This is a genomic window from Janthinobacterium sp. SUN137 (assembly GCF_030587265.1).
GTDB lineage: Bacteria > Pseudomonadota > Gammaproteobacteria > Burkholderiales > Burkholderiaceae_D > Janthinobacterium > Janthinobacterium kumbetense.
Genome location: NZ_JAPWHZ010000001.1, coordinates 1 through 57,203, shown reverse-complemented (window position 1 = coordinate 57,203; position 57,203 = coordinate 1). Strand labels below are relative to the sequence as shown.

Genomic DNA, 57,203 nt, shown 5'->3' with positions numbered 1-57,203 from the left:
TCACCGAGCACGCGCCGCTGCGCCTCGCCACTGGCGTGAGTATCGGCGTGCATGCGGCGCGCGGCAGCCAGCGCCGCCGCTTCCACGGTGAACAGGTCGGGCTCCAGGTCGGATTCGGAGATGGCGGCGCGCATGCCCTAGCTGCCCTGCACGGGATGGTCGTGGAAGTCCAGCGCCATGAAGTCCTGCTGCAGCTCCTGGCCGAATTCCAGGATGGTGTCGTCGTCCTCGTCGTGATACCAGTTCAGGCGCACCTGGTTGCCATCGACGGCCGCCTGGTTCAGGGTGTCGAACAGGGTAAACAGCATCTTCGTGCTGGAGCTGTTGAAATAGGCCAGCGAGACGTTGACGGTGATGGCGCTTTCGCGGCAGCCTTCCAGGTAGGCGCGCACGGCGGCGATCAGCGGGCCATAGAAGGCGGCTGCGTTTTCCGGATACGACTCGCCCTTGATCGACAGGGTGTGCTGCTCGAAACGGAAGTCGATTTCGGGCGAACTCGGGGTCGCGGCGATGAACAGTGGTGACGGTAATTGCATATGCTTTCCTGAGTCGGCTCTTTCAAATGATGGCTTTGATGCAGAAGATGGTGTGGCCCGGCTCCTGGGGATCCTGGACGAATTCGAATTCCAGCGGCTCGCTGGCGTCGCGCGCCATGGTCAGAAAACCCAGGCCCGCGCCCTTGCTGTCGGCCGGCGCTTCCTCGCGTAGGGCCTTCTTGTACGCCAGGCGGATTTCTTCCATCGTCATGGTGTGCAGCGGTTCCAGCCGGGCGCGGATCTGCGCCACGTTGTCCGTCGAGACGGGGTTGGCGCACAGGAGGAAAAAGCTGTCGCCGCGCGTGCCGATGCAGAACGAGCCGCGCCGCATCTGCTGGTCCAGCTGCGCATCGGGCGTCAGGCTGTCGGCGGAATAGTGCATGATGTTTTGCGACATCTCGATGAACGAGGAAAAGATGCGCCGCCGCGTGGGCCCGGCCGCGCCGGCCGTGTCCAGGCGCGCCTTGATGGTTTCGGAAATGGCGCTGACCACGTGCTGCGAGAAATAGCCCACGTAAAAAAAGATGATGTTGCGCTTGCGCGCCACATCCCAAAACTCGTTGAATTCTTCGTACAGCACGTCCGTGCTCCTGGCTAGCCGGTGACCCGGTTTCTTGTTGATAAGGTGGCTCGATGGCGCCCGACTACAGGCGAAAACAGAAAAAGGTCAGGTCGTCGCGGCGCGGCTGCTTGCCTTGCCATGCCGCGCTGTCCTGCAGCAGCGCCGCCGCCACGTCGCCGGCGGGCGCGTCGCGCTGCGCCAGCAGCTGTTCGCGCATGCGCCGCTTGCCGTAGGCGATGTCGCGCGCGCCGCCGATCTGGTCGAGCAGGCCGTCGGTGGTGAGGAACAGCAGGCTGCCGGCGGGAATGGCCAGCGTCTCGTTGTGCCAGCAGTAGCCGGCCGGCGTGTCGACATAGCCCACGCCCATGCGCGCGCCATCGATGGCGCGCACGGCCTCTTCGCCCGGCGCGACCACGTGCAGCGCCAGTTTCGCCCCCGCGAAACGCAGGCTGGCGCTGGCCGTGTCGTAGCACAGGAAGGCGCAATCCATGCCGTCGTTCGAGCCGGCGTGGCCGGTGGCTTCGCCGCTGCTGGCGCCGTCCTGGCCCAGCAGGGTCTTGATGGCGCGGCTGACGGCGCCGATCAGGGCGGCCGGATCGTGCGGCCCCAGTTCGCGCAAGGCCTGGCTCAGGGCCGACGAGGCGATCAGGGTCATGAAGGCGCCCGGCACGCCGTGCCCGGTGCAGTCGGCGATGGCGGCAAACCAGCCGCCCGCGTGGCGCTCGAAGAAGTAAAAATCGCCGCCGACCACGTCGCGCGGCTGCCATTCCAGGTGCGCGTCGGGCAGGGTGGCGCGCAGTTCCGCATCGGAGGTGCGCAGCAGCGCGCGCTGGATTACGCTGGCGTAATCGATGCTGTGCATGATCTGCCGGTTCTTTTCCGCCTGCATGGTGGCGACCACGTTCATCAGCTGCAAGCCGAAGCCCACGCCGGCCAGCGCGCCATCCTCGGTGATGATGAAGCCGTCGGCCAGCGCCTTCTCGCCCGCTTCCACGGCGCGGAAGGTGAGGTCTTCGATGCTCATGGCGCCATCGACGATCAGCGGCTCCTTGTCCATGAAGGCGATGCAGCTCTTCTTGCCGTACACTTCGTGATAAAAGGGCTTGGACATCTGCGACATGAAGATGTTGCGGCTGATCAAACCGATGGGCTTCTGCTGCTCCGTGACGGGCAGGCTCATCATGTCGCGCCGTTCCGTGAACAGTTCCAGCACGGCGAAGTTGCTGGCGTCGGCCTGCACGGATTCCGTGGGAATGCACAGATCAAACGCCACGGACGTGCGATAACGGGGAAGATGCAATCGAGAAGCGTTGAACTCCACAGCGGCTACCTTTACATGACGATCGGACCCTTGTTGTCGCGACGGCAAGGCGACTGACAAACAGGCAATATCATCATGGTAGCCTTGGAATATGACGGCTTGATTACCAGCTTGTCAAAACCGTATGCAAGATGGCTGCATGGCAAGCAACTTACAGGCGCCGGGCCAGCGCCTGTGCCTGGGCCAGCCAGCGCGCGCGCTGCGGCTCGGTGGAATCGAGGAGGGGGCCGAAGCTGGCTACCCTGACGGGCTTGATGCCGCAAAATTCCAGCGTCGTTTTGCGCAACTGGTGGATGCCGGGCATGTGGTAGACCCAGCGGAAATACCAGGGCGGCGTGTCCATCGTCACCAGCAGCTGCGCCGTGCGGCCCTTCAGCAGTTGCGCCGGAAAAGCTTTGCCGGGGCGGTACTTGAAAGCGTAGCCGGGCAGAAAGACGCGGTCGATGAAGCCTTTCAGCAGGGCTGGCGCGCCGCCCCACCAGATCGGGTAGGCGAACACCAGGTGTTCGGCCCAGCTGATGGCTTCCTGCGCCGCCAGCAAGTCCGCTTCCAGCGGCTGCACCTGGCGGTAGCCTTCGTGCAGGATGGGATCGAAGTCGAGCTGGCCCAGGCGCAGCTCGCGCACGGTGTGGCCCGCGCTGCGGGCCGTGGCGGCATAGGCCTCGGCCAGGGCGGCGCAAAAGCTGTCGCCCGACGGGTGGCCGAGGAGTATCAAAATGCGCTTGGGTGTCGTCTTGGTCATGGTGCAGGCTGTCCGTTAAAGAAGAGCTTGCATGCTAAAGCCTGCCCCTGAGGGCAGAGTCAAGCGGCCGCTTGAAGGTATTGGTGCGCCAGGCAGTCGTGGATTTCCGTGTCGATGTCGGCCAGTTGCGCGTCGAGCTGGCGCAGGCGGGCGATATCCTGCTGTATCTGCGTGCGCTTGGCGGCGATGTGCTGCGACAGGGCGGCCCAGTCCGTATCGTCGCCGGCCAGGATGGGCAGCAATTCGGCCAGGCGGAAGCCCAGCGCCTGCGCCTGGCGTATGAGTTTGACTTGCGCCAGGTCTTGCTGCGTGTAGACGCGGTAGGCGCCGGCGCGGCGCACGTCGCCCAGCAAGCCCAGCGCTTCATAGTGGCGCAAGGCCTTGGGCGAGGTGCCCGCCAGGCGGGCGATTTCTCCGATGTACATGGGTGATCCTTTCTCAAGCTTGAGCGAATCTTACCGTATGGCAGCGGCGCCCAAACGGCCCAGGCATCCTCAGGCCCGGCGCGGCGGCACTTTCTTCGCCGTGCACTCGGCGCAGGTGCCGTACAGCGACAGCGCGTGCTCGTGCAGCACGAAGCCCCGCTCGGCGGCGATCTCGTTCTGGCGCAGTTCGATGCCTTCGTCGACGAATTCATCGACCTTGCCGCAACCCGTGCAGACCAGGTGGTCGTGGTGCTGCCCTTCGTTCAGTTCGAAGACGGCGTGGCCCGATTCGAAATGCCGGCGAAACAGGATGCCCGCTTCGGCAAACTGCATCAGCACGCGGTAGATGGTGGCCAGGCCCACATCGATCTTTTCAGCCAGCAAGAGTTTGTAGACATCGTCCGCACTCAGGTGCTTGATCGTGCCTTCTTGAAACAGCTGCAGAATCCTCAAGCGGGGGATGGTCACTTTCAAGCCCGATTCACGCAGTTCCCTCAATATATCCATGTCTCCCATTCCTTTTTGTAGTCGCCCTAGCGAGGTATTGCATTATATCGCAAATGATAATCATTACCATTCTCATGTGTGTACTGTAAATAGTATGCCGCGCGGGCGGGCGGCAATCCAGTGACATCGGCGCAAGTGGCGCTTGCGTGGCGGGCAACTGATGCCAGCAGTATTGGTTGCTGATAAAAAGTGGCGGTTGAATCGCTATACTGTCCAGCAAGGAATAACAATGGAGGAAGCATGGACCGATTTGATGCGATGCGCATCTTTACGCGCATCGTCGAACTGCGCAGTTTTACGCAGGCGGCGCATGACCTCGGCTATCCGAAGGCCACCGTCACGCATGCGATCAAGCAGCTGGAAGCGCGGCTGCGCGTGCGCCTGCTGCAGCGGACCACGCGGCAAGTGACGCCCACGCCCGATGGCGACGCGTATTACCAGCGCTGCGTGCGCCTGCTGGCGGACCTGGAAGAAACGGAAGCCGTGTTCAGTTCGGCGGCGCAGCAGCCGGCCGGCAAGCTGCGCATCGACTTGCACGCGACCCTGGCCATGCACTTCGTCATGCCCGTGCTGGACCGGTTCTGCACCCGCTATCCGCTGATCGAACTGGAAATCGGCATGGGCGACCGCCTCGTCGACCTGGTGCGCGAAGGCGTCGATTGCGTGCTGCGCGTGGGCGAACTGGGCGACTCGTCGATGGTGGCGCGCCGCGTGGCGCTGCTGGAACAGGTGACGTGCGCCAGCCCCGCCTACCTGACCGCGCACGGCACGCCGGAGCATCTGGCGCAGCTGGAGGGCCACCGCGCCGTCAATTTCTTTTCCGCCCAGACTGGCAAGGTCTGGCCCTTCGATTTCAAGGTGGCGGGACAGCGCCACAGCGTGGCCTTGCCGGGCACCGTGTCCGTCAACAATGCCGACGCGTATCACGCCTGCTGCCGCGCGGGCATGGGCTTGATCCAGGCGCCCCGCTACCACCTGGAGCGGGCGCTGGCGGCCGGCGAACTGGTGGAAGTGCTGCGGGACTGGCGGCCCGACCCGCTGCCCGTGTCCGTGCTGTATCCCCATCACCGGCAATTGTCGCCGCGCGTGCGCGTGTTTGCCGACTGGGTCGCCAGCCTGTTTGCCGACGTGCATTGATGCGCTGCAATACGGCAATTTTTGACTTGGGCAAAGGAAAAAATCCCTCTGGTGATGCCATATAGCACTATTTGATGTGGATCAAAGTTTTTGTTGCACTGCACTCTTAGACTTCGCAGCGTTACTTAACGACAGAGGAAAACATAATGAAAACGTCCGCAACTGCAGCAGCAATCGTCCTGGCCGCCATCGGCGCATTCGCCGGCAACGCCATGGCACAGGAAAGCCCATGGCTGGTCCGTGCGCGCGCCGTGCATATCGATCCTGCCAACAAATCCACGCCGGTCTTGGGCAATGGCGCATCGGACACGATCCACGTCAGCAGCAAGACGATTCCTGAAATCGATATTTCGTATTTCTTCACGCCGAACATCGCTGCCGAGCTGATCCTGACGTATCCGCAAAAGCATGACGTCACCTTAGGTGGCCAAAATATCGGCACGTTCAAGCATTTGCCGCCGACCTTGTCGCTGCAATACCACTTCATGCCTGAAAAACAGTTCAGCCCATACGTGGGTGCAGGCGTGAACTATACGAATATTTCGAGCGTGAAACTGCTGAATGGCGCTGGCCGTCTGGAGCATGACAGCTGGGGCTTCGCGCTGCAAGCTGGCGTCGACTACAAGCTGGACAAAAACTGGTCGCTGAACTTCGACATCAAGAAAGTGCAGATCCGCAGCGACGTCTTCGTCGGTGCCGCCAAGGCCAGCGAAGTCAAGATCGACCCTGTCCTGATCGGCGTAGGCGTGGGCTACCGCTTCTAAGCATGGCATGACTGCGCCCGCGCGGCGCGGACAATAAAAAAGGACGGCCTTGGCCGTCCTTTTTGCATGACATGTAGCAGTTTATTTTTTCAGCGTTTTTTCCAGTGCCAGCTGGTAATCCGTCTTTTCGTAGCCGGCCAAATACTTGTTCGTCGCGTCGAGGAAGGCGCGCGAGCGGTAGGCCGCTTCCAGGTCCTTGACCCATGGCTTGGCCTTGTCGGCCGTGCGGATGGCGACCAGGTTGATGTAGCTGTCCGAAATCTTTTCCACGCTCAGGGCAGACGTCAGCTTCATGCCGGCGGCCAGGGCGAAGTTACCGTTCACGAAAGCGTAGTCGGCGTCGGCCAGCGAACGTGGCAGCTGTGCCGCTTCCAGCGGTACCAGTTTCAGCTTCTTCGGGTTTTCCAGCACGTCGCGCTCGGATGCGCGCAGCGGGTCGACGTTCGGTTTCAGCTTGATCCAGCCCATCTTGGCCAGCATCACCAGCGCGCGCGCCTGGTTGGTCGGGTCGTTCGGCATGGTGATGGTGGCGCCATTCTTGACTTCCGCAAGCGTTTTCTGCTTGCCGCCGTACAGACCGATCGGCATGGTCGGCACGGTGATCAATGAGCTCAGTGGCAGCTTGTTATCGGTGGCGAACTTGGTCAGGTAGACGATGTGCTGGAACACGTTGGCGTCCAGCGAGCCTTCGGCCAGCGCGTAGTTCGGCTGCACGTAGTCGTTGAATTCCACGATCTTGACCTTGTAACCCTGTTTTTCCAGGATAGGCTTGATGCCCAGCTTCAGCTGGTCCGAATACGGGCCGGAGCTGGTGCCGATGACGAGTTCTTTCGGGTCCTTGGCGTGGGCGGCGGTGGCGAAGGCCAGGCTGGCAGCGGCCAGGAGCAGGTTGCGGCGAATGTGGTTCATGCTTTTCCTTGTACTGAAATACTGAATATGAATTAACGTTTGTCGAGGCGCTTGGCGATGCGCGTGCCGGCGAACTGGATGGTTTGCACCAGCACGATCAGGATGGCCACGGTGGCGACCATGATGTCCGTCTCGAAGCGGTAGTAGCCGTAGCGGATGGCCAGGTCGCCGATGCCGCCGCCGCCCACCACGCCGGCCACGGCCGAATACGACAGGAAGCTGATCGACAGCACGGTCAGGGCCAGCACCAGGCCGGAACGCGCTTCCACCAGCAGCACGCGGAAGATGATCTGCATTTCCGACGCGCCCATGGCGTGCGCCGCCTCGATCACGCCGCGCGGCACTTCGCGCAGGTTCTGTTCGACCAGGCGCGCCAGGTAGGGAATGGCGGCAAACGACAGCGGTACGCTGGCTGCCAGCGGGCCGATCGAGGTGCCCGCGATGATGCGCGTAAACGGCGTCAGGGCCACCAGCAGGATGATGAAGGGGAAGCTGCGCACGGTGTTCACCAGCCAGCCGAGTATCGTCGACAGCGGCCGGTTTTCCAGCGACTGGCCTTCCGAGACGAGGAACAGCAAGATGCCCAGCGGGCCGCCGATCAGGATGGCGGCCGTCAGGCCGATGCCCAGCATGGTCATGGTCTGGCCCAGCGCCACCCAGATTTCCGGCAGCAGGTTGATGACGTTATTGATCGATTCTTCAAACATGTGTTGCATCCTTCCATGCGGTGGCTTCAAACGCCTCGGTGCCGTAATAAGCCAGCTCGCGTCCCAGCGCCGTCTTGCGCGGGGTGGCCGTGTCGCTCAAATCGAATTGTTCGGCGATGGCGCCGTTTTCCACGACGGCCACGCGGTTGCAGATGGCGCCCAGCACCGACAGCTCATGGCTGACGATGACGATGGTCACCCCCAGGCGCGCGTTGATGTCGCGCAGGGTGTCGAGCAGGGCGCGCGTCGTTTCCGCGTCCAGCGCGGACGTCGGTTCGTCGCACAGCAGCACGTCCGGGTGGCTGGCCAGGGCGCGGGCAATCGCCACGCGCTGTTTCTGCCCGCCCGACAATTGCGCCGGATAGCTGTGCAGCTTGTCGGACAGGCCCACCAGCGCCAGGCATTCCTCGACGCGGGCGGCGATGTGCTCGCCCTTGGTGGTGCCATGGATTTTCAGGGGAAAGGCGACGTTGTCGAACACGCTGGCGTTTTGCAGCAGATTGAATTGCTGGAAAATCATGCCGATATTCTGGCGCGCGTCGCGCAAGTCGCCCTTGCTCAAGCTGGTCAATTCGCGCCCGGCGACCGTGATGCTGCCGCTGTCGGGACGCTCGAGCAGGTTAATCAGGCGCAGCAAGGTCGATTTGCCGGCGCCGCTCTTGCCGATCAGGCCGAAAATATCACCGGGATAGACTTCCAGCGTGACCGATTTGACCGCGTGGAATTGTTCGCCCTTGGGCAGCGCGAAGGTCTTGTTTGCGCCATCGATGCGAATCACCGGCGTACGGTGTGGTGTGGTCATGCAGTGTTTCCTTTTTTATTGGACCGTGACAGGCGCGCTTGCAGGGGCCAAATCGCCCAGCCTGTTACGTCGGTTGCGTAGTATACCTCCGATCGTGTTATTACTCCTACGACAGAATCTTGCTTTGAATATGCAAATAATGTCTATATGGGTGTTTGGCGAGAGTAAAAGCGGTTTTTACGCGATCAGCCGATGGAAAATTCGACGGGAATCGATAATTCCAGCGGCTCCGGCCGTTCCTTGGGAATGCGCGGCAGTGGCGCCGCCCGTTGCAAAGTGTCGAGCGCGGCCTGATCCAGCGCAGCGGAACCGGAACTGCGCTCGATGGCGGCGGCCAGCACCTGCCCGTCGCGGTCGATGCGGCAGCGCAGGTACACCACGCCCTGTTCCTGCTTCGCGCGCGACGCCGTCGGATAGCGGCGGAAGCGCTCCATGCGCGCCAAAACCTTGCCTTCCCAGCTCGATACGCCGCTGCGCAGCTCCTGTGGCGCGGGCGGCAGGGCGGGCGAGGGCGGCGCCGCCGCGATAGACGCCGTGGCCACCGGTGCCGGCGTGACGGGGGCAGGGCGCACCTCGGCGACGGCCGCGACGGCCTCGGCTTGCGGCGGCATGGGCGCGGTATCCGGCTGCGGCGGCACGAATTGCGGCAGGGCTGGCGCTGCTTTTTTTGCAAGGGTGCGCGACGGCGCGGCTGCGGCGCTGGCCTGTTCAGCAAGATTCTGCTCCAGTGGGCGGGGCGGGGCGGCGGCCGGCAGGAACAGCAGCATGGCCGGCTGCGCGGAGTCGGGCGCGATGGCCAGCACGGGCGCTGCCGGCGCGCGGTGGTACACGGCCCATCCCAGCAGGGCGCCGTGCATGGCGAAGACCGTGGCGATGGTCAGCGGCTTGTGCCAGTCCGCCGGCGGCGTCTTTTCCGGCGCCGGCCCTTCCGGGCGGCGCAGCAGATAGATGATGACGGCGATTTCCATCGTTGCCACGAGGGCGATGACCCACCAGGGCGGATGGCCGAGGCACATGGCGACAAAGCCGATGGCCATGCCCAGGCAAGCGAGGACCTTGCCGCGCCGCGACACGGCGCGGTGTTCGCGCCACTGGCGCAGCGGCGCGCCGAAGCGCGGGTGGTGCAGCAGCCAGTGTTCCAGGCGTGGCGAGGCGCGGCTGAAGCAGGCCAGCGCCAGGATCAGGAAGATCGTCGTCGGCATGACGGGCAGCAGGGCGCCGATCACGCCCAGCGCCACCATCAGCATGCCGGCGGCCGTCCAGGCCCAGCGGCGCAGCCGTGCCGTATGCGCTTCCGCGCCGGCCTGGATTACTGGCTCTTCCATCAGGCGCAAGCCTCCACGTGGCCATGCATGCGCAGGAAGGCGGCGCGCGCGCCGTCGATCACGCGCGCTTCACCGGCGGCGTCAAGGACGGCCGTATCGAGCACGGACGTAAAATCGCGCCAGTGGCGCGCGCGTCCGTCCGGATGGCCGGCCAGGTGGCGCGCGCCGTGATGCTCGTCCAGGCCGATCTTGCCTGCCAGTTTGTACAGGACGGCCGCGCCCAGCTTCGAGCCTTCGCTCACGTACAGCCAGCCCAGCGCCGTGGCCAGGTCCAGTTGCGCGTCGAACGGCGGCGTGGCCGCATCGGCCGGCAGGACGGTGCCCAGGTCGCTCAGGTCGGCCGCGATGGGCGTAGCGGCGGCGCTGTTCCAGGTCCGGCAGCAGGGCGGCCAGCTGCGCGTTGTCGTACAGCGCGTCGACATCGCGCAGGAACGCGTACTGCGCCTGCAGGAAGCGCGCGTAATTGTCGCGGCTGGAAAACGGCGCGCTGGCCATGATGCGCTGGTCCAGCAAGTCGTGGGTGGCCATGGTGTCGGCTTTCAGGCGCTGGCTGCGGCTAGGGGCCGCGTTAATCGGAACGGTGTTCAAGGTGCTGCTGGTGTCGCTTGCTGCATGCATGGAGTATTTGCTCTCTATTATAAGGATGAATCAAATCAGAAACGAACGCCAAGCGTGACGCGCGCCGTGCGGCCCGGCCCCGGCATCAGGCTCAGGGTCAGCGGATCGAGGTAGTAACGGTCCGTCAGGTTGTCCACCGCCACGTCGACGGTGGCGTTGGGCGTGATCTTGTAGCTGGCGAACAGGTCGGCCAGGGTGTAGGCCTGCGTCAGCACCTGCGGCGAGGTGCCCGTCCACGACTGCCACACGGCCTTGTCATCCTGGCGCGCCAGCGGATGGCCGACGTGCGTCAGGCGCGTGCCGACGGTGAGTTTTTCCTGCAGCCAGCGCGTGCCCAGGGTCAGGTTGGCGCTCAGCTTGGGCTGGATATGGTTGCTCACGTAGGAACTGGAAAAGCCGATGGGCGAGCAGTCGGGCGTGTTCCAGATATCCGATTCCCACTTGCTGGCCTTGCGCAAATAGGCCGCCGTGGCCGCGTCGCAGATCAGGGTCTTGCGGTTCCAGGTGCCGGAAAAGTCGGCAAACACGCTACCCCGGTCATATGACGACTGCAGTTCGATGCCCGAGACGCTGTATTTGTCCGTGTTCGCCATCGAGAAATTCTGTGCGTAGGCCGGCAAGTCGGGAATCGGCCGGCGCGTGATGTAGCCGTGCGTGACGTTGTCGAAGTAGGAGATGCGCAGGCGCAGCTTGTCGGCGGCGCTCCACACGCCATCCTTGATCACGCTCACGCCCACTTCGCGGTTGTGGCTGCGCTCGGCGTTCAAGGGCGACGAATACGTGGCCGAGAAGCCCATCGTCGATTCGTACAGGCTGGGCATGCGCAAGCCGCGCGCATCGCGCAGGAACAGGCTGACGCTGTCGGACAGGCGCGCCGTCAGCGCAAACGTGGGCGCAAAACCGTGGTCCTTGCGGCGGATCGGCGTGCTGTACTTGAACAGGCCGGGAATGGCGTCGCGGTAGACATAGCCATTGCCGCTCCACTGGTCCACCTGCGAGACGTCCAGCGGCGCCGGCTCGGTGCCGTAGTTTTCCACCATGCCGCCCACCAGCGCGGGATTGGTGGCGGGCGTGAACCGGCCCTGCGCATCCTGGTACCACTTCGCCGCGCCGATCTGATCGCCGTCCTTGTCCCACATGGTGACCCATTGCCAGCCTTGCGGATGGTATTGCTGCTCGGCGCGGCGGTTGCGGTCGCGCGTATCGAAGCGCTGGAAGCGTCCGCCCGCCTCGACACTCAGCCAGTCGCGCGCCTGCCACTGCAGCGAGGCGAAGGCGCTTTGCTCGTGGCGCTTGCCGTTGCGCAGCGTGTGATTGGCATTCAAGTCTTCATCGAGGATGCGCACGCTGTCGGCCGGGCCGATATCTTCATTTTGCAAGGACAGGCCGTAATCGAGCTTGAGCGCACCCATGCCGGTGGCGAAGCGCGAGGTATTCGTCAGGTCCGCGCCCACGCGGCGCGCCTGGTTCTTTGCCAGGTACAGCACTTCCACGCATTCCTTGCATTCGTGGTCGCCTGGATTGGTCTTGCCTTCCAGCGGATTGCTGAAGATATCGCCGTTGCGCGACTTGCTCTGCATGTCCGTCAGCCACAGGTTGGCCTTCAGGTCGATCAGGTTCTGGCCTTCCGGCTTCCATTCGTAGCGCGCCGTCAGCGCGTTGGTGCGCACCTGGCTGGGGTCCCATTGCGGGATGCTGCCGGTGCTGTTGCGGTAGATTTGCGAGGGCATGATTTCGCCATAGCTGCTGTCGAAATAGCGGTAGCCCAGCTCCAGCTTCTGTTCGTGCGGCAGGCGCAGGTTGGCCTTCAGCAGAGCCGAGGTGGTGCGGTTGGCCGTGTTCAGCACTTCATCGCCTTTCTTGAAGAACTGCGTCACGCCATCGTCGCCACCCCATGCATTGGGCAGCTGATAGCGTTCGAAACCGCGCGTGCCTGAAAAATAATTGCCGATGCTGCGCTGGCTGATGGCGGCCACCAGGTCGTAGTCGTCCTGGCGCGTGGCCACGGCGATGCTGCCAAAGCCGCTGCGCGGGTTGCCCAGCTTGTTGCGGTGCGTGCGCGGCGCGCTGCCGAAATCGTCCGGCGCCGAGACGCTGTTGTCCTGGATGCCGCCGCGCAGGCGCACGCCCGTGCGCTGGCCCGGGCGCAGGATGTCTTCCGGGCGCAGGGTCTGCATGCTGACCATGCCGCCGATGGCGCCCGCGCCTTGCGCCGACAGGTTCGGCCCCTTGTCGATGCGGATGGCGCTGATCAGGTCAGGGTCGATGTAGCTGCGGTCGGCGATGCCCGCGTAACCGCGGTAGACGGTGGATGATTGCAGGCTGCCGTCGATCAGCACGGGCACGCGGCCCTGGCCCTGCATGCCGCGCACGTTGACGTCGACGGCGCCGCTGTTGCGGCTGTCGCCCACCTGCACGCCGGCCACGCCCTTGAAGATGTCGGCCGGCGAGGTGCCGCGGAAGCGTTCGATCTGTTCGCGCCCGATGTAGGCGGACGAGGCGGACGTGACGTAGGGCAGGTCGGCCGGGTCCGTGTCGTCCGTCTCGAACGTGCCGCTGCCGCCCTGGCCATTCACGCGCAGGGTGCCGATCTGCACGGCGCCTGCGGCGACGGGGGCGGGCGCGCTGATGATGATGGTCGTGCCGCCTTGCAGCTGCGCCTGCAGGCCGCTGCCGGCCAGCAGCTGGCGCAGCGCCTCGGGCAGCGAATGGCGGCCTTGCAGCGGCGCGCTTTGCCGTCCCTGCGTCAGGCGCGCGTCGGCCAGCAGCACCATGCCGGCCTGGCGCGCCAGTTCGTTCAGCGCGCGGTTCAAGGGCTGCGCGGTGATGTGCCATTCGACCTGCGCCACCGGCGCGGCGGCGGCATGCACGGCGGGCGTGGCGAAGGCCAGGCCGATGGCCAGGAAGAGGGGGGACAGGCGGGCGTGCAAGGGAGGGCGCGATGGAGTCATATGCATGTTTTTCCTATGGTGATGTGGTGATCCTTCATAGTTAAAACGAATGAGTCTCATTTACCCTGACGTGCGGATGCATTTTATTTCGCTGCATGTGGAATACATCAGCGGGCGAGAATGTGCAGCTTGCCGTCCTGGCGCAGCAGGCGCACGGGCAAGGCCAGGGGCAGGGCGGCGGCAAACTGCGCCGGCAGCTTCGCGTCGAAGCTGCCGTTCAGGCGCAGGCCGGCCAGAGCCGGGTCGTCAAGCACGAGGCCCGAATCGCCATAGCGCTCGAATTCGGCCAGCGCCTCGGCCAGGGTGGCGTCCTCGAAATCGAGGCGCCCGGCACGCCAGTTGCCCACCGCTTGCGCGCTGACCCTGGCCAGCGCTTGCACGCCCTGCGGCGTGACGGTGACCGTGTCGCCCGCCCGCAGCACTTCGGCATGCGCGCCGGCTTCGCTCTCCACCCGCACCGTGCCTTGCGCCACGCTCACCTGGGTCGTGGCGCCCACGTGGCGCACTGAAAAATGCGTGCCCAGTACCGTCGCCGTCGCCGCTCCCGCGATGATCTGGAACGGACGCGCAGGGTCGGCCTGCACATGGAACATGGCCTGGCCGCGCAGCAGGCGCACGCTGCGCCGGTCGCGGTACAGGGCCACGTCGACGGCGCTGCCGCTATCGAGTTCGATGCGGCTGCCGTCGGGCAGGACTTGCGTGGCGAACTGGCCGCGCGCCGTGCTGTAATCGTGCTGGAAGCCGGGGCGCTGCAGATGGCCGGCCAGCGGCCAGGCCAGCAGGCCGCACAGCAGCAGGCAGCCGCCGGCCAGCGCGCCGCGCGGCGGGAAAGAGGCCGCCTGGCGCAGCCGCCGCAGCAGCGATGACGGCGCGCCCGCCGCCGCGACGGGCTGGCTGAAGGCTGCCACGCGCTGCGCGGGCAGGCTGGCCAGCAGCGCATCGGTGCGGGCCAGCGCCTGCCAGGCCTGCTGGTGGCGCGGGTCCGCTTCCAGCCATTGCTGCAATGCCGCCAGGTCGTGCGCGGCCAGGCCCGCGTCGCGGCGCAGCAGCCATTGCGCCGCCAGGAAGTCGATGTCGTCGGCCGTCGTGTCTTGTGATGTCATGTGCTGTTTCATAGCGTATCCCGCTCGGGCAAGCCTTTTTTACAGGCGAGCATGCCGTTGATGATGTGTTTTTCCACCATGTTGACGGAGATACCCATCTGCGCGGCGATCTCGATCTGGCTCAGGCCATCGAACTTGTACAGCGCGAAAGCCTGGCGGCAGCGCGGCGGCAAGCCCTCGATGATGAGCAGCAGGCGTTCCATGGTTTGCCGGTCGTGCAGCCGTTGCTCGGGTTCATCGGCGCGCGGCGCGCGCAGCTGCATGTGCGGCTCGTCGAGCGCGTCATGGGGCCGCCTCTGGTGCAAGCGCTGTTCGTCGATGGCGATGTTTTTCGCCGTGACGTACAGCAGGGCGCGCTGGCCGCTGTCGGGCGGCGTATCGCCATGCAGGGTGCGGGCGCCGCCTTGCGGCTGGCGCGCCAGGAGGCGGGCGTAGGCTTCCTGCACCACGTCCTGTGCCTTGTCGCGGCATCCCGTGGAGCGCGAAATCAGGCGCAGCAATTCCTGGTAATAGCGTTCAAGCACCGCGCATGTCCCCGTGATCAAAGCGCGCCATGATAGCAAGCCCATCAAATAATAACAAGAATCATTCTCATTTATGGCGTAATCTGAGGTGCCGGATAACGCTGGATATTTTTGGCAATGCAGACAATAATCGGCAGCAGAAGGCGCTGTCGCAGAGAATATCGCCATGTATTATCGATTTTATCGATGCTAATTAGGTATATTTTCCGTTTTACATCGATCTTCATGCCATGCATAATCTGTTGCAACTGAAGCCAGACAATCAGCCGCATGCGCCAGTCGCCTGCAGCCGGTTGCGGTTTTGACATCCTCCACTTTCTGTTAGGAACCTACAATGAAAAAACTGCTCGCTTTTATCGCCGCCGCCGGCTTCTCGCTGTCCGCCGTTGCCGCTCCTGAGGTCTATGTCATCGATGGCAGCCACACTTTCCCCCGCTTCGAGTACACCCACATGGGCTTCTCGACGCAGCAAAGCCGTTTCAATAACACCACCGGCAAGGTCACCCTGGACCGCGCCGCCAAGACGGGCGCCGTCGAAGTGCTGATCGACACCAAATCCGTCGACACGGGTTCGACCCTGTTCAACTCGCACATCCAGGGAGAAGACTTCCTCGACACGGCCAAGTTCCCGGTCGCTACCTACAAATCGACCAAGTTCAATTTTGACGGCGACAAGCTCGCTTCCGTCGACGGCAACCTGACCCTGAAAGGCGTGACCAAGCCAGTCACCCTGACCGTCACCTCGTTCACCTGCGCACCGCACCCGATGCTGAAAAAAGACGCTTGCGGCGCCAACGCCACGGCCAAGATCAAGCGCTCGGAATTCAACGCCGGCAAATATGCGCCAGCTGTCAGCGATGACGTCACGCTGACGTTTGCCATCGAAGCCATCAAGCAGTAATTGTTGGCTGCATGATGCAAAATGGCGGCGGACTTCGGTCCGCCGCCATTTTTTTTATCTGCTTGCCCCTGCCATCACGCCAGGTGATGCACTTCCTGTTGCCCATACACGGGGGTGGTCAAGCCTTCCATGCGCGCCTTCAGTTGCAGCGACAGGTATTGCGAGTAGTGGCGCGACTGGTGCAGGTTGCCGCCGTGGAACCACAGCGCCTGCTGCTGCGTGGGCTTCCACATATTGCGCTGCTCGCCCTCCCACGGGCCCGGGTCTTTCGTCGTGTCTGACCCGAGTCCCCACACCTTGCCCACCTTGTTGGCCACTTCCGGCGAGATCAGGTCGGCCGCCCAGCCATTCATGGAGCCGTAGCCGGTGGCGTACACCACCAGGTCGGCCGGCAGTTCCGTGCCATCGGACAGCACGATGGAATGGGCGGTCAGTTCCTGCACGCCGACGCCGCTTTTCAGCTTGATCTTGCCCTCGGCGACCAGCTCCGAGGCGCCCACGTCGATGTAGTAGCCGGAGCCGCGGCGCAGGTATTTCATGAACAGGCCGGAATCGTCGTCGCCGAAATCGAGCATGAAGCCCCGTTCTTCCAGGCGCGCATAAAAGTCCGCGTCGCGCTCGCGGATGGCCTGGAAGACGGGCTTCTGGAAGTCGGCCAGTATCTTGTACGGAATCGAGGCGAACGTGAGGTCGGCCTTGGCCGTCGTCATGCCGGCGGCCAGCGCCCGTTCCGAGTACAGGTCGCCCAGGGCCAGGTCCATCAAGGAATCGGACTTGACGATGTGCGTCGACGAGCGCTGCACCATGGTCACGTCCACGCCCGCTTCCCACAGGGCGGCGCAGATATCGTGCGCGGAATTGTTCGCGCCGATGACGACCACCTTCTTGCCGACATACGCGTCCGGCCCCGGATGCTGCGACGAGTGCTGCTGCTCGCCCTGGAACACGTCCATGCCCTTGAACTTCGGCATGTTCGCCTTGCCCGACATGCCCGTGGCCAGCACCAGCTGCTTCGGCTTCAGGGTGACGGGCTGGCCGTCGCGCAGCACCTGCACCGTCCACTCGCCGGACGCTTCGTCGAAGCTGGCCGATTCGCATGACGTCGAGCCCCAGTAGTTCAGTTCCATCACCTTGGTGTACATTTCCAGCCAGTCGCCCACCTTGTCCTTGGGCGTGAAGACGGGCCAGTTGTCGGGGAAGGGGATATACGGCATGTGGTCGTACCAGACGGGGTCGTGCAGGCACAAGGACTTGTAGCGTTTGCGCCAGCTGTCGCCCGGGCGCGCGTTTTTCTCGATGATGATGGTGGGGACGTTCAGCTGGCGCAGCCGCGCACCGAGCGCGATGCCGCCCTGGCCGCCGCCGATGATGACGCAGTAGGGCTGGCGCGCGTAGCCCAGTTCCCTGGCTTCCTGCTCGCGGTGCTCCAGCCAGCTGCTGCGGTTGGTGCGCGCGCCGTGTTCCGCGCCCATGGGCCGCCGGCCGCCCTTGGCTTCCTCAAAACCCTTCAATTCGCTCATGGTGGTGAGCAGGGTCCAGATCTTGCCGTCGCGGATGCGGATGAAGCCCACGCCGCGCGCCACGTTCGTTTCCACCGTGATCCAGCTTTGCAGCACGCCGCCGGCCTCGCTGGCATGTTCGCCGTCGGCGATGCGAATGGAGAGCGGCTGCACGGCGCCCAGCTGGGCGGCCAGCATGGCGGCGATCTGCTCGCGGCCTTCCAGGGTTTTCAAATTCCAGGTAAACAGCACCAGGTCGCGCCAGTAGCCGTCCTGTTCGAACAATTGCGCGGCGCCCGTGCTGTCGCCGGCGCGCAGCGCGCCTTCGAGCTGCTCCAGGATGCCGGCCACGGCCAGGTCGTGCGGGTTGCTATCGGTTTGCATCGTGTCTCCTCCAAGTCTGCTGACTTTATGATGGGATGCGGCTGTGTTGCCGCTGACGATGTTGTAACACTGGCGTTCCGGCGCCGCATTGCGCAGCGCAGCATGGCTGATTTTGAGACGGAAATCTCAGCTTTTCGGACGGCTACTGGCGGTGCGGCGGCACGATGTGCAACTGCTTGAGGCGCCGGTACAGGGTGGCGCGCGAGATGCCCAGCATGGCCGCCGCCTGCAGCGGGCGCCATTTGGCGGCGTTCATGGCGTGGACGATGCGCGTGCGTTCGGCCTGTTCCGGCGCAGTGTATGCCAGTGCGTCCGGCGCGACAGGCGCCTCGCGGGTGGCGCGCACGCCGGCCTGGCGCAGCGGTGCGCGCACGCGGGCGTGCAGCCAGGTGCTGCCGCCGGCCAGGCGCAAGGACAGCAGATTGTGTCCCGCGCGCGCATCGAACAGCCGCTCGGCGCGCACTTCCAGCACGTCGCCGACGGGACGCGGTAGCGTGTCCAGGCCCCCGATGACGTCGCGCGCACAGCGGTTGGCGGCGACGATGTCGCCATGCTCGTCGATGGCGAGCAGCATCTCCGGCTGCACTTCCACGAAGTGGCGGTTGCGGTGCGCCAGCAGGATGCAGCAATGGCCGTAGGACTTCAGGAAAAAGCCGTCTTCGATCAGGGTCGCGCCTTGCCGCACCAGTTGCCTGACCAGGCGCTGGCTGTCGCGCGCGTCGGGGGAGGTCAGCGCGGAGGCATCAAGTACGCCGATCAAGTCGCCGTGCGGCGAAAAGATCGGCGCGGCGCTGCAGGTCAGGCCCGTGAACGCGGCGCGAAAATGGTCGGTCTTGTGCACGGTGATGGCTTCATGGTCGAGCAGCACGGAGGCGATGCCGCACGTGCCTTCCTCCTCTTCCGACCAGCACGAACCCGGATACAGGCCCGCCTTCTTGAAATCCTTGCGCTGGTCCGTGTCGACCACGTAGTCGATCGTCACGCCGCGCGCATTGGCGAGGATGACGCAGTAGCCCGCTTCGCGCACCATGGCGTGCAGGCGCGGCAGGCACTGGCCCGTGGAGCGCAGAAAATTTTCTTCGGATTGCTGGATGGTGCGCAGCTCGGCACCCGTCAGGATGCGCGGCCCCGTGGTGGAGGCGGGGTCGAGCCGGTAGTCGTCCAGCGAGCGCCGGTACGACGACGCCAGCCTGGCCGTATCGGCCCCTGGATTGACGATGCGGCCGGCGATCAGGTCGCGCACGCGGTCGATATGGCTGGTCTGGCGGACGTAGGGCATGGCGCTCTCCGGTGTCTCGGTATTTTTTATGGTATGCCCGTTTTTAGCACGAAGCGCTGGCACATGCATGCCGCATTGCAGCATGGGACTGCCGTGAGACGTTCGTCTCACCACAGCCGCGCCGCACAATAGGATGCTTTACAACAATAAAAAAGAGCATCTCTGATAACATTCGCTCAAATTGACAGTCAGCCAGCGCAAGGGATATCTATGGCAATGCAAGCGATGTTCCTGGCACGCAGAACGATGGTGCTGGCCTTGCTGGGAGCGAGCGCCTCCTGCGGTGCCGCCGGCCAGCTCGATCCCGATGGCCAGAGCAGCCTGGAAAAGGAAGTGGCCCGGCGCGCCGCCGTCGAACCGGCCATCGGCGCCGACTGGCAAGTGACGCGCTCCGTGGAAGCGGGCGTGCAGGTGGCCGGCGAAAACAACTTGTTCTGGAAGCTGTCGAATGCGCCCGCGCGTAATCCCGGCTTCGAATTCAACCCCTATTGGTACGAGTTCTATGTCAAGCCGGCCCTTGGCTTCAAGCGCAATCTGGGCGACGGCAAGCAGCTGTGTGCGCGCGTGTCCGCCGTCGGCTCCGGCACAGCGCGCCATGATCCATTCGGCGCCGGCGATACGGGCCGCATCTCGATCGAGGAATTCGTCGCTGGCATCCGCATGCCGCTCGGCGGCACGCGCGCCATGCTCGACTTGTCGGCCGGCGCGCAAAATTTCACGCTGGGCACCGGCATGCTGATCGCCAATGGCGGCTCGAACGGCTTTGACCGTGGCGCGCTGAAACTGGGGCCGCGCAAGGCTTTCCAGAATTCCGTGGTGGCGAAAATAAGCCAGGATGCGTTCAGCGCCCAGGCGTTTTATCTCGACCCGAATGAAAACCCCGACAACGATTCGGGCACGCGCGTCGTCGGCGTTGATTTCAGCTACGCGCCCGCGAACGACCGCAAGGCCGGCATTGCATATGGCAAGGTGCCCCGTTCGCATGCCGCGTATCCGCAGGCGGCGCCAGGCGGCATCGGCGCGCCGCTGGCCGTGCCCGAAGGCCGCAAGGACTTGCAGTTCGTGTATGGCTATGCGCGCGTTCCCGTATTGCCCACCGTGCTGCCGAAAGGCTGGTTCGGCGTCGACGCAGCGCGCGAATGGAATACGCGCGAGCCGATGCGGGCCTGGGGCTGGCGCACGGAAGGGGGCTTTTCGCTGCCCGACGTGGCCTGGACGCCGAAGTTCACGCTTGGCTACCAGAGTTTTTCAGGCGACGATCCGCGCACGGCGCGCAACGAGCGCTTCGACCCGCTGTTTTTCGAAGGCACGCCGGGCGCCTGGGCTTCTGGCAGCAAGGCGACCTGGGTCTTCGTCAATGCCAACGTGAATGCGCTGCAGGCTACCATCGAGCTGCACCCGACGCCGAAAGATACCGTGACCGCCTACCTGGCCCAGGTACGGGCCAACCAGATGGGCAGCCCGCTGCAGTTCGGCCAGGCCACGCGCCTCGACGTGCCGGGCGACGCGCCCGTGGTGATCGCCGGCGTGTTGCGTCCGATGCTGGCGAACGATGTCTTCGTCAAGTATGTGCGCGTGGTGAACCCGAATACCTACCTGACCCTGGGCTTCAGCGCCTCGTTCGCGCAGTCGGGCGTCAACCAGCTGGTGAATGGCCAGGCCAGGACGTGGACGGGCTGGCTGGCCAACGTCGTATGGGTCTATTAAGTATTTTGTCTATCAAGGAGAGCATCACATGAACAATTTCCCCAGCATGAAACGCCTGGCCCTGGCCGCAGCCTGCCTGGCGCTGGCCGCCGGCGCCCATGCGGCAGAAGCGACGGCGCCGCTGTCGGCCGCCGCCAGCGACCCGGCCACCTTGCAATGGATGGTGGGCGCGCCGCCGCCGGCCGATAAAATCATCCGCTTCGACGATGGCAGCTATTTCACCTTCCCGCAGTTGCGCTGGAGCGTGTCGCATTTCCGCCAGCTGATGCCGACGGTGGAGGTGGCGCGCGGCTTGAAAGCGCCCGTGCCCTTGCCGCGCGCGCTGCGCACGGATATCGACAGCCTGCGCTTCACGCCCCTGGGGGCGACGGAAACGATGACCTGGGAGCAGTCGCTGGGCGCCAACTACACGGACGGCATCGTCGTGCTGCACCGGGGCCGCATCGTGTATGAGCGCTATTTCGGCGTGCTGAAGGACAGCGGCCAGCATGGCGCCATGTCCGTGACGAAGTCCGTGATGGGCACCATCGGCGCGGCACTGGTGGCTGAAGGCAAGCTCGATCCGAACAAGAAAGTGGCCGAGTATGTGCCGGAACTGGCCAAGTCCGCGTTTGGCGACGCCACCGTGCGCCAAGTGCTCGACATGACCACGGGCCTGAAATTCAGCGAAGATTACGCCGACCCGACAGCGGAAGTGTGGCAGCACGCGGCGGCCGGCAATCCGCTGCCCAAGCCGAAGGATTACACGGGGCCGCGCAGCTATTTCGAGTATTTGCAAACGGTGCGGCACGAGGGCCGGCATGGCGAGGCGTTCGGCTACCGCACGGTGAACTCCGACGTGCTGGGCTGGATCATCGCCCGCGTCACGGGGCAGAACGTCAACGCGTACCTGTCCGAACATATCTGGCAGAAGCTGGGCGCTGAACAGGATGCCTACATGAGCGTCGATTCGACGGGCACGCCGTTTGCCGGCGGCGGCTTGAGCGCGGGCTTGCGCGACCTGGCCCGCTTCGGCGAAATGCTGCGCAACGATGGCCGCTACAACGGCCAGCAAATCATCCCCCGCGCGGCTGTCGCGGATATCCGCCGCGGCGGCGACAAGCAGCTGTTCGCCAAGGGCGGCTACGATTTGCTCAAGGGCTGGAGCTACCGCGACATGTGGTGGGTCACGCATAACGACCATGGCGCCTACATGGCGCGCGGCGTGTATGGTCAGCGCATCTACGTCGACCCGAAGGCGGAAATGGTGATCGTGCGCTTCGCCTCGACGCCGACGGCGGCCAATGCGGCCAATGACCCGACCACCACGCCGGCCTTCGAAGCGCTGGGCAAGCTGCTGCTGGCCAAGCCGAAGTAGGGTGCCAGGCTGACCCTTGCCAGCCGTGCGGCGAAACGGGCACAACTGCAATATACTGTCCTTTCGTTACCACTTGTTGCCTGGGTGATAATTTATTCGTTGCGCGCAAGGAGCAGGCACCGTGGAAACCAGCCAGCCGGATCAACCGCACCCGCCGCTCTGGCGGCGTCTGCTGTGGCCGGTCGCCCAGCTGGGCTCGGCCTTCAAGCTGACGGGCACGCACTTGCTGCACCACGTGATCGGCGCCAGCCTGATCGCCGCGCTGATGCTGGCGCTGGAAGGTTTTCACGTGCTCGAATGGCTCGATGCGGCCATGCTGCGCGCCAGCGCGGCGCAGGAGCAGTTGCTGGACCGGGGCAAGGACCCGGGCGCCGTCTACCGGCCCGGCATCATCGAAATCGACCAGCCCGCGTTCGAACAGGTCTTCGACGAGCGTGAACCGCTGGAACGCACGCGCCTGGAGCAATTGATCGCCGGTGCCGCTGCGCGCGGCAGCAGGGTGCTGGCCATCGACCTGGACCTGGCGCCGGCCGTGTACGAACAGCACAAGGCGGGAGAGCGGCCGCTGGACCGCCTGCTCGACCGGCTGGCCGCCGATGGCCGGCAACTGGTGCTGATCCTGCCCGAGCAATCAGACCGGAATGCGAACCTGCCGTGGATACGCGCGCGCTGCGCGGCCGGCATCCACTTTGCCAGCCCACAAATCCGCGAACGCATGGGCGCCGTCACGCGCATCGAGCTGAAAAGTCCCGTACTGGCGGCCGTGGCCTTCGAGTTGGCGCATGGCGCCGATGAACAGGAGCAGAAGCAGCCCATGCCGGCCGTCCTGTCCGAGCAAAAGCAAGGGCTGGCGCTGGCCGGCCGCGTGTGCCAGCTGGCGCGGCGCACGGGCAGCGAAAAGGAATTGGCGCGCTGGGCGTTCGAACCCGTCATCCGCGGCGACGCCGAGGCGGCGGCCGAACAGAACGCCGTCACCGCGCCGTTTCACCCGGCCGCCGTGGCGCCGGCATTCCTGAACCCCACGCGCACGCGCGTCAAGCTGATCGAAGGCCAGGCCGGCGTGGATGCCGGGGCGTTGCGCAAGAACGTCGTGTATATCGGCAGCACGTATGACGTGCGCGACCGCTATACGACGGCCGAAGGCGAGCAGGCCGGCCTGCACCTGCATGCGGCCGCCCACACGTCGCTGGGCATCGGCACGGCCGACGTCAATAAATATGCGGTGTTCGTAGCCGATATCGTCATCGGCGTGCTGCTGGGCTGCCTGTTCGGCGGCCTGTGGACCCTGTACGGCCGCGCCGAACTGGCCATCGACAAGCGCATGGAAGACCACGATTTCAGCCGCCTGCACCGCATGGGCACCCTGGCGGAATTCTATGGCATCCGCCTGATGCTGGCGCTGGTGTGGGCTTCGCCGTTTGCCATCGGCGCACTGGCCATCTACCTGTCGCGCGGCTTGCTGGAGCAGGGCTGGTGGGTCAATCCCGGCCCCCTGATCGCCGGCATGTTCCTGCACGCGATGTCGCTGCGCGACGAAGCCCACCACCCGCACGAGGAAGTGCCGGGCCTGTCCGTGTGGGCCCAGCTGCGCCGCACGCATCCCGGCATCGTGCTGGTGCAGGCGCCGCTGGCGGTGGTGTTGCTGGTGGTGGCGCTGGTGTAGCGAGATGGCAGTTGATTAATTGATCAGCTTCAACCCCGGCGGCAGCGCCTCGCCCAGCATGCGTTTCGTGTTCGCTTCGTCCAGCTGCGTCACTTCGCTGACCATCGCTTGCCACAGGGGCGGGGCGCCCACGGCTTTCAGACGGGCGAGGATGGTGGCCCGTAAATCGTCGGCGATGTCGCGCGAGCGGTCGCCCGTCATGCGCGCCAGGTGGGTGGCGGCGAAAGCGGCCGGTTCCACCTTTTTCCAGTCCAGCGCCAGCAGCACCTGCAACCAGTCGGCCACGGTGGCGCTGTCGACCACTTCGTGCGCGCTGCCGTGGAAGGGCTGGCGCGCGCCGACCCTGGCCAGCGCCCACAGGGTGTTCGTGTCCGCCGTTTCCCCCTTCTTGCCGGCTTTCTCCAGCCGCTTGATCAGCCAGGCGCCCACTTCGGCCTTGTAGGCGCCGGGGATGCGCTCCAGCGAGGCGCCCAGGCGCAGCATGTCGTCGTCGCTGCCGTTCACGAGGGTGACGGGGCGGCTGCCACGCTGGGCCGCATCGGCTTGCAGGTTGAAGGCGAAGTCGTCGAGCAGGCGCAATTGCTGCTCCGTGTTCAAGCCGCCGGCCACCCGGCGCCACAGGGTCCACCATTCGGCGCGCACCTGGCTATCCTTGTGGTGCTGCACGCCCGTGTCGAACATCGCCCACAGCTGCTCGATGCGCCACGGGTCCAGCGCATCGCCGTAGCCGGGACGCAGGCAGTAGCCGGCCAGATTCAGCCAGACCCGCTCATGCTCGGCGGAGCGGCGCCGGCCGCGGGCGCGCAGCAGGAGGGCGTCGAACAGCTGGCGCAACAGCGGCGTATCCCAGCTTTCGCGCCCGCCCAGCCCCCGTTCCAGGTGCTGGCGCAACTGGCGTACTTCCTTGACGTCGACCTTTTGCGCCTTGCCGCCGAAAATGCGCTCGATCTTCTCGATGGCTTCCTTCATGCGCGGCGACACGGCTTGAGCCTCGCCACCGCCTTGCTCTTCCTTGCCAGCGCGCAGCTGGAATTCCAGCAGCCAGCGCGCACTGGCATCGGCTGCGGCCACGCAATGCACTTCCAGCGTACCCACTTCCGTCATCACGGTGGCCAGCTGCACGGTGATGTCGCGTTTGTCATTACCGCCGTCTTTGGCGTGCAGCACGCTGGCCAGCGGCGGCAGGCGCAAATACTCGCCGTCGTCCAGGTCGACGATCTCGCCCAGCTGCGGCGGCGTGCCCGCCTCAAAGAGGGACGTGGCCAGGTGGAAGCGCACGGGCCGGCCCAGGCGCAAGGCGAACAGGCGCTCCGTCAGGCGGATTTCCTCGCCGCTGGCGCTGCCGCGGGGCAGGATGCAGACGGCGCGGTGGTCCTTGCCCGCCTCGCCCAGCACGAGGAAATAGCTGCGCGGCGAACCGCCGCCGATGCGCGGCGCCTGGCCGCGCCGGGCCAGCGCGTAGGCGACGGCGCCACGGGCCACGGCCACGTCGGGATTGTCGTTGTGCAGGATGGCCAGCGGCTGTCCGCGCCAATGCGCCAGGGTGTCGGCCAGGCGGCGCGCCAATGCGTCGGCGCGGAACACGCCGCCATTCAGCAGCAGGGTATCGGGCAGTGCGCCGGTATGCTGCTGCAGAAAACTGGCCAGGTGGCGCGTGATGGCCGCGTCCTGCGCATACGGCAGGCCGAATTCGACGATGCCGGCGCGGCCTTTTTTCGCCGTGTCGCCCAGCTCCACCTTCGGGAAGAAGCCGTCGACCACCATGGCCGCCACTTCCTCGCGCGTGACGTCGACGGAACGGCTGCCGCCAATCAGGCGCGAACCGGCGCCCAGCAAGGTGACGGTGGTTTTCTCCGGCGCGTCAGCGGACAGCAGCAGCTCCTTGGCGGCGCGGCAGCGCTCCATCAGCTGCGACAGGCGCGCGGCGGACAGCTTCATGCCGCCTTCCTGGCCGGCGGCCAGGCGCGCTTCCACCAGATGGGCCAGCGCCAGGTCCATATTGTCGCCGCCGAGTATCAAATGGTTGCCTACGCTGCTGCGCGTGAGCTGCGGTTCGCCGTCGTCATCGAAGGCCACGTCGATCAGGCTGAAATCGCTGGTACCGCCGCCCACGTCGCAGACTAAAATGCGGCGCGTGTCGGCCAAGTCTGCGCGCAGGGTGGCGCGCCGGCGCTGCAGGAAATCATAGAAGGCCGCCTGCGGTTCTTCCACCAGGCGTAGCGCGGGCAAGCCCGCCATGCGGGCCGCTTCCAGGGTGAGTGCGCGCGCACCCTCGTCGAACGAGGCGGGGATGGTCAGCACCAGTTCCTGCTGCGCCAAAGGAGCGTCGGGAAAGCGGTGGTTCCACGCGGCGTGCACGTAGGCCAGGTAGCTGGCGCTGGCCGCCACGGGCGACACCTTGGCCACGTCGGCCTCGGCGCCCCACGGCAGGATGGGCGCCTGGCGGTCCACGTTCGCGTGCGACAGCCAGCTCTTCGCGCTGGCCACTAACCGGCCCGGCACCTGGGCGCCCAGCTGGCGCGCCAGCGCGCCCAGAACGGCATGCTCGACGCCGGCCACGTCCTGCTGCGGCCACGGCAGCGTCAAGTCGCCCGCCGCCAGTTCGCCGGCGGCGGGATGGTAGCGCAAGGAAGGCAGCAGGGGGCGTGCGCCCACTTCGCCGGGAGCGACCAGCTGCTCGATGGCGAACAGGTTTATTCCTGCCGGCGCATCGCCAGCCGCCGCATACGCGACCACCGTGTTGGTGGTGCCCAGGTCGATGCCGACCAGGAAGGCCGGCTTGCCCACAGCGCTGCGCATGCCTATTGCTGCGGCGTGCCGCGCACGTCGAATTCCACTTTCCAGCGCTCGGCGCCGTCAGGGGAAACGGCCAGCAGTTCCAGGGTGCCCGCTTCCGTCACGCGGGCGTGCAGTGTCACCTGCACCACGTCGCCGGCCGATCGGCCTTCGGCGGACAAGGTGGCCTGGATTTCGCTCAGTTCCTGCAATTCGTCGGGACCCCAGAAATCGAGCAAGTCGCCGATCTGGTCGTTGCGGCGCGTGGACGAGGCGAAGAAGCGGAAGTGCACGGGTTCGCCCACCACCAGGCCGAATTGCTGGCCCGGCAATTCCAATTCGCTGCCTTCTTCCATGCCGAACGGCGCCACGCACAGGGCCTGGATCGGCGGTTCCATGCCGGGGATGGCGGGCATGGCCGATTCGATGGCGACATAGAAGGAGCTGGCCGTGCCGCCGCGGATGCGCACACCATGGCCGCGCCGCACGTAGCTGTAGTAGGCGGCGCCACGCGCCACGGCCAGGTCCAGGTCGGCCCCGGCCAGCATGCGCGCCGGTTCCGCGCCTTCCATATACAGCCAGTCGTTGACGGTGGCCATGATGCGCTGCACCAGCAGGTCGGACTTGAAGACGCCGCCGTTGAACAGCACGGCCGTCGGGTGCAAGAAGCTGGCGTCGGCCGACTGGCGGCCCGCAAAGCCTTCCAGTTCGCTGGTGGCCGCCACTTGCCGGCCCAGGAAGGCGGCCAGGTGGCGCGTGATGGCCGCGTCCTGCGCATACGGCAAGCCCAGTTGCGTCAGGCCGGCGCGCGTGCGCACGGCAGGACGGCTCGACGCTTCCACTTGCGGGAAGAAGCCGTCGAGGATGAAGGTGGACACTTCCGCGCGCGTCAGTTCCGTGCGGATGGAGCCGCCGATCAGTTTCGAGCCGCGGCTCGGCACGACGATGGGCGCCGTTTCCAGGCCGCTGTCGGCCAGCAGGCTTTCCTTGGCGCTGCGGCAGCCATAAGTGAGCGCGCGCATCTGCCAGGCGTCCAACTGGGTGCCGTTGGCGGCCAGCTTGCGGGCCACCAGGTGGGCCAGCGCCAAGTCCATATTGTCGCCGCCCAGCAGGATGTGTTCGCCGACGGCCACGCGGTGCGGTTCCAGCACGCCGTCGCGTTCCAGCACGGCGATCAGCGAAAAGTCGCTGGTGCCGCCGCCCACGTCGACGACCAGGATGATGTCGCCCGGCTTGACTTCCTTGCGCCAGCGGCCTTCGCTGGTCTGTATCCAGCTGTACAGGGCCGCCTGCGGCTCTTCCAGCAGGGTCAGCGAAGCGTAGCCGGCTGCCTGCGCCGCTTCCATCGTCAGTTCGCGCGCGGCCGGATCGAACGAGGCGGGGATGGTGACGGTGATTTCCTGCTGCGCGAACGGTGCTTGCGGGTGGGCGTTGTCCCAGGCCTGGCGCAAATGCGTCAGGTAGCGCGTGGCGGCCGTGATGGGCGAAATGCGCGCGACTTCCGCCGGCGCATCGTTCGGCAGGATCGCCGCGCGGCGGTCCACGCCCGGGTGGCACAGCCAGCTTTTCGCGCTCGACACCAGACGGATCGGCGTGGTGGCGCCGCGGCTGCGGGCCATTTCGCCGACGACGAACGGCGCTTCCGCCTCCTCGGTGACCCAGGGCAGGGCCAGGTCGCCCGCCGCCACTTCATCGGCGTGCGGCAGGTAGACGAACGACGGCAGCAGCGACAATTCTTCGACGGTGCCCGGCGCCGACAGCTGCGGCACTTTCAGCACGCCGTGGCTCGATTGCTCGCCGTCGCTCTCGACCAGGTTTACATACGACAGGGCGCTGTGGGTAGTGCCCAGGTCGATGCCGATGGCGTAGCGCGGGCTTGGATTGGCTTGATCGTTCACAGTTCCACCTCGGCTGGCGCCAGGATGGCGGCGTCGTGCTGCTCGCTCAGTTTCGGCAGGCGCACGCTGGATGCGCGCCAGCCGCGGTGGCTGAGGGTGCCCGTGAACGGCGCGGAACCGACCACGTTGCCCGTCAGGCGTACTTGCGCGGAATCAAAACCTTCCTGCAGCACGATGCGGCTGCCTTCGGCTTCCTGGCGCACGGCCTCGATGGTGAAGTATTCGCGCATGACCTTGGCGCAGCCTTCATGTACGACGCGGGCGGCCGCGCCGATGTCGGCATCGGCATGGCTGCCCAGGTTTTCCTGGGTAAAGTCGATTAATCGCGCTTCGCGTTGCAGCAAGGCCAGCAATTGCAGGGCGGCATCGGGCGTGGCTTCCTTCAAAATGACGGGCGCGGCGGCCGGCGTCGGCACGGGGGCGGGCGCCGGAGCCGGGGCCACTGGCGCCACCGGGGCGGCTTCGGGCAAGGACAGCTTTTCCACGCGGGCCGCATAGGCGGCGTCCGACAAGGTGCTGAAGAAGGCGCCGAAAGCCAGCGGGACTCGGCGCCAGAACGATGGGTGGGACGATGAAGTGCTCATAGGGAACTCGTTTCTCTGATCTGTAGGGAGGCGTCGGCGGCGGGGGCCGCTTCGCAAGGTAGTGCCATGTGCGGGGCCAACAGGGCCGGCTGCGTTTGCCCGCATGATACCAGCTACCGGGCCGCCGCCAAAGTCGCCGCCCCCCAGGCAGGCAGGCCGAAGCGTGGATTTTCTTTGTTCCTGCGCAAGGAAACGTTCGATTTCGTGCCGCTTCGACTAGAATCGCGCATTATCTTTTTGCATGACCTCGATGCCATGTCTACCGACTTTTCCCTGTACTTAGCCAGCAGCACTTACATCGACAGCGACCATCCGGCCGTGCGCGCCAGGGCGACCGCACTGGCGGAGGGCGCGGTGGGCGACGCCGCGATCGCGGCCCGCTGCTTGGCCTTCGTGCGCGACGAGGTCGCCCACAGCTGGGACTACCGGCGCAATCCCGTCACCTGCCGCGCGTCCGACGTCTTGCAGCATGGCACGGGCTACTGCTATGCGAAGAGCCATCTGCTGGCCGCGCTGCTGCGCGCCAACGGCATTCCTGCCGGCCTGTGCTACCAGCGCCTGGCCGTGGGCGAGGTGGGGCCGCCGTTCTGCCTGCATGGCTTGAATGCCGTGTATCTGCAAGAGTTTGGCTGGTACCGCATCGATGCGCGCGGCAACAAGCCCGGCGTCGCTGCCGCCTTCACGCCGCCACGGGAACAGCTGGCCTTTCCCGTGCTGGCGCCCGAAGAGCGCGACTTGCCGGAAATCTGGCCGGAACCGTTGCCGCAGGTGGTGGCGTCCTTGACTTGCCATGCGACCGTGCAGGATGTGGCGGCGCACTTGCCCGATATCGAATTGTTGCCGCTGCAAAAATAATCCAAAGAAAGAAATCATGAAAAAAATATCCATATGCCTGTTTGGACTGTTGCTGCTGGCCGGCTGCGGCAGCAAGGGCGAGAGCGGCGGGCAATCGAGCGCCGCGCGTCTCGATGGCAAGGAAAAGGGCAGCGAGTTTCTTGCCTATGAGCATAATGTCAGCGTCGATACGCACGAAGCGCAAGTGCGTCCCCTGTATGAAAAAGTGGTCGCCGCCTGCAAGGCCGATACGGAAAACGGCTGTCTGCTGCTCGATTCCAGCGTCGACAGCGGCCGCTACGTGCATGCGCGCATCAGCATGCGCGCCAAGCCGGCCGGCATCAAGAAGCTGGTCGCGCTGGTCGCGGCCGAAGGCGACGTCACCAGCCAGGGCACCAAGGTGGAAGACCTGGGCCGTCCGGTGCTCGACAGCAAGAAACGCCTGGAAATGCTCAAGCAATACCAGGCGCAGCTGCAAGACCTGGAAAAGCGCTCGGGCACCAACGTCGATGCCCTCATCAAGGTGACCAAGGAGCTGGCCACCGTGCAAGTGGAGCTGGAGCAGGCGACGGCCGCCAACGCGCTATTGATGCAGCGCATCGATACGGACTTGTTGAACGTGGCCATCAGCGCCGAAGGCAAGCAATCGTTCTGGCGCCCCGTCAAGCGCGCGCTGGGCAATTTCACGGAAAACCTGTCGGAAGGCGTGGCCAACGCCATCACGGCCATGGCCTACATCCTGCCGTGGCTGATCGCTTTCGTGCTGCTGTTCCCGCTGGGCCGCAAGGGCTGGCGCCGTTTGCGCGGCATCAAGCGCTAGGCGCGCGCCGCAGACGTGAACAGGGCCTGCGCGCGGCAGGCCCTGGAACGGCGTCACATGCTTGCCGCGCGGCTTGATCAGGCGCTGCGGTTCGCCGGGTTGGCAGACACGACTTCGGCCGCTTTTTTCGGACGTTTCTTGATATTGCTGCCCGTACTGCCTTCATCGTCGACCTTGACCTGGCTCGTGCTTACGCCGCCCGCCGGGGCCGTAGGTGTGGCACATGCGCTCAACAGCAACAGGGCGCACACGCCCGCGATCATATTTTTCATGAGTGAACTACCTAAGTGAGTTAAGTAAAGGGAAAGAAGCAAGTGCCACGCTGATTTCAGTTTACTTACGCCGCCAAGCAATGCGACATAAGAGAGTCACATCTTAGTGCGCTTATCAAGAAAGCTCAATTATTTTTTAGGTAATTGCATTATTGGCATTTCCTCGCCGTTTTTCCTGGAGAGGGCCCCCCCCCCCGGATTCCCCAGGAAGTGGCGCTGCCGCACCAAAACGGTGGGCCGCGCGCCACCCTTGCCGCCCAGTCCCCGCAACTCCAGGGCAATGTGCCTGGCATGCATTCTGCTTTAACAACATCGCAGGCCCAGCTCGACCCCCACGAACCCATCACAGGAGTCCCCATGTCACGACGCATCATCCTGAAAGCCGCCGCCGCCGGCGCACTGGCCCTGGCCACGTCCACTTATATGCAGGCAGCCCTGGCCGCCGACACGATCAAGGTGGGCATTTTGCACTCCCTGTCGGGCACCATGGCCATTTCCGAAACGTCGCTCAAGGATGTGGCGCTGATGACGATTGCCGAGATCAATGCCAAAGGCGGCGTGCTGGGCAAGAAGCTGGAAGCCGTCGTCGTCGATCCCGCGTCGAACTGGCCCTTGTTTGCGGAAAAAGCGCGCCAGCTGGTAGCGCAGGATAAAGTGGCTGTCGTGTTCGGTTGCTGGACGTCCGTGTCGCGCAAGTCGGTGTTGCCCGTATTCAAGGAACTCAACAGCCTGCTGTTTTACCCGGTGCAATACGAGGGCGAGGAGCTGGAAAAGAATGTGTTCTATACGGGCGCCGCGCCGAACCAGCAGGCGATACCCGCCGTGGAATACCTGATGAGCAAGGATGGCGGCGGCGCCAAGCGCTTTGTGCTGCTGGGCACGGATTACGTGTATCCGCGCACCACCAACAAGATCCTGCGCGCCTTCCTGAAAAGCAAAGGTGTCAAGGATAGCGACATCAGCGAGGTCTACACGCCGTTCGGCCATGCCGACTATCAAACCATCGTCGCCAACATCAAGAAGTTTTCCACGGGCGGCAAGACGGCCGTCATTTCCACCATCAATGGCGATTCCAACGTGCCGTTCTACAAGGAACTGGGCAATGCAGGCTTGAAAGCCACGGACGTGCCCGTCGTCGCGTTTTCCGTGGGCGAGGAAGAGTTGCGCGGCATCGATACCAAGCCGCTGCTCGGTCATCTGGCGGCCTGGAATTATTTCGAATCCGTCAAGAATCCCGTGAATACAGCCTTCATCAAGCAGTGGAAGGCGTATGCGGTGGCGCAAAAGCTGTCGAATGCGGGGTCGGTCGTGACGAACGACCCGATGGAAGCGACCTACGTGGGCATCCACATGTGGGCGCAAGCCGTGGAAAAGGCGAAATCGACGGAGACGGACAAGGTGATCGCCGCCATGGCGGGCCAGAGCGTCAAGGCGCCATCGGGCTTTACCCTGACCATGGATGCCACGAATCACCACTTGCACAAGCCCGTGATGATCGGCGAAATCAAGGCCGATGGGCAATTCAATGTCGTGTGGAAAACCAAGGAAGCAATACGCGCCCAGCCGTGGAGCCCGTTTATCAAGGGCAATGAGGGCAAGCAAAAGCTGTAAAAGCTACGCCGGCGCCATCGGGCCATGCGTCCGGTGGCGCCGACCATCAACGCTTTCCCGGGATATCAATGAGGCTATTCACATCGCTGCTGGTCTTCGCCTGCCTGTGCCTGTCGTCCATGGCGCAGGCTGCCATCCCTCCCGACCTGCTCAAGCCGCTGGCCGGCGACGATCCCGACGCCAGGGTCGCCGCCGTCGCGCAGATCGCCGCCCTTGCCACGCCCGAGGCCGCCCGTGTGCTGCAAGCCTTGCAGGACGACGCGTTATATGCCACGCCCGATGGCAAGGTGTATATCGTCGACGGCGAGCAGGCGCTTGACCCGGCGCTCGGCAAGAATGTGCCGCTGCCGGACGGCATCGATGGCGTGATGGTCAACAACCGCTTGCGCTCGGCCGTGGCAGGCGCCTTGTCGGGGCTGAAACTGCTGGCGCCGGAACGGGCCGAACGGCTGGCGGCCGCGCAAGCGTTGCAAAAGGCGGTTGATCCCGCGCAGCTTCCCTTGATCCGCGCGGCGCTGGCGCAGGAAAACGATGCTGAAATTACACAGATTTTGCAGGTGCTGATCGCCAGCGCCAACCTGCATGCGCCCGATGTCGCCACGCGCAAGGCCGCCGTGCAGGCGCTGGCCGGCAGCAGCGATGCGCGCCTGCTGCCCGTGCTGCAAGCCATGCTGGAGAAAGGGCCAGATGGCAAGGCCGGAGAGCCGGACGAGGCCGTGCAACTGGCCGCCATCGAGACCATGCGCCAGATCAAGGGACGAGTGGCGCGCATGGAGTTCGCCGGCAATGTGTTTTACGGCATTTCGCTGGGCAGCGTGCTGCTGCTGGCGGCCCTGGGCCTGGCCATCACGTTCGGCTTGATGGGCATCATCAACATGGCGCATGGCGAACTGCTGATGATAGGCGCTTACACGACGTATCTGTGCCAGCTGTTTTTCCGCAACTTCCTGCCCGGCGTGCAGGACTGGTATTTGCTGACCGCCTTGCCTGCCGCTTTTTTCGTCTCCGGCCTGGTGGGCGTAGTGCTGGAACGCACGGTGATCCGCTGGCTGTATGGCCGGCCGCTGGAAACCTTGCTGGCCACCTGGGGCATCAGCCTGATCCTCATGCAGGCGGTGCGCACGATCTTTGGCGCGCAAAACGTGGAAGTGGCCAATCCCGCCTGGATGTCGGGCGGCGTCACCGTGCTGGGCGGCCTCGTGCTGCCGTACAACCGCCTGGCCATCATCGTTTTTGCCATCGTTGTGGTGGTGGCCGTGTGGTTGATCTTGAACAAGACGCGACTGGGACTGTTCGTGCGGGCCGTCACGCAAAACCGGCGCATGGCCGATTGCGTGGGCGTGGCCACGGGCAAGGTGGACATGCTGACCTTCGGCCTCGGCTCCGGCATCGCCGGGCTCGGCGGCGTGGCCCTGTCGCAGCTGGGCAATGTGGGGCCGGACCTGGGCCAAAGCTACATCGTCGATTCCTTCATGGTGGTGGTGCTCGGCGGCGTGGGCCAGCTGGCCGGCACCGTGATCGCCGCGCTGGGCCTGGGCGAAGTCAATAAATTCCTCGAACCGGTGGCGGGCGCCGTGCTGGCGAAGATCGCCATTTTGATATTCATCATCATTTTCATCCAGCGCCGGCCGCAGGGCCTGTTTGCCATGAAGGGACGCAGCGTCGAATGATTACCTCCCATCAAATCAAGCCTGGCCTGTTCACGCGGCCTGTCTGGCTGGCGATTGCCGCCTGCACATTACTGGCGGCGTTGTTGCCGATTTTTAACCTGGCGTTTGCCGAAGGGCATGCCTTGCACGTGTCCGCTTACACGGTGGCGCTGGTGGGCAAGTTCATGTGCTACGCGCTGGCCGCGCTGGCGCTGGACCTCGTCTGGGGCTACACGGGCATATTGTCCCTGGGCCACGGCGTATTCTTTGCCCTGGGCGCGTATGCGCACGGCATGTATCTGATGCGCGCCATCGGCGACCAGGGCCAGTATCACAGCAGCTTGCCCGACTTCATGGTCTTTCTCGACTGGAAAACCTACCCCTGGTACTGGGCCTTCACGGAACATTTCTGGTATTGCATGGCCCTCGTCGTGCTGGTGCCGGGCGTGCTCGCCTTCGTGTTCGGTTACTTTGCGTTCCGCTCGCGCATCAAGGGCGTGTATTTTTCCATCATCACGCAAGCGATGACGTATGCCTTCATGCTCTTGTTCTTCCGCAATGACACTGGCTTTGGCGGCAACAACGGTTTCACGGACTTCAAGACGATCTTGGGCCACAGCATCACGGCGCCCGCCACGCGGGCCGTGCTGTTCCTGCTGACCCTGGCCTTCCTGCTGGCGGCCCTGGTGGGCGCGCGCGCCATCGTCCGCTCGAAGCTGGGCCGGGTGCTGCAGGGCGTGCGCGACAGCGAGGCGCGCTTGATGTTTCTCGGCTACAACCCGCTGTGGTTCAAGCTGTTCGTGTGGACCTTGTCGGCCGTGCTGTGCGGCATCGCTGGCGCCCTGTACGTGCCACAAGTGGGCATCATCAATCCGTCCGAGATGTCGCCGGCCAACTCCATCGAGATGGTCGTGTGGGTGGCCGTGGGCGGGCGCGGCACCTTGCTCGGCCCGATTCTGGGCGCCTTCACCGTCAACGGCTTGAAAAGCTGGTTCACGGCCGCCATGCCGGAACTGTGGCTGTTCGCGCTGGGCTTGCTGTTCATCGTCGTCACCCTGTTCATGCAGCAAGGCATGCTGGGCGTATTGAGCAAGCTCAAACGTAAAAAAGCCGCCGTCGTGGCAGAGGAGGCCGCATGAGTATCCGCATGTTGCCCGGCATGGCCAGCGCCGAAGCGGGCCCCACGTATGCGCGCGTGAAGGGCGAGGGCGTCGACACGACGCATGGCGCCATTTTGTATCTGGAAGATATCAGCGTGTCGTTCGACGGTTTCAAGGCCATCAACAAGCTCAGTCTCGATATTTCCGTGGGCGAATTGCGCTGCATCATCGGTCCGAATGGCGCGGGCAAGACGACGATGATGGACGTGATCACGGGCAAGACCCGGCCCACGTCCGGCACGGCCTGGTTCGGACAAACGATGAATCTGGCGACCATGACGGAAGCGCAGATCGCCCACTCGGGCATCGGCCGCAAGTTCCAGCGTCCCACCGTGTTCGAGCAGCACACGGTGTTCGACAACCTGGAACTGGCGATGAAGATGGACAAGCGCGTGGCACCCACCCTGTTTGCGCGCCTCACGTCCGAGCAGGCAGGCAAGATCGAAGCGGTATTGCGCTTGATCCGCCTCAACGGCCACGAAGCGCGGCCGGCCGGTTTGCTGTCGCACGGGCAAAAACAGTGGCTGGAAATCGGCATGCTGCTGATGCAGGAGCCGCAGCTGATTTTATTGGATGAACCGGTGGCCGGCATGTCGGATGCGGAAACGGCGCGCACGGCGGAATTGCTCAATGAATTACGGGGCAAACATTCGATCATGGTGGTCGAGCACGACATGGGCTTTGTGACGGAAATCGCCCGGCAAGGCATCGTCACCGTGCTGCACGAGGGATCCGTGCTGGCGCAGGGCCGCATGGACGAGGTGCAAGCCGACGAGCGGGTCATCGAAGTCTATCTGGGAAGGTAATAGGGGAGATCGCAGACTATGTTGGAAGTGCAACAGTTAAATCAATACTACGGTTCCTCGCACACCTTGCGCGGCATCAACCTGTCGGCGCGCAAGGGCGAGTGCCTGGCCTTGCTGGGCAGGAATGGCGTGGGCAAGACGACCTTGCTGAAATGCCTGATGGGCGTGCTGCCCGTGGCGCAGGGCCAGGTGCTGTTCCACGGGCGCGACATCACGAAGCTGGCGCCGCATGCGCGCGCCAAGCTGGGCATCGCTTACGTGCCGCAGGGGCGCGACATCTTTGCGCGCCTGACGGTTGAGGAAAACTTGCTGATGGGCATGGCGGTGAAGCGGGGCAGGCAAGCTGCGCGCATCGATCCCCACGTGTATGAACTGTTTCCGGTATTGAAAGAGATGCTGCAGCGGCGCGGCGGCGATTTGTCTGGCGGGCAACAGCAGCAGTTGGCCATCGCCCGCGCCCTGCTGGCTGAGCCGCAGCTGATCATCTTCGACGAGCCGACGGAGGGCATCCAGCCGTCCGTCATCAAGGATATCGGCAGGGTCATTTCCTTGCTGAAACAGCGCGGCGACATGGCCATCGTGCTGTGCGAACAGTATTTCGATTTCGCCCGCGAACTGGCCGACGAATTCATCGTCCTGTCGCGCGGCAGTGTCGTGGCCAGCGGACTGGCAGAACAGATGGATGGCGAGGAGGTGAAGCGGCACCTGGCGGTGTAGCAACTACACCAGTTGCAGCCACCCCAGCACGGCGCCGGCCGCCAGCAGCCACAATAAATGGATCTTCGTGCGCCAGATGATGAGGCCAGCCACGATGGACAGGGTCCACAGGGGCCAGTCGGTGCGCCATTGGTGGTTGGCGCCGCCCAAAATCATGCCCGTGGAAATCAAGAGGGCGACGACGATGGGCGCCATGCCTTGCTTGAAGGCGCGCACGGGGCGCAGGTCGCGGTTGCGGTAGCCCCACTGGGCTGCCACGTAGGTGAGGGTGGTGCTGGGCAGCATGATGCCCACCATCGTGATGAACACGCCAAGCCAGGCGGCCGTGTAGCTGCCCGCGTTCATGCCCACGTTCCAGCCCATCAGGGCGACGAACAGCACGTTCGGGCCGGGTGCGGCCTGGGCGATGGCGATCGACTCGTTGAATTGCGCCTGCGTCAGCCAGCCATGCTGCTCGACGAGGAAACGGTGCATTTCGGACGTGGTGGAAATGGCGCCGCCGATCGACATCAGCGACAGCATCAGGTAATGGCCGAACAGGTTCAGCCAGTCGCCCGCGCTCAGCACCAGTTGCAGGGGCGGCGTCATGCGGACAGCTTTCGATACGTGAGCAGGCAGCCGATGCCGCCCAGGCCCAGCAGGATGTACAGCAGGGGCCAGCGGAAGATCGCCACCATCAGCACGCCCAGCACGGTGATGGACAAGGTCAGCCACAGGGGCAGCGGATGCCTGACCAGCGCGGTCGCCAGTTTCACGCCCGTGGCGGCGATCATGCCGGCCGAGACGGCCGCCATGCCGCGCAGGGCGCCCGCCATCTGCGGATTGTCGCCGAAGCGCGTGTACAGCACGCCCAGCACGAGCACGATGACGAGGGGCACGGCCAGCATGCCGGCCAGCGCCGTCAGCGCGCCTTTCAAGCCGAAATAGCGTCCGCCCACCATCAGGGACAGGTTGACGACATTTGGGCCGGGCATGATTTGCGCCACGGCCCAGTCTTCCAGGAATTCCTCCTGCGTCAGCCAGCGCTTGCGCTCGACCATCTCGCGCTGGATCACGGCCAGCACGCCGCCGAAGCCTTGCAGGGCCAGCCAGGTGAACGAGAAGAACAGGTCGGCAAGCGAGGCGGGCTGGGGGCGGGGGAGGTCGGGCTGGGTGGTGGCAGGGGCAGGCATGGCTGATTATCGCCGTGGCCGCTCGGGCTTGTCCATCGCTTTCGGCTGCGGTTGTGCCTGGAAGAAAAAAACCGTGGCTCATGTTTCCCTGCCATTGACATCGAGAGTTTATCGGCAATACTTTTATCGGCACCATGATCGCTGTCCCTGTCCGCGCTGTCGCGGTTCGCACCGCTACGCCGTCTCCCCCCTCCGTCCCCTTCGCAGGAGTTGTCCATCATGCCTCAATCCACAGAAACGCTGCATATGCCCGTCAAAACCGTGGTGCCGCATGCCCGGGTCGACCAGAAGATGTGCGATATCGTCAATCTGGGCATCGCCGTGCAGGCGGCCTTCAGTACCTTGTGCGCACTGGAATACCTGAAGTCATACAATGTCGCCCCGGAACTGATCGAGCGCGTGCTGCTGCACCCGGAGCAGCGCCGGCAGACCGTGCATTGAGTATCCGCACGGCAACTGTGTTGCCGGCGGCCGCGATCCGTTGTTGTCGGATTGATCATTACGGCTCAGTTATGCACAAATGATGAGTTAACGAAATTGGCGAAATAATTTTCTTGTGATTATGTGTGAGTTTCTAAGTGCTTGATTTTAATGAGTTTTATTTTTGCTGTTTGATTGAGCAGTTTATTGAAAGCCGCACGGGCTGTGGCTTTGAGGGCTGTCAATAGGCGCTTATCCACAAAGATATCCACAGTCCGTGTGGATATCTGAAAAAGCGCTTAACAATCCGCCACTTAGGAAATTGACGCCGCTCAGCCCATGCAATCGGCGGGCAAGATGGGCCGGAATGGGGCATGCCGCAAGCCTGTATGCCTATCCAGTGCTCTTGTTTTTATGACTGAAAGTAGTGGCGCAGGGTCAGGGCGTGCCGCCGGCCGGCGCCGCTGGCGTGTCGCCGCACTGGGCCAGGGCGGCGGCCAGTTCGGCGACCTGTTGCTGCGCTTCGCGCAAGGTGGCGTAGGTGCGCAGCGAGGCGATCACGGTGGTAAACAACTTGCGCGTGGTGAGGTCGGTCTTGCACCAGAAATCGTTGATGTCGTAGTCGATGATGATGCGGTGTTCCAGCGCCTGGCCGGGCTGGCCCGTGCGCAGGATGATGCGCACGGCGCTGTTGTGCAAGTCTTCGCGCACCTGGCGCGCCACTTGCAGGCCGGCATCCTGGGTTTCCATGATGACATCGAGCAGCACCACGGCGATATCTTGTGTGCCGCGCAGCAAGGCCAGCGCCTCGGCGCCAGAATACGCGTGCAAAAAGCTCAGCCGGCGGCCCTGGAAGCTGGCCTGGCTGAGGGCGAACTTGGTCACCACATGCACGTCGACATCGTCATCGACGATCAGCACGCGCCAAGGCGCCGCGTTGGCGGGTTCCGCCGCCGCTTCTGCCCGTTCCAGCGGTTCGTCGACCAGCCAGTCGGGTTCGTCCGCCCCCTTGGCGGAATTATCGCTATCCATATTCATGCGTTTATCCACCGTTGATCGTCGTCGCTACTCCACACTATGCCAGTCTGCGGGGTTTGTCAAAACAATGCTGTTCAAGCAAGACGGCCTGGACCGGGGATTGCCAATGCACAGAAAATATATTTTCATGGTGGTCGAGTAAGTTTGTTCTAGCGCAAACTCCTGATTGCAAGTCATTGATTTCATTGGGGTAAAAAATTGCCTGTGAAATCAGCAAATTGTTGAAACCCGCATCAATACTGGTGTTGCGGCTTGTCAAGAGGGGCTTATCAACAACTTTATCCACAGTTGCTGTGGATATCTAAAAAAGCCGTGCAAAAACCGGGGCTTAGCGCCCGTTCGTGCGGCTGGGGGCAAGCATTCATGCGGCGACCCCGAGGCCGCCCAACCGGGCAAACGCCTGCAGGAAGCGCTGCTTGGCTTCGGCCGGACCCATGGCCTCGATTATACCGGGCAAGGGGGCGATGCCGTCAAGGTAAGCCCAGCGCTCGGCCGAGTGCGGCATCAGGTCGCGCTTTTCCGTGGCCAGCGCGATCAGGTCGGCCCGCTTGATGGGCGCGTAATCGGAAAAGTCCAGGCCATAGGTGGCGGCGATGATTTAGGTTCATAAAGGTACGCTAATTGCATTATCAGTGCTATGTGTAGTGCGAGCCCGCTGCCCGTATCTTCTGGTAAAACGATCCGTCATCGTTTGAGCTGGGGGGGGCAGATAGTCCAATAACGCGTTATGACCATCGGCATGGTCAGGGTGAGAAGCGAGCCGCGAAAAACCCGTGCGTATGTTGAACGGCGAACGGTTGAAGGCATGTCCAGCAAGGAAGCGCATCGCTGCCTGAAGCGATATATCGTTAGGGAACTTTAGTTGTTAAGGCGCACCAGCATCACATGCCGTCATCTGCTTTCCTTCATATAACGATTTGCCAAATTCTCTCGCCAAAAATGACCGCACGGAAGTCTGCTCGCTTTTGCGTCCAGCGATGTTTCAGCCGGTATCTACACTATTACAGAGTGGCTTTCGATTTTTCCGCATTCCTATACCCGCAGCACCAACAGCGTCCCTCGCGGTTCACTTGCCGTTGCCGGCAGCACTACGGGCTTACCCTGTTCCGCCTGAATTTCAGAGCGAGTCGGACCCTTCCTATCCGCCGGCGGTGTCCTGTCCACGATGGCCCAGCTCACAGAGGCCATCCCTACCGCGTACCGTTATGGTTCAAGCCTGTCAGCACATTTGACTTGTACAATGATGACGACGTTTATCGAAAGCTCACATATGTTGGTCGTGTTCGTTCACGTACATGCGCAGCATGCGCGCCAGCCCAATCGGTGGCCGACCGGCCCCTTCGACCTTCGGATAGAACGGCCCGATCAGTTTGTGCAGCATGCCCCACGGCGTCACGCTGTCGATCTCGGCCAGGAAACGGTCGCGCCGCGTCAGCTTCTTCTTGGCGGCGTATTCAAGGTCGGAGAAGCTCTTTTGCATGATCGATGGCGGACAGTAGCGATACAGAGATTGTCTCAGGTCGGACCGCAGTGGAGAACGGTCCGCGATAAATTAATCAGTGTTTCCCTAAACTTGGCTATCAGTCATTAATCTGGAATCTCGAAAATTGGGAACGTGAACATCATCAGAAAAAGAACGCTGCATAAAATATACTTGATGGACGGTGAAATATCGAGGGAGCTTCAATATGCGTGTGACCAATGATAGAATTCAGGGTCGTGCGCATCTGAACCTGTTGGGCGGGGCATTCTAGTTGTAAAAGATATTTTGTCAATTGAGGTTTGTAAAAGAATTGCTTCGTTACCAGTCCGGGGTAGTTAGACCTTTGCTCTGCCGGCATCCTGGGCTTTCTCGTGGTCGCTAAAATCAATTGGTAGTTGACGTTCCGCTAGCAGACTGGGAGACTTGAAAACTGCCCAATTGAATAGCCAGTTCGATTCCTTGCTGCTATTACTGAGTATTCTCAACAATCTAAGGCTCGCTGCGTATTCTAGCGATGCGCATCGACTTTGTTCTTGATGCCATGGAGCCGGCACTGTACGCTCGCCAGCCTAATGTGACGATGCCCTGATTCATCACAGCGACCTGGGTTCGCAATACGTTTCTATCCGTTACCGCGAGCGCCTGTCCGAAGCCTGCGATGCCCTCAGTGGGCAGCAAAGGCGACAGCTTCGACAATGCACTGGCTGAGACCATCAATAGTTTGTACAAAGAGGAGCTGATACCTCGCCGAGCTCCTTGGAAGATGCACGAGGCCGTCGAACTGGCAACGCTAGAATGGGTATCCTGGTTCAGCCATCACTGGCTACTCGAACCACTTGGCTTTATGCCACCGGCCGAAGCAGAGGCAAACTACTACCGACACCTTTCCAAGCAGGCCGTCTTGACCTGACTCACACTAAACGGCCTCCTAAAATTCCGGGGCGATTCACTTCTAGAAGTCAAACCTAGGACTATAATTGTACGATGGAATTCGACCTTTTAAATAAGCCAGACGGCCGTACATCGATTTTGTTTCCTTCCGGATTCGTGCTAGATCTACTCGCTCCGGATGCGACTGGCCTGCCAATCAATGATATAGCTCTTTGTTTAGCATCACAACCTCGCTGGGGCGGTGCAGCAAGACCGTGGTATTCGGTCGCCGAGCATTCGGTCATGGTCTCGCGCCTCGTGCCGTCGAGTTTGGCGTATGCGGCCCTTTTGCACGACTGCGAGGAGTTTCTCGGTGACTGGCCATCGCCTGTTAAAGTTATGCTAGGTCGAGATTATGTAAGGGAGCGCTTGCATCCGGTAAAGGATGCATTGCGGCGCAGATTTGGTTTCCAGGATGATCACCCTGAGATAAAGCACGCTGATCTGGTATGCATGGCGACTGAACTGCGGGATCTGTTGCCACCTGCTTGGATGGAATGGGGATATCTTCCAGCGCCGCATTGCGCCAAGATAGTTCCTGTCGGCCCTGAGCGTGCTTATACTTTATTCCTGGAGCGTTTTGATGAATTGAAGCATTTGGCATTCTAGTTACCAGGGCAGACAGGGAGGTGAAGGTTGATCCTTGTTCATTTCAAGAGGCGGCGTAAACGTGACGTTAGTACCGTCATTGACTTTTTCATCTTCCGTTAGTTGGCCTGCGCGCGAATGCCACGTTATAGATCGATGATTTTCCGCAGTAGTTTCAGAGTGTTGCGCTGGTGCCGATTTGTTGCTCTACCCGTACAATCAGCAAACGTAGACCCAGTGCAGGATCTGAAGCTCTGTATATGGATCAGTTAAAATCTGCAGGTTGATTCAAATCGCCCCCAGCGCCAACACAATGAGGGCGCTCTGAAGTTGTGAGAAACCGAAGACGCCTCCGGAAGAAACGTTTGTTCAAGTGCCTTTTGGGGCAAATCTTTGTCCAGCACATTTTCATCGGTGCTCGAGCGTTGCCCCAGTGATTGCATGTGTTAAACGCAAGTTATCGTCCACCGTTTCCCCGACGCTGGAAGCAATATTGAGCTAGATGACTTGAGAATCGTTGACCTGAGGCACCATTGCGTGTGGGTCAGCGCGGCGATAGGCGGGCGTACAGTGTACAAATGGTGTCCGGTTCGAGCCACTGCAAATGGATTGGATGGCGGGCGCCTGCGCGTAAACCCTCGCACAAATCCTGCCGCTGTTCCAGCTCGATCACTCCCCGTGCCATGTCGAGCGTTCGCACACTGACGGCGTCGAAATCGAAGTAGCGGCCTACGTCAGAATAACTAGCCTTGAAAAAACTTTCTTTGGCAGAAAATGCGGCTGTGATCAGTAACGGCAGTGTCACGTGGGTAGACAAATTTTGCAATAAGTCCAACTCGGCGCCGGATAACACGGTACTGACCAGTGCCTCAAGCGCATCCCTCGATGGAACGGTTTCAATGTCGATACCGATACCCACATACTCAGTGGCTGGAGCGATGATGGCGGCGGCAAACTTGGCGTCGTGGGTGATACTCCCGACAATCCCATTTGGCCAGATCGGCGCCCGCCCTTTCCCGTTATATATGGGCGTTGCCGGCAACGCTGCCATCCTGAGGGCCTGTTGTGCACACAGCCTGCCAAAAAAATATTCCCTCTGGCGCTTTGGTACGCTGCGGGCGATGCTGTCCGGGCGATCTATGCCAGCCTGCTGAAACCAGTCGGTGTGGAAAGGCGCGACGTCCAGACGTATCATCCGCGCCGTAAATGATGACCAAGGCATGTTCGTGCGGAGGGGGAGAGCCATGCTTTCCATTTGCCAAGCGATGTCACTAGTCTCACATGCCGTCATTCCTGTCCTTTGCTTACCTAGTGAGGCACTAGATAATAGCGCATCAGCTTACCGTACGCCAGATGTTGGGGCGGGGGGGGGGGCTCATGTGCATCAGCTCGATGGTCCGGCGCCCATGTCATTCGCTGACCAGTTTTATACGTTGGCAGGACAAGTCCGTCCCGTATGAACCGGCGTCATGCTCAGTACGAAAATCCGTACTGGGCTGAACAACGCGACAGACCTCCAGGGCGGTGCGAAACGGTCGGCGATCAGGTGGTAGACAATCGGATTGTTGGAAAAGAGCATGCTCATGGTTGTGCTGCGGCAAAAAGAGGGCTCGGGCGGGTCTCAGCCATGGCGGTAGCGCGGCTCGCTGCGCAAGCTGGGTGCGATGATCATCTGCAACTGTGCCAGTAACTGGTCGGTCGCCGAGTTAATGAAAAAGTGCCCGCCGTCGAACCACGCCAGTTCGCCGCCGACGCTGGAGTCGCTGAACCAGTCTTCATACTGGGTCACGTCGTCGAACTCGTCGTCGCGGCCGGCAAACACCGTAATGGGCACGGGCAGCGGCGCGCGTGGCGTGTCGGCGTAGTCGCTGGCCATACGGAAGTCGGCGCGCACGATCGGTAGCAACAACTCCAGCAGGCCAGGGTTGGCCAGCACCTGGGGCGGGGTGCCGTCATAGCGTTCGAGCTCGCTCACCAGCGCGGCGTCGTCGAGCAGGTGCAACTGGCGCTTGGGATTGCGCGCGCGCGGCCCGTGGGCGCCGGACACGATCAGCTGGCGCGGAAGCGCACCGCCGCGCTCCCGCAGGTAGTGACTCACTTCATAGGCGAGCAAGGCGCCCAGGCTGTGGCCAAAGAAGGCGAACGGCAGGTCCGGCAATGCGGCGATGGCCTGGGCAATGGCCGGCACCGCCTCATCAATGTGCTGCAGTAGCGGCTCGGCAAACCGCGCGCCCCGGCCGGGCAGCTGGATGGCGCACACCTCGATGTCCGGCCCCAGTGCGCCCTGCCAGGGTAGGTAGACGGCAGCATTGCCGCCCGCGTAGCAAAAGCAGAACAGGCGCAGCGCAGCCGGCGGCCCGGCGCGCCGCAGTATCCAGCGCTGGGCGCCGGCGGAAGACAAGGTCATTGAGGTCATGTGGCCTGAACGAAGTGGATGAGGTTGACGAAGTTGACTACGCCTTGAATTATAAGTTAATCTATCCTTTTTACAACAATTGGCAAATGTTTATGTCCAGTCTGATGAAACGAATGCGTTTTTCCGTCGGCACATCCCAGCCGTTTTGGCATCGCGCCGTGCGCCTTGCTTGTGCGGCCGGCCGGTCCCTGACGGCCGCTGCCGATGGCGCTTAAGATCGCGCCTCCCGAGGAGCGCGTCACCGGCGCTGCGATGGACCAGCCGCTGCCCAAGCGGCGTGGAAAATACCTGGCCCTGTCGCTTGGCGCGCTGGCGCTGGCCAGCGGTGTGGCCGCCGCCATCTGGCAGCTGGCGCCGAGCGGTCTGCATGTGGCCGAAGGCAGCGTCCGCACCGCCACAGCCCAGCAGGGTATGTTGCGCAACGACATCGTAGTGCGCGCGACGGCGGCGCCGCTGCACACCACCATGCTTGACGCCACCGAGTCGGGCCGCGTCGAGGAAGTGTTGGCCGGCGACGGCACCGTGGTCAAAAAAGGCGAGCTTCTGTTCCGCCTGTCCAATTCGCAGCGGCGCCTTGAGCTGGTCGCGCGCGAGGCGGACCGCGCCCAGCAAATTTCCAACCTGTCCAATTTGCGCGTGGCGCTTGAGGCGAGCCAGACGGAGCACCAGCGGCGCCTGCTCGACATCAACTTCGCCCTAGCGCAGGCCCAGCGGCTGCACACGCGCAACCAGTCGCTTGCCGAAAAAAACTTCATCTCCGCCTCGACGCTGGAGGAATCGCGGGACCAGCTGGCGCTGCAGCAGCATTCCCTCGACGACGAAAAGCAGCGCGTCGCCATCGAGATGCGCATCAAGCGCGACGGCGTCCAGCAAATGGAGCAGGCCATCGGCCGGCTCGACGCCGGCCTCCGGGTGGTGAACGAGTCGATCGAGGCGCTGGCCGTGCGCGCGCCGGTCACCGGCCGGCTCACCGACTTCCGCCTGCAACTCGGCGAAATCGTCAAGCCCGACCAGCACATCGGACGTATCGACGATCCCAGCCAGTTCAAGCTCACGGCCCAGATCGACGAGTATTACCTGGGCAGCGTGTCGGTCGGCAAACCGGGCCGTGTCCAAGTCAGCGGCCGCGACTACGCGGTGCGCATCCGCGGCGTCTTCCCGCAGATCAAGGATGGCAGGTTCTCGGTCGAGCTGGTGTTCACCGGCGAGGTGCCCGACGTGATGAACCCCGGTCAGAGCGTCGAAACGCGGATCACTCTGGGCCAGACCAGCCCCGGACTGATCCTGCCCAACGATGCCTACCTGAACGACAGTGGCGGCAGCTGGGTGTTCGTGCTGGCCGCTGATGGCAGGAGTGCCGAACGGCGCGCGATCCGCATCGGCCGTCGCAACAACAGCCAGGTGGAGGTGGCGGCCGGCCTGGCGCCCGGCGAGCGCGTCATCGTCTCATCCTACGCCCCGTACGGCAAGGCCGAAACACTGCAACTGGCCAAGTAGACTTTCCCTGCGCTTTTTTCACCAACCCAAGCTCAACCCGATCAATAGAGAGAGGCATCATGCTCAAGTTCGTAAATACCAATAAGAAATTTGTAGGTGGAGAAGTCGTCACGACGGCATTGAGCAGGATCAGCCTGGAGATCAAGTCTGGCGAATACATTGCCATCACGGGGCCGTCCGGCTGCGGCAAATCGACCCTGCTGTCCATCCTCGGCATGCTCGACAGCCCAGACGACGGCGAGTACTGGTTCGACGGCCAGAATGTGGCCGGCTGGAGCGAGGTGAAACTGAACGAACTGCGGCGCGGCCGGATCGGCTTCATCTTCCAGAGCTTCAACCTGATCGAAGAACTGACGGTCGAAGAGAACGTCGGACTGGCGCTTGAGTACAGCAATGTGCCGGCCAGGCAGCGCCGCGAGCGCGTCGCGCAATTGCTCGACAAGCTGGGGGTGGCGCACCGCGCCAAGCACCGCCCTTCGCAGCTGTCGGGCGGCCAGCAGCAACGCGTTGCCATTGCGCGTGCCCTGGTCACCAAGCCTGCCGTGCTGCTGGCCGACGAACCGACCGGTAACCTCGATTCCGTCCACGGCGAAGAGGTCATGCGCATCCTCGAACAGATCAACGGTGAGGGTACCACCATCGTGATGGTCACTCACTCGCCGTCGCACGCTGCGCGCGCCGCGCGCATCGTGCGTCTGCTCGACGGTGCGCTGGTCGCCGAGCCGGTCCCTGCCGTCGCTGCCTGATCCCGGAGCGACGATGACATTTCAAGACTTCCGCGTCGGACTGCGCATCCTGGTCAAGGACCCCGCCTATTCGCTGGTGGCGATACTGGGGCTGGGGATAGGGTTGGCGGCCTGCCTGCTGCTGCTCGGTTTTGCGCGCTATTGCTGGCAGTACAATGCGCACGTGCCGGATGCCGACAACGTATATATCGTCAAGCAGCGCAACAACCTCGACCTGGGGGAACCCTGGGTCGACCAGGCCCCGCTGTTGCTGCGCGAGGCGGCCAGGACCGCCCCCGGCGTGAGCAACGTCAGCGGCTACGTCAACTGGTTCCCCTTCACCGTGCAGGTCGACGGCCAGCTGCGCAAGCTGCGCAGCCTGACCGTGCTGCCCGGCTTTGCCGAGATGATGGGACTGCAGGTGCTGAAGGGCGACCTGAACGAGGCGCTGTCGCGCCCGGACAGCTTCGCCATCACCGAGGAGACTGCGATCCGGCTGTTCGGCAGCACCGATGTGCTGGGGCGGACGGTGACGCTGAGCACCGTGCACGAGCAGGGTGGCAGCGCGCGCATTGCCGCGATCCTGCGCAATCCGCCGGCCAATACGACGATTCCCTTCCAGGCCCTCAACGGCCTGAACCTGAGCCTGGTACCGCAGATGATGCGTACCGAGGCGCTCACCGGCGAGCAGGGCTGGCTGGGTAATCTGCTGGTGCGGGTCCGGGCAGGCGCTCCGCTGGCGGCCGTCACCGCGGCCGTACAGCAGGCCGCCGACAGCGCGCCGAGCGTGCAGAATGTACCGCCCGAGGCCAAGGAGCGCCTGGCCGGACGCAAGATCATGGACATCCGGCTGGCGCCGCTGCGCGAGGCGTATTTCGACCGCGAGGTGGCCACCAACGCCTTCTCGCTGCAGGTCGAGCGCGGCAGCGCCACTGTGGTCACCGGCCTGGTGGTTATCGCCATCCTGATCCTGGTCCTGGCCGCCATCAATTACGTCAACTTGGCGACCATCCGCGTGATCCGCCGTCAGCGCGAGATCTGCATGCGCAAGGTGCTGGGCGCCAGCGCCGGCCGCCTTGCGCTGCAGTTCGTTGCCGAATCGCTGCTGGTGACCATGCTGGCGACGGCCATCGGCCTGCTGCTGGCCTGCCTGGCTCTGCCGGTCTTTGCGCAGCTGGTCAACCGCGACCTAGGCAGTGTCCTGTCGCTGGAGAACCTGCTCGCAGCGCTGGCCATCGGCCTGGTGGTCGGTCTGCTGACCGTGATCTATCCGGCCTGGATCGCCTTTGGCGTGCGGCCGGCGCAGGCCCTGGCCGGCCGTCCCGATACGGAATCGCGGCGCAGCAAGCGCCTGCGCCAGGCCCTGTCCGTGCTGCAACTGGCTGTCGCGATGGGACTGGCTAGCGTGGCCATGGCCATCGCATGGCAAACCCGCTTCGCCATCGACGCCTCGCCGGGCTTCGACCCTGCGCCCCTGCTGGTGTTCGATCTGCCCGAGGGGCATATGGTGCGCACAAGCGACAAGGCGCGCGGCCTGATGGCCGAGCTGTCGCAACAGCCCGGCGTGGCGGGTATCGCGTTTTCCACCGATCCGGTAGGCCGCGCGAAGAACCAGTGGAGCACCGAAATCAAGCGAGAAGGCGGCGAGGCGGCCACCATCGACATCAAGTCGGTCAGCGCCAACTTCTTCGAGCAATATGGCGTCAAGGCCGCTGCGGGCCGGCTGTTCGACTCCAAAATCGACCAGGAAGACGACGCCGTTCCGATCGTGATCAATGCGATCGCCGCGCGCAAGCTCGGTTTCGCGTCGCCGGAGCAGGCGCTCGGACAGACCTTGCTGCTGCGGGGGCTGGACCACGGCGTATCGTCGCTGATCGCCAAGCGGGTGGTCGGCATCGCGCCGGAAATCCTGTTCTATTCGCTGCGCGAAGCCCCGGGCGCGACGGCGTATGAATTGTGGGCGGCCAATGCCACGCTCACGGTCCGCGCCAGCGGATCGGTCGCCGACGCCGAGCGCGCGGTGCGTACCACCTGGGCGAAATACTTCCCCAACTCCATCCTCGAAGCGCGCTCGGCCAAAGACATCTACGCGGAAAATTATGCGGAAGACGCCAGGCTGGCCAGGTTGCTGGCGGTGGCGACGGTCATTGCCATGACCATCGCCGCCTTCGGCGCCTACGTATTGGCCGCCGATGCGGTGCAGCGCCGCACTCAGGAAATCGCGCTGCGCAAGCTGTACGGCGCGCGCCGCAGCGACATCGGCAAGCTCGTGGCGAAGGAGGTCGGCACCATCATCGCGCTGTCCGCGGTGGTGGCTCTGCCGCTCGCCGCGCTGCTGATCGCCAACTACCTGAGAACCTACGCGGTACAGGCGCCACTCGCTTATTGGACCCTGGTGTTTGCTCTGGCTGTGACCCTGGTCACGGCGGCCGTCGCCGTCGCGCGGCACGCCTGGATCGCGATGCGGCTCAAGCCGGCCGTTGCGCTGCGCACGTGATGGCGACGAGCATCGACGCGATCCTCAGCAAGCAAGCCCGGCCGCTGTGCGCACTGCTGCTGGCGGCAGCGGCTTGGGTGGTCTCCGGCCCGGCCGCTGCCGGAGGATCGGCGCCCCGTACGCCGGCCGAGCTGAAGGCGCAGCTCGAAACCATCATGCGCGAGGAACGGGTGCCCGGCATGGGCTTGGCTGTGGTGGCCAACGGGCAGTTGGTCTGGCAGGCCGGCCTAGGCCTGGCCGACCCGGCCGGCAAGACGCCAGCCAGCGCGCAGACGCTGTTCCGCGTCGGCGACATCGCGAAGGGATTCGTCGGCCTGGCGGCCCTGAAGCTGCAGGAACAGGGCAAGCTCAAGCTCACCGATACGCTCAAACAATGGGCGCCCGAGCTGGCCCTAGACAATCCCTGGGAGGCGAGCGATCCGGTACGCCTGGCGCATTTGCTCGAACATACCTCCGGCCTGTCCGACATGAGTTTGATGGAGTACGCGCACAGCGCCGAGCCGCCGGTGTCGCTGAAACAGGCGCTCCAGCTCAACGGCGGCGGGCGCAAGGCGCGCTGGCGTCCGGGCTCGCGCGCGGCCCACAGCAGCGTGGGGCCGGCGCTGGTGGCCTACGTGATCGAGAAAGTCAGTGGCCAGCGCTTCGAGGACTACGTCACGCAAAACTTTTTCCTGCCGATGGGGATGAAGTCGGCCAGCTATGTCGAGCCGCACAGCGGCTTTGCCGGACAGTACGCGGCCGACGGCGTGACCGCGTTGCCTTACTGGCATCATCTGTACCGTCCGTCCGGCGCGCTCAATGCGTCGGCCGAGGACATGGCGCAGTACCTGCTGCTGCTGGTCAATCGAGGCAGTGTCGGCGGCACCCAGATCGTGTCGCCGGCCTCGGTCGAGCGGCTGGAGCGCCCGGAAACGCTGGCAATGGTGGCACTGGGGATCAAGGTGGCCCCGGGGGCGGGCATGTTGAATACCATCGAAAACGGCGTCCACTTCCGCGGCCATTTCGGCATCGTCAACGGCGGCCTCAGCGAGGTGCTCTATTTGCCGGAGACGCGCTCGGGCGTGGTGCTGATGATGAACAGCCTCAACGAGTTAGCCCGCGCCCGCATGCTCGAACTGTTGCAGGCCTATCTGGTGCAGGGCGTGCCGCGGCCGGCGGCCGCGCCGGTGGCCAGCGTCGATGCCGAACTGCGAGAGCACTATCAGGGCTACTATTTGGAAGACAGCCCCACATCGGAGCGCATGCGCTTTGTGCACGATTTCACCGACGTCATGCAGGTGGTGTTTACCGACAACGGCATGATTGCACGCAATGTCTTTTCCGGCTATGCCGAGGAATGGATCGCCCAGACTGGCCGGACCTTCCGGCAGCAGGGCCAGGCAGAGCCGATGGTGGCGATGTTTCGCGCCCAGGATGGCGAGATCGTCATGCAGTCGAAATGGGGCACGCTACGCAAGGTGTCGACCTTCCGGGCGCTTGCGCCGCTGGCAGTCGGTGCGCTCAGCATATTCCTGATGCTCAGTTCTCTGATCGCCGGTGCGGTCTGGGCCGTGAAAAAACTGTTCTGGCGGGACCAGGCCGCCGTCGCGACCTCAATCCGCCTGCTGCCGATGGTGGCCAGCATGCTATTTTTCATGATCGGCTTTACCCTGGTCGGCGCCATGAACCTGCAGGGCCTGTGGGGCGGTTGGGGCGCGCCAACGGCTGAGTCGATCGCCGCACTGGTCGTCGGCATCGCCTTCCTGGTGCTGTCGGTGATGGGTGTCGTCAACCTGGTGCGCCAGCGCCGCCCGGCGACGGGCCGCTTCGTCTATTGGCACTCGGCGCTGGTGTCGGTGGCCTGCCTGACCGTGGCGCTCTACCTGCTTTACTGGCAGGCGATCGGCATTCCCGTCTGGAAAATGTAAGGACCACACACGGCACCCAAAAAGGCCAACCGCGCGGTTGGCTTTTTTATGTGCGCCCAGCATAGGCGCACTCCTGTGGACGCAGCATGACCGAACTGGTCGACCCGCTGCGGCGCTACTTGCTGGGTTGGAAAGCTTACTTTGGCTTGGCACAAACACCAAGAGTCTGGCGTGGGTTGAACGAATGGCTGCGCCATCGACTGCGGGAGATTCAACTCAACCAGTGGCAACGTGGCCCGATAATATATCGGGAACTGCTGGCCTTGGGAGTGTCGGCGAAAGTGGCGCGACTGGTGGTGGCGAATAGCCATTGCTGGTGGCGGAATAGTCGCATGGCACTGAACAGTGTGCTGACGATTGCCTACTTTGACCGTCTCGGCGTGCCGCGACTCTCATAACCTCAACTACTCGAACCGACCGGTGCGGACCCGCATGCCGGGAGGTGTGGCAGGGGGCGGCCAGTTATACTGGCCGCCCCCTGCCGATTGCCGTGAGCCGGGGCTCAGGCGCTGGTCCAGGCTTCCTTCTTCAGTGCGCGGGAAATCGAGCTGATCCAAATGAGCGCCAGCAAGGGGAGCAGGCGCAGCTTGTTCATCCTGAGCGCGTCGCCCACCAGCTCGCGCGTAATCGGTTCCTTCCAGTCGCCGAAGCGCTTCACCGGCGAGCGAAAGCACTGCGCCAGGGTGATGCCGGGTTCGCTCGTGGCCGCGTCGATACCGTGCCACCAGAACGGCGGGATATAGACGGCGTCGCCCGCTTCAAGGACGCCTTCGTACTTGGTTAGGCCGCTGTCGGTGGGGAAAAAGCGGTCGGCGCAGGACATGTGGTGGTAATTGGCCTTGATCAGCGGGGCGAAGCTCCACCAGTTGGCCGGCGTCAGCCTGAACAACGAGATGCGCTTGGTACCTGCCAGCTGGCAGGTCAAGGTCTCGTCGAGCTGGTGATAATGCCATTCGGTGGAAGCGTTCTTGTAGAAGAAGATGCGTTTGCCAGGATAGCCCAGCGGTTTGCGCTCATGCTGCTGCAGGAAGTGGTAGTCGCCGATGTCGTCCATCCACTGCTGGGGCACATCCATGGCCGGGATCGAAAAGGTCTCGTGATCGGCCGCGCCGCGCATGTCGGCGATGCACTCGGCAAGGCTCTGGCGCCGTTCCGCCGCGTGTTCGAGCGACGGATTGGGATTGAAGGTGCGGGCGACGAACACCTCGGCGTCGCCGCAGCGGCTTTCCAGGTAGCCGGGGCGGTGCCAGTGCTGCAGCGCCGGCCATGCCGCGGCGGCGCCCTTGATCAGCACGGGAACGTGCTGGCCGACATACTGTTCCCAGAACGCCTGTTCGGTCAGCGATGCGGCTTCAACGGTGGCCAATGGATGGACGTCGCCGGGGACCAGGTCAATGACTTTGGTGACGGTTTCAGACATGGTTATTTTCCCTGCTAGTTGAACGACATGGTAACGAGGTCCGCCGATTCCAGCATTCCCGGCATGCTGACAATCCGATTGATGAAGTTGGAGCGCGCGCGCGCCGCCGGGCCGGCCGGCCGGAAGCGCAACTGCCGTGCGACGACTTCCTCGAACAGCATGCGCAGCTCGATGCGGGCCAGGCGGGCGCCCAGGCAGAAGTGGGCGCCGTGCCCGAACGACAGATGGGGATTGTGCCGGCGCCGGATGTCGAACACCTCGGGCGACTCGAACACGTCGCCGTCGCGGTTGCCCGAGGCGAAGCACATGACGACGCGCTGGCCCTTGCGGATCGCCTGGCCGTTTAGCACATAGTCTTCCGAGGCGGTCCGGCGGAAATAGATCACCGGCGTTTCCCAGCGCAGCATCTCTTCCACCGCCGATTCGATCAGCGAGGGATCGGCGTACAACGCCTCCTGCTGCTCTGGGTGCGCGGCGAGGGTGGCAAAGCCGCTGGCGATAGTGCTGGCGGTCGTGTCGTAGGCGCCGATCGCCAGCGACCAGAAGTAGCTGAGGAAGTCTTCCTGTGAAATCACGCTGCCGTCGTCGTAGCCGATATTGGCCAGGACCGACAGCACATCGTTGCGCGGCGACGCGCGCCGGGACTGATACGCGGCAACGCCGTAGCGATACAGCTTGTCTAGCGCCACGCCCGAAGCGTGCATGACGTCGGCGAACTCACGGTCGCCGGTTGGGATGGCGTGAACCCGGTTGAACAGGTCTCCCCAGAAGGCGGCGGACGGCAGATCCTCGTCGGCGAAGCCGAGCACGTCGCCGTATACCACGCGCACGGGAAATCGTGCCGCGATGTCGCTCACCAGGTCGATCTCGCCTTTTTCCTGGGCGCGGTCGAGGACTTCGACCGCTCGTTTTCGGATGACGGTTTGCAGCGCCGACATGGCCTCGGCGCCGAACTGCGGCATCACCATCCGGCGCAGTTCGCCGTGCTGGGGCGCGTCGAGGTGGCACAAGCCGTCGCGGATCATCTTCCAGGCCGGGTGGGGAATGTCGACCGAATCGCTCAGCACGGAACTGCCGTGGGAAAAGAAGATCCTCGGCTGGCGCGCCACCTCGCAAATATCTTTGTGTCGGGCGACCAGCCAGAAGCCTTCGCCGGCCGGCGCGTGCGGGATGGAATGCCATGAGATCGGCTGCTCCCGGCGGAAGCGCGCGAAGGCCTCGTGCGGGGTGCTCTGGGCAAACTGATCAAGGTTGAAAAAATTGAAATTTTGCATTATTTCATTGATTCATAAAAGACAATACGAGTATACTACGTAACGCTGTTTTGGTTGCTGATTTACCTATTTTTTTCCTCATGAGAAAGTACGACCAGCAAGGTGAAAACGATATTGGATAGACTGCGGTCCCGCGCGTCGGTGTCGCCTGATGAAGTTTGCTATACCTACCTTGACAGCCTGCATGTGGCGGCCGACCTGACCTACCGTGAGCTTGATGCTGCCGCGCAGACGATTGCCCGCAAGCTGCTGCTGCACGGCGCTGCCGGGGACCGGGTGCTGCTGCTGATGCCGTCGGGCACCGCGTTTCTGCTTGCCTTCTGGGGCTGCTTGTACGCGGGAATGATCGCGGTGCCGCTGTATCCGCCCAAGCCGAACGACCGCAGCGGAAAGGTCCTTAACATCATCGAAGACTGCGGCCCTCGGCTAGCGATCGTGTCCGATCCGCTGCCGCCGGAGCAGATCGCAGCCCTTCACGCGCAGGCGCTTTGCTGTCTGTGCTTTGCCGATATGGTGGCCGATACCGATACCGATACCGTGGCCGGGCAGACGGGCGCGCCGCCGCATGCCGTTGCACTGCCTGAACCGGAGCCCGATGCCATCGCCTTCCTGCAATACAGTTCCGGCTCCACCGGCAACCCCAAGGGCGTGATGATCTCCCATCGCGGCATGATAGCTAACCTGATCGTGCTGGAAACGACCACCCGCACTTGCGCCGCTGACATCTTTGTCGGCTGGCTGCCGCTGTTCCACGACATGGGCATGGTGATGATGGTCCTGATGCCGGTCTATGCCGGCGCCAGGTCGGTGCTGTTCTCGCCGTTGAAGTTTGCCAAGAGCCCGCTGTTCTGGTTGCAGGCCATCTCGCATTACCGGGGCACTATTTCCGGCGCGCCCAATTTTGCCTACGATATCTGTGCCCGCAAGTTCGCGCCCGATGCGCTGAAGGATGTCGATCTGTCGAGCTGGCGCATGGCCCTAAATGGCGCGGAACCGGTCCGGGCCGACACCATTGCCGATTTTCAGCGCACCTATTCGGCGTTGGGCTTCCATGAGGCCACCATGACGCCAGCCTATGGCATGGCGGAAGCGACCGTGTTCCTGTGTGCCGGCACATTGCTGGAGCCGCCGCGGGTGGTCCAGGTCAGCCTGGACCGGCTGCAGCAGGGCAGGGCGTTTCCTCCCGAGACGGCATCGGAAAAGTCGCAGGCAATGGTCAGCTGCGGCCCGTCGCCGGCGGCGCACGACATGATCGTCGTGCAGGATGCGGCCGTGGCCGAAGAAGACAGCGTCGGCGAGATCTGGGTTAAGGGCGAAAGCATTTCGTCTGGATACTGGGGCAAACCGGAGCTGTCGGAACAGGTGTTCAAGGCCTACACGAAAGACGGCGCCGGCCCCTATCTGCGCACCGGCGATCTGGGCTTTGTGCGCGACGGCGAGCTGTTCGTCCTGGGGCGCAGCAAGGATGTGCTGATCGTCCAGGGCCGAAATCTCTACCCGCATGACCTGGAAGCCTGCGCACGCGCGTTGCTGGCGGCCGATGCCGTCGGCGATGCGGCCGTCTTCGGCATGGAAGCCGAGGGGACCGAGCACATCGTCCTGCTGCTGGAGGTGCGCCCGCGTTTCCTGGACCGGCAGTATGACGACATCGCGGTCGACATCCGCGCCAGTACCTTTGAATCTTTTGGCGTGCTGCTCAGCGAAATCGTGTTCCTGGCGTCAGGTGCCATCATGAAGACGACCAGCGGCAAGGTGATGCGATCGACCATGAAGCAGCGGCATGCCTGTGGCGAGTTGACCCCGTTGCAGGTCAGCAAGCTCGATCTTGCCGGCGCCCATGCCATGCCGGACCAGCCCGCGGTGCGCGGGACAGCGACCGAGCAGGCGCTCGCTGCGATCTGGGCGGATCTGCTCAAGCTCGATGCCTGCCAGATTGGCGTGCAGGCAAATTTCTTTGCGCTGGGCGGCCACTCGCTGCTGGCCGTGCGTCTGGTGGCGCAAGTGCGCCACGTGCTCGGTGTCGAGCTGGGAATCAAGGACTTGTTCGCCAATGGTTCGTTGGCGGCGCTGGCCGGTGCCATCGACCGCAGTGCGGGCACGCTCATCCGCCCGCAGGTCACGGCGCAGGCGCGTGGCGCAGCGCTGCCCCTGTCGTTCGCGCAGCAGCGCCTGTGGCTGCTGGACCGGCTCAACGGCGGCAGCGCGCACTACAACATGCCGTCCGCCCTGCGCGTGACGGGCCGCTTCGACGTTGCCGCCGCCGAGCAGGCGTTCCGGCGCATCATCGCGCGGCACGAGCCGCTGCGCACGGTGTTCGCAGGCGAAGATGAGCAATTGCGGCAGGTGATCCGCGAGCAGGTGGAATTCGCTATCCGGGTGAGCGACCTGACGCAGCTCGACGCCGGCGCGCGGGAACAGGCCGCGCAGCAGCTGGCGCTGGCCGATGCCCAGGCGCCGTTCGACCTGGCGCGCGACGTGATGCTGCGCGCCAGCTTCATCCTGCTGGGCGAGGAGGAGGGCATGCTGCTGTTTAATATGCACCACATCGCTTCGGACGGCTGGTCGATGGACCTGCTGGTCAAGGAATTCCTGAGCCAGTACCAGGCGCTGCGCAGCGGCTTGGACAATCCCTATGCTCCGCTGGCGATCGGCTACGCCGACTATGCGCAATGGCAGCGCGACTGGCTGGCCGGGCCGGTGCTGGAAGAGCAGCTTGGTTATTGGGACAGTCAGCTGGCCGGCCTGCCGCCGGTGCACAATCTGCCGCTGGACCGCGCCCGCCCGGGGCACCAAAGCTTCCGTGGCGCGCGCCACCGCTTCGCCGTGGGCAAGGCCGTTCATGAGTGTCTGAAACAGCTGGCCCAGGACCAGCAGGCCACGCTGTTCATGGTGCTGCACGCCGCGCTGAGCGTGCTGCTGGCGCGGCACGGCAACAGCAGCGACATCGTGATCGGCACGCCGGTGGCCAACCGGCTGCAGAAGGAGCT

49 protein-coding genes and 3 pseudogenes (1 of these 52 running past the window's edge) are annotated in these 57,203 nt (G+C 63.7%); 22 read left to right on the top strand and 30 right to left on the bottom strand.

All coding sequences use genetic code 11. The annotated features are described in order from the left end of the window. From O3298_RS00265 to fur, 7 genes are all read right to left on the bottom strand, one after another. Positions 1-134: the 5' end (the start) of a GGDEF domain-containing protein gene (locus tag O3298_RS00265; protein ID WP_251348081.1), read on the bottom strand. 607 nt of this gene lie to the left of the window's left edge; only the first 134 of its 741 coding nucleotides appear in the window; its start codon is at positions 132-134; the stop codon falls past the left edge of the window. A gap of 3 nt (positions 135-137) precedes the next feature. Next, entirely contained in the window at positions 138-536 is a 399-nt protein-coding gene (locus O3298_RS00260) for a DUF1987 domain-containing protein (protein WP_099667278.1), read from the bottom strand. 22 nt (positions 537-558) lie between these two features. Then, positions 559-1,116, bottom strand: coding sequence for a SiaB family protein kinase (locus tag O3298_RS00255; RefSeq protein ID WP_071076508.1), 558 nt, complete (start codon positions 1,114-1,116; stop codon positions 559-561). Positions 1,117-1,180: 64 nt separating this feature from the next. Beyond that, positions 1,181-2,398, bottom strand: coding sequence for a SpoIIE family protein phosphatase (locus O3298_RS00250; protein WP_305058255.1), 1,218 nt, complete (start codon positions 2,396-2,398; stop codon positions 1,181-1,183). Positions 2,399-2,570: 172 nt separating this feature from the next. Continuing rightward, positions 2,571-3,161, bottom strand: a complete 591-nt coding sequence (locus O3298_RS00245) for an NAD(P)H-dependent oxidoreductase (protein ID WP_305058254.1) — start codon at positions 3,159-3,161, stop codon at positions 2,571-2,573. A 59-nt stretch (positions 3,162-3,220) separates the two neighbouring features. Then, positions 3,221-3,586: a MerR family transcriptional regulator gene (locus O3298_RS00240; RefSeq protein ID WP_099667280.1), complete on the bottom strand. Its 366-nt coding sequence runs from the start codon at positions 3,584-3,586 to the stop codon at positions 3,221-3,223. A gap of 69 nt (positions 3,587-3,655) precedes the next feature. Continuing rightward, the gene (gene fur, locus O3298_RS00235) at positions 3,656-4,093 is read right to left on the bottom strand and encodes a ferric iron uptake transcriptional regulator (protein WP_099667281.1); all 438 of its coding nucleotides are present in this window, start codon (positions 4,091-4,093) and stop codon (positions 3,656-3,658) included. A gap of 240 nt (positions 4,094-4,333) precedes the next feature. On the opposite strand from fur, the gene O3298_RS00230 reads away from it, so the two are divergent. Both O3298_RS00230 and O3298_RS00225 read left to right on the top strand, forming a co-directional pair. Continuing rightward, the gene (locus O3298_RS00230) at positions 4,334-5,230 is read left to right on the top strand and encodes a LysR family transcriptional regulator (RefSeq protein ID WP_305058252.1); all 897 of its coding nucleotides are present in this window, start codon (positions 4,334-4,336) and stop codon (positions 5,228-5,230) included. Positions 5,231-5,376: 146 nt separating this feature from the next. After that, positions 5,377-5,994: an OmpW family protein gene (locus tag O3298_RS00225; protein WP_099667283.1), complete on the top strand. Its 618-nt coding sequence runs from the start codon at positions 5,377-5,379 to the stop codon at positions 5,992-5,994. Between the two features lie 81 nt (positions 5,995-6,075). Here O3298_RS00225 and O3298_RS00220 read toward each other — a convergent pair whose 3' ends face one another. The 9 genes from O3298_RS00220 to O3298_RS00175 form a co-directional block, all read right to left on the bottom strand. Next, entirely contained in the window at positions 6,076-6,903 is an 828-nt protein-coding gene (locus tag O3298_RS00220; protein WP_099667284.1) for a MetQ/NlpA family ABC transporter substrate-binding protein, read from the bottom strand. A gap of 32 nt (positions 6,904-6,935) precedes the next feature. Continuing rightward, entirely contained in the window at positions 6,936-7,610 is a 675-nt protein-coding gene (locus O3298_RS00215; RefSeq protein ID WP_046683994.1) for a methionine ABC transporter permease, read from the bottom strand. Then, complete coding sequence (locus tag O3298_RS00210; protein ID WP_305058251.1) at positions 7,603-8,412, bottom strand: methionine ABC transporter ATP-binding protein; 810 nt, start codon at positions 8,410-8,412, stop codon at positions 7,603-7,605. Before O3298_RS00210 ends, O3298_RS00215 begins: the two co-directional genes overlap by 8 nt. Before the next feature lie 185 nt (positions 8,413-8,597). Further along, positions 8,598-9,737, bottom strand: a complete 1,140-nt coding sequence (locus O3298_RS29140) for a TonB family protein (protein ID WP_369811426.1) — start codon at positions 9,735-9,737, stop codon at positions 8,598-8,600. Beyond that, positions 9,737-10,159, bottom strand: a complete 423-nt coding sequence (locus O3298_RS00195) for a biliverdin-producing heme oxygenase (RefSeq protein ID WP_305058250.1) — start codon at positions 10,157-10,159, stop codon at positions 9,737-9,739. Before O3298_RS00195 ends, O3298_RS29140 begins: the two co-directional genes overlap by 1 nt. Positions 10,160-10,390: 231 nt before the next feature. Beyond that, entirely contained in the window at positions 10,391-13,312 is a 2,922-nt protein-coding gene (locus O3298_RS00190; protein WP_305058249.1) for a TonB-dependent receptor, read from the bottom strand. Between the two features lie 101 nt (positions 13,313-13,413). Next, on the bottom strand, positions 13,414-14,409 hold the full coding sequence (locus tag O3298_RS00185; RefSeq protein ID WP_305058248.1) for a FecR domain-containing protein: 996 nt from the start codon (positions 14,407-14,409) through the stop codon (positions 13,414-13,416). An 8-nt stretch (positions 14,410-14,417) separates the two neighbouring features. Beyond that, complete coding sequence (locus O3298_RS00180; RefSeq protein ID WP_305056361.1) at positions 14,418-14,933, bottom strand: RNA polymerase sigma factor; 516 nt, start codon at positions 14,931-14,933, stop codon at positions 14,418-14,420. A gap of 71 nt (positions 14,934-15,004) precedes the next feature. Beyond that, positions 15,005-15,241 (bottom strand): hypothetical protein, encoded by a 237-nt coding sequence (locus O3298_RS00175; RefSeq protein WP_305058247.1) that lies wholly within the window; start codon positions 15,239-15,241, stop codon positions 15,005-15,007. 26 nt (positions 15,242-15,267) lie between these two features. Here O3298_RS00175 and O3298_RS00170 point away from each other — a divergent pair, with 26 nt between their 5' ends. Beyond that, on the top strand, positions 15,268-15,834 hold the full coding sequence (locus tag O3298_RS00170) for a YceI family protein (protein ID WP_099667289.1): 567 nt from the start codon (positions 15,268-15,270) through the stop codon (positions 15,832-15,834). A gap of 74 nt (positions 15,835-15,908) precedes the next feature. Here the strand turns inward: O3298_RS00170 and O3298_RS00165 are convergent, their stop codons facing one another. Together O3298_RS00165 and O3298_RS00160 are read right to left on the bottom strand one after the other, a co-directional pair. Further along, on the bottom strand, positions 15,909-17,717 hold the full coding sequence (locus O3298_RS00165) for an NAD(P)/FAD-dependent oxidoreductase (protein ID WP_305058246.1): 1,809 nt from the start codon (positions 17,715-17,717) through the stop codon (positions 15,909-15,911). 142 nt (positions 17,718-17,859) lie between these two features. Further along, positions 17,860-18,996 (bottom strand): sigma-54-dependent Fis family transcriptional regulator, encoded by a 1,137-nt coding sequence (locus tag O3298_RS00160; protein ID WP_305058244.1) that lies wholly within the window; start codon positions 18,994-18,996, stop codon positions 17,860-17,862. Between the two features lie 210 nt (positions 18,997-19,206). Here O3298_RS00160 and O3298_RS00155 point away from each other — a divergent pair, with 210 nt between their 5' ends. The 3 genes from O3298_RS00155 to O3298_RS00145 all read left to right on the top strand — a co-directional run bounded on the left by O3298_RS00155 (position 19,207) and on the right by O3298_RS00145 (position 23,723). Next, entirely contained in the window at positions 19,207-20,703 is a 1,497-nt protein-coding gene (locus tag O3298_RS00155) for an alginate export family protein (RefSeq protein WP_305058243.1), read from the top strand. 28 nt (positions 20,704-20,731) lie between these two features. Then, positions 20,732-22,060 carry a serine hydrolase domain-containing protein gene (locus tag O3298_RS00150; RefSeq protein WP_369811425.1) on the top strand — a complete coding sequence of 443 codons (1,329 nt, stop codon included), beginning with the start codon at positions 20,732-20,734 and terminating at the stop codon, positions 22,058-22,060. Between the two features lie 121 nt (positions 22,061-22,181). Beyond that, positions 22,182-23,723, top strand: coding sequence for a CHASE2 domain-containing protein (locus O3298_RS00145; RefSeq protein WP_305058242.1), 1,542 nt, complete (start codon positions 22,182-22,184; stop codon positions 23,721-23,723). A 15-nt stretch (positions 23,724-23,738) separates the two neighbouring features. Here the strand turns inward: O3298_RS00145 and O3298_RS00140 are convergent, their stop codons facing one another. The 3 genes from O3298_RS00140 to O3298_RS00130 are packed head-to-tail and all read right to left on the bottom strand — an operon-like array spanning position 23,739 to position 28,980. After that, positions 23,739-26,522, bottom strand: a complete 2,784-nt coding sequence (locus O3298_RS00140) for an Hsp70 family protein (protein ID WP_305058241.1) — start codon at positions 26,520-26,522, stop codon at positions 23,739-23,741. A gap of 2 nt (positions 26,523-26,524) precedes the next feature. Next, positions 26,525-28,396, bottom strand: a complete 1,872-nt coding sequence (locus tag O3298_RS00135) for an Hsp70 family protein (protein WP_305058240.1) — start codon at positions 28,394-28,396, stop codon at positions 26,525-26,527. Further along, a complete protein-coding gene (locus tag O3298_RS00130) occupies positions 28,393-28,980 on the bottom strand; it encodes a DUF2760 domain-containing protein (protein WP_099667297.1) in 588 nt (195 codons plus the stop codon). Before O3298_RS00130 ends, O3298_RS00135 begins: the two co-directional genes overlap by 4 nt. Before the next feature lie 255 nt (positions 28,981-29,235). Here O3298_RS00130 and O3298_RS00125 point away from each other — a divergent pair, with 255 nt between their 5' ends. Together O3298_RS00125 and O3298_RS00120 are read left to right on the top strand one after the other, a co-directional pair. Further along, positions 29,236-29,835 carry a transglutaminase family protein gene (locus O3298_RS00125; protein WP_305058239.1) on the top strand — a complete coding sequence of 200 codons (600 nt, stop codon included), beginning with the start codon at positions 29,236-29,238 and terminating at the stop codon, positions 29,833-29,835. A 16-nt stretch (positions 29,836-29,851) separates the two neighbouring features. Next, entirely contained in the window at positions 29,852-30,634 is a 783-nt protein-coding gene (locus O3298_RS00120; protein WP_289916228.1) for a DUF4349 domain-containing protein, read from the top strand. A 77-nt stretch (positions 30,635-30,711) separates the two neighbouring features. Here O3298_RS00120 and O3298_RS00115 read toward each other — a convergent pair whose 3' ends face one another. After that, a complete protein-coding gene (locus O3298_RS00115; protein ID WP_305058238.1) occupies positions 30,712-30,906 on the bottom strand; it encodes a hypothetical protein in 195 nt (64 codons plus the stop codon). 357 nt (positions 30,907-31,263) lie between these two features. Between O3298_RS00115 and urtA the strand changes: the two genes are divergently transcribed. The 5 genes from urtA to urtE all read left to right on the top strand — a co-directional run bounded on the left by urtA (position 31,264) and on the right by urtE (position 36,849). Further along, a complete protein-coding gene (urtA, locus tag O3298_RS00110) occupies positions 31,264-32,517 on the top strand; it encodes an urea ABC transporter substrate-binding protein (RefSeq protein ID WP_305058237.1) in 1,254 nt (417 codons plus the stop codon). Between the two features lie 68 nt (positions 32,518-32,585). Next, a complete protein-coding gene (urtB, locus tag O3298_RS00105; RefSeq protein ID WP_305058236.1) occupies positions 32,586-34,187 on the top strand; it encodes an urea ABC transporter permease subunit UrtB in 1,602 nt (533 codons plus the stop codon). Continuing rightward, positions 34,184-35,305, top strand: coding sequence for an urea ABC transporter permease subunit UrtC (gene urtC, locus O3298_RS00100; RefSeq protein ID WP_180278740.1), 1,122 nt, complete (start codon positions 34,184-34,186; stop codon positions 35,303-35,305). Before urtB ends, urtC begins: the two co-directional genes overlap by 4 nt. Then, complete coding sequence (gene urtD / locus O3298_RS00095; RefSeq protein WP_305058235.1) at positions 35,302-36,132, top strand: urea ABC transporter ATP-binding protein UrtD; 831 nt, start codon at positions 35,302-35,304, stop codon at positions 36,130-36,132. The genes urtC and urtD overlap by 4 nt, the downstream gene beginning before the upstream one ends. 18 nt (positions 36,133-36,150) lie before the next feature. Beyond that, complete coding sequence (gene urtE / locus O3298_RS00090; RefSeq protein ID WP_305058234.1) at positions 36,151-36,849, top strand: urea ABC transporter ATP-binding subunit UrtE; 699 nt, start codon at positions 36,151-36,153, stop codon at positions 36,847-36,849. 3 nt (positions 36,850-36,852) lie between these two features. On the opposite strand, the gene O3298_RS00085 is transcribed toward urtE, so the two are convergent. Both O3298_RS00085 and O3298_RS00080 read right to left on the bottom strand, forming a co-directional pair. Next, entirely contained in the window at positions 36,853-37,437 is a 585-nt protein-coding gene (locus tag O3298_RS00085; RefSeq protein WP_099667303.1) for a chromate transporter, read from the bottom strand. Further along, positions 37,434-38,021 carry a chromate transporter gene (locus O3298_RS00080; protein ID WP_305056374.1) on the bottom strand — a complete coding sequence of 196 codons (588 nt, stop codon included), beginning with the start codon at positions 38,019-38,021 and terminating at the stop codon, positions 37,434-37,436. Before O3298_RS00080 ends, O3298_RS00085 begins: the two co-directional genes overlap by 4 nt. Positions 38,022-38,240: 219 nt before the next feature. Between O3298_RS00080 and O3298_RS00075 the strand changes: the two genes are divergently transcribed. Continuing rightward, positions 38,241-38,462: a hypothetical protein gene (locus tag O3298_RS00075; protein WP_099667305.1), complete on the top strand. Its 222-nt coding sequence runs from the start codon at positions 38,241-38,243 to the stop codon at positions 38,460-38,462. 417 nt (positions 38,463-38,879) lie between these two features. On the opposite strand, the gene O3298_RS00070 is transcribed toward O3298_RS00075, so the two are convergent. Both O3298_RS00070 and O3298_RS00065 read right to left on the bottom strand, forming a co-directional pair. Next, positions 38,880-39,479 carry a response regulator gene (locus O3298_RS00070; protein ID WP_251348103.1) on the bottom strand — a complete coding sequence of 200 codons (600 nt, stop codon included), beginning with the start codon at positions 39,477-39,479 and terminating at the stop codon, positions 38,880-38,882. A 1,288-nt stretch (positions 39,480-40,767) separates the two neighbouring features. Beyond that, positions 40,768-40,959: pseudogene (locus tag O3298_RS00065) on the bottom strand (IS5/IS1182 family transposase); the annotation flags it as partial. A gap of 514 nt (positions 40,960-41,473) precedes the next feature. Between O3298_RS00065 and O3298_RS00060 the strand changes: the two are divergent. Both O3298_RS00060 and O3298_RS00055 read left to right on the top strand, forming a co-directional pair. After that, positions 41,474-41,872, top strand: a pseudogene (locus O3298_RS00060) (IS3 family transposase); the annotation flags it as partial. 74 nt (positions 41,873-41,946) lie between these two features. Then, positions 41,947-42,501 carry a hydrolase gene (locus tag O3298_RS00055; protein WP_305058233.1) on the top strand — a complete coding sequence of 185 codons (555 nt, stop codon included), beginning with the start codon at positions 41,947-41,949 and terminating at the stop codon, positions 42,499-42,501. A gap of 523 nt (positions 42,502-43,024) precedes the next feature. Here the strand turns inward: O3298_RS00055 and O3298_RS00050 are convergent. Together O3298_RS00050 and O3298_RS00045 are read right to left on the bottom strand one after the other, a co-directional pair. Further along, positions 43,025-43,726 (bottom strand): 4'-phosphopantetheinyl transferase, encoded by a 702-nt coding sequence (locus tag O3298_RS00050; RefSeq protein ID WP_305056376.1) that lies wholly within the window; start codon positions 43,724-43,726, stop codon positions 43,025-43,027. Positions 43,727-44,101: 375 nt separating this feature from the next. After that, a complete protein-coding gene (locus O3298_RS00045; RefSeq protein ID WP_305056377.1) occupies positions 44,102-44,896 on the bottom strand; it encodes a thioesterase II family protein in 795 nt (264 codons plus the stop codon). A gap of 204 nt (positions 44,897-45,100) precedes the next feature. Here O3298_RS00045 and O3298_RS00040 point away from each other — a divergent pair, with 204 nt between their 5' ends. The 5 genes and pseudogenes from O3298_RS00040 to O3298_RS00020 form a co-directional block, all read left to right on the top strand. Further along, positions 45,101-46,393, top strand: a complete 1,293-nt coding sequence (locus O3298_RS00040; RefSeq protein WP_305058232.1) for an efflux RND transporter periplasmic adaptor subunit — start codon at positions 45,101-45,103, stop codon at positions 46,391-46,393. A 59-nt stretch (positions 46,394-46,452) separates the two neighbouring features. Continuing rightward, on the top strand, positions 46,453-47,139 hold the full coding sequence (locus O3298_RS00035) for an ABC transporter ATP-binding protein (RefSeq protein ID WP_289916206.1): 687 nt from the start codon (positions 46,453-46,455) through the stop codon (positions 47,137-47,139). Positions 47,140-47,152: 13 nt separating this feature from the next. Beyond that, positions 47,153-49,615 carry an FtsX-like permease family protein gene (locus O3298_RS00030; protein WP_289916204.1) on the top strand — a complete coding sequence of 821 codons (2,463 nt, stop codon included), beginning with the start codon at positions 47,153-47,155 and terminating at the stop codon, positions 49,613-49,615. Beyond that, complete coding sequence (locus tag O3298_RS00025) at positions 49,615-51,522, top strand: serine hydrolase (RefSeq protein WP_305058231.1); 1,908 nt, start codon at positions 49,615-49,617, stop codon at positions 51,520-51,522. The genes O3298_RS00030 and O3298_RS00025 overlap by 1 nt, the downstream gene beginning before the upstream one ends. Before the next feature lie 71 nt (positions 51,523-51,593). Continuing rightward, positions 51,594-51,920, top strand: a pseudogene (locus O3298_RS00020) (group II intron maturase-specific domain-containing protein); the annotation flags it as partial. A gap of 104 nt (positions 51,921-52,024) precedes the next feature. Here the strand turns inward: O3298_RS00020 and O3298_RS00015 are convergent. Beyond that, a complete protein-coding gene (locus O3298_RS00015; RefSeq protein WP_289916197.1) occupies positions 52,025-52,942 on the bottom strand; it encodes a cupin-like domain-containing protein in 918 nt (305 codons plus the stop codon). A gap of 14 nt (positions 52,943-52,956) precedes the next feature. Then, the gene (locus O3298_RS00010; RefSeq protein WP_289916195.1) at positions 52,957-54,216 is read right to left on the bottom strand and encodes a cytochrome P450; all 1,260 of its coding nucleotides are present in this window, start codon (positions 54,214-54,216) and stop codon (positions 52,957-52,959) included. Positions 54,217-54,318: 102 nt separating this feature from the next. On the opposite strand from O3298_RS00010, the gene O3298_RS00005 reads away from it, so the two are divergent. Continuing rightward, on the top strand, positions 54,319-57,203 hold a 2,885-nt coding region (locus O3298_RS00005), incomplete at its 3' end, for a condensation domain-containing protein (RefSeq protein WP_305058230.1).

Bases quoted from the DNA above. Each gene is read 5' to 3' on its own strand.
- O3298_RS00260 (WP_099667278.1), bottom strand. From the start codon at position 536: ATGCAATTACCGTCACCACTGTTCATCGCCGCGACCCCGAGTTCGCCC.
- O3298_RS00245 (WP_305058254.1), bottom strand. From the start codon at position 3,161: ATGACCAAGACGACACCCAAGCGCATTTTGATACTCCTCGGCCACCCG.
- O3298_RS00240 (WP_099667280.1), bottom strand. From the start codon at position 3,586: ATGTACATCGGAGAAATCGCCCGCCTGGCGGGCACCTCGCCCAAGGCC.
- fur (WP_099667281.1), bottom strand. From the start codon at position 4,093: ATGGATATATTGAGGGAACTGCGTGAATCGGGCTTGAAAGTGACCATC.
- O3298_RS00230 (WP_305058252.1), top strand. From the start codon at position 4,334: ATGGACCGATTTGATGCGATGCGCATCTTTACGCGCATCGTCGAACTG.
- O3298_RS00225 (WP_099667283.1), top strand. From the start codon at position 5,377: ATGAAAACGTCCGCAACTGCAGCAGCAATCGTCCTGGCCGCCATCGGC.
- O3298_RS00220 (WP_099667284.1), bottom strand. From the start codon at position 6,903: ATGAACCACATTCGCCGCAACCTGCTCCTGGCCGCTGCCAGCCTGGCC.
- O3298_RS00215 (WP_046683994.1), bottom strand. From the start codon at position 7,610: ATGTTTGAAGAATCGATCAATAACGTCATCAACCTGCTGCCGGAAATC.
- O3298_RS00210 (WP_305058251.1), bottom strand. From the start codon at position 8,412: ATGACCACACCACACCGTACGCCGGTGATTCGCATCGATGGCGCAAAC.
- O3298_RS29140 (WP_369811426.1), bottom strand. From the start codon at position 9,737: ATGGAAGAGCCAGTAATCCAGGCCGGCGCGGAAGCGCATACGGCACGG.
- O3298_RS00195 (WP_305058250.1), bottom strand. From the start codon at position 10,159: ATGTCGACGCGCTGTACGACAACGCGCAGCTGGCCGCCCTGCTGCCGG.
- O3298_RS00190 (WP_305058249.1), bottom strand. From the start codon at position 13,312: ATGCATATGACTCCATCGCGCCCTCCCTTGCACGCCCGCCTGTCCCCC.
- O3298_RS00185 (WP_305058248.1), bottom strand. From the start codon at position 14,409: ATGACATCACAAGACACGACGGCCGACGACATCGACTTCCTGGCGGCG.
- O3298_RS00175 (WP_305058247.1), bottom strand. From the start codon at position 15,241: ATGTCAAAACCGCAACCGGCTGCAGGCGACTGGCGCATGCGGCTGATT.
- O3298_RS00170 (WP_099667289.1), top strand. From the start codon at position 15,268: ATGAAAAAACTGCTCGCTTTTATCGCCGCCGCCGGCTTCTCGCTGTCC.
- O3298_RS00165 (WP_305058246.1), bottom strand. From the start codon at position 17,717: ATGCAAACCGATAGCAACCCGCACGACCTGGCCGTGGCCGGCATCCTG.
- O3298_RS00160 (WP_305058244.1), bottom strand. From the start codon at position 18,996: ATGCCCTACGTCCGCCAGACCAGCCATATCGACCGCGTGCGCGACCTG.
- O3298_RS00155 (WP_305058243.1), top strand. From the start codon at position 19,207: ATGGCAATGCAAGCGATGTTCCTGGCACGCAGAACGATGGTGCTGGCC.
- O3298_RS00150 (WP_369811425.1), top strand. From the start codon at position 20,732: ATGAACAATTTCCCCAGCATGAAACGCCTGGCCCTGGCCGCAGCCTGC.
- O3298_RS00140 (WP_305058241.1), bottom strand. From the start codon at position 26,522: ATGCGCAGCGCTGTGGGCAAGCCGGCCTTCCTGGTCGGCATCGACCTG.
- O3298_RS00130 (WP_099667297.1), bottom strand. From the start codon at position 28,980: ATGAGCACTTCATCGTCCCACCCATCGTTCTGGCGCCGAGTCCCGCTG.
- O3298_RS00125 (WP_305058239.1), top strand. From the start codon at position 29,236: ATGTCTACCGACTTTTCCCTGTACTTAGCCAGCAGCACTTACATCGAC.
- O3298_RS00120 (WP_289916228.1), top strand. From the start codon at position 29,852: ATGAAAAAAATATCCATATGCCTGTTTGGACTGTTGCTGCTGGCCGGC.
- O3298_RS00115 (WP_305058238.1), bottom strand. From the start codon at position 30,906: ATGAAAAATATGATCGCGGGCGTGTGCGCCCTGTTGCTGTTGAGCGCA.
- urtA (WP_305058237.1), top strand. From the start codon at position 31,264: ATGTCACGACGCATCATCCTGAAAGCCGCCGCCGCCGGCGCACTGGCC.
- urtB (WP_305058236.1), top strand. From the start codon at position 32,586: ATGAGGCTATTCACATCGCTGCTGGTCTTCGCCTGCCTGTGCCTGTCG.
- urtC (WP_180278740.1), top strand. From the start codon at position 34,184: ATGATTACCTCCCATCAAATCAAGCCTGGCCTGTTCACGCGGCCTGTC.
- urtD (WP_305058235.1), top strand. From the start codon at position 35,302: ATGAGTATCCGCATGTTGCCCGGCATGGCCAGCGCCGAAGCGGGCCCC.
- urtE (WP_305058234.1), top strand. From the start codon at position 36,151: ATGTTGGAAGTGCAACAGTTAAATCAATACTACGGTTCCTCGCACACC.
- O3298_RS00085 (WP_099667303.1), bottom strand. From the start codon at position 37,437: ATGACGCCGCCCCTGCAACTGGTGCTGAGCGCGGGCGACTGGCTGAAC.
- O3298_RS00080 (WP_305056374.1), bottom strand. From the start codon at position 38,021: ATGCCTGCCCCTGCCACCACCCAGCCCGACCTCCCCCGCCCCCAGCCC.
- O3298_RS00075 (WP_099667305.1), top strand. From the start codon at position 38,241: ATGCCTCAATCCACAGAAACGCTGCATATGCCCGTCAAAACCGTGGTG.
- O3298_RS00070 (WP_251348103.1), bottom strand. From the start codon at position 39,479: ATGAATATGGATAGCGATAATTCCGCCAAGGGGGCGGACGAACCCGAC.
- O3298_RS00055 (WP_305058233.1), top strand. From the start codon at position 41,947: ATGGAATTCGACCTTTTAAATAAGCCAGACGGCCGTACATCGATTTTG.
- O3298_RS00050 (WP_305056376.1), bottom strand. From the start codon at position 43,726: ATGGCTCTCCCCCTCCGCACGAACATGCCTTGGTCATCATTTACGGCG.
- O3298_RS00045 (WP_305056377.1), bottom strand. From the start codon at position 44,896: ATGACCTCAATGACCTTGTCTTCCGCCGGCGCCCAGCGCTGGATACTG.
- O3298_RS00040 (WP_305058232.1), top strand. From the start codon at position 45,101: ATGGCGCTTAAGATCGCGCCTCCCGAGGAGCGCGTCACCGGCGCTGCG.
- O3298_RS00035 (WP_289916206.1), top strand. From the start codon at position 46,453: ATGCTCAAGTTCGTAAATACCAATAAGAAATTTGTAGGTGGAGAAGTC.
- O3298_RS00030 (WP_289916204.1), top strand. From the start codon at position 47,153: ATGACATTTCAAGACTTCCGCGTCGGACTGCGCATCCTGGTCAAGGAC.
- O3298_RS00025 (WP_305058231.1), top strand. From the start codon at position 49,615: ATGGCGACGAGCATCGACGCGATCCTCAGCAAGCAAGCCCGGCCGCTG.
- O3298_RS00015 (WP_289916197.1), bottom strand. From the start codon at position 52,942: ATGTCTGAAACCGTCACCAAAGTCATTGACCTGGTCCCCGGCGACGTC.
- O3298_RS00010 (WP_289916195.1), bottom strand. From the start codon at position 54,216: ATGCAAAATTTCAATTTTTTCAACCTTGATCAGTTTGCCCAGAGCACC.